Source organism: Pseudomonas lini (assembly GCF_001042905.1).
GTDB classification, from domain to species: Bacteria; Pseudomonadota; Gammaproteobacteria; order Pseudomonadales; family Pseudomonadaceae; genus Aquipseudomonas; species Aquipseudomonas lini.
In genome coordinates this window covers 455,606-503,430 of record NZ_JYLB01000006.1, presented here as the reverse complement: position 1 = coordinate 503,430, position 47,825 = coordinate 455,606, and the positions used below count along the sequence as shown (strand labels likewise).

The 47,825-nt window shown below is 59.8% G+C and carries 44 protein-coding genes (1 of these 44 cut by a window edge); 20 read left to right on the top strand and 24 right to left on the bottom strand.

Features of this window, described 5'->3' with window-relative positions; translation table 11 throughout:
* The 5 genes from TU81_RS30605 to TU81_RS20460 form a co-directional block, all read left to right on the top strand.
* Window positions 1-186, top strand: a 186-nt coding sequence (locus TU81_RS30605; protein WP_204369460.1) for a hypothetical protein, incomplete at its 5' end; no start/stop codon positions are given.
* A complete protein-coding gene (pqqC, locus tag TU81_RS20475) occupies window positions 179-931 on the top strand; it encodes a pyrroloquinoline-quinone synthase PqqC (RefSeq protein ID WP_048396408.1) in 753 nt (250 codons plus the stop codon). The genes TU81_RS30605 and pqqC, both read left to right, overlap by 8 nt.
* Entirely contained in the window at window positions 928-1,203 is a 276-nt protein-coding gene (gene pqqD / locus TU81_RS20470) for a pyrroloquinoline quinone biosynthesis peptide chaperone PqqD (protein WP_048396407.1), read from the top strand. The genes pqqC and pqqD overlap by 4 nt, the downstream gene beginning before the upstream one ends.
* Before the next feature lie 4 nt (window positions 1,204-1,207).
* The gene (gene pqqE / locus TU81_RS20465; protein WP_162232630.1) at window positions 1,208-2,350 is read left to right on the top strand and encodes a pyrroloquinoline quinone biosynthesis protein PqqE; all 1,143 of its coding nucleotides are present in this window, start codon (window positions 1,208-1,210) and stop codon (window positions 2,348-2,350) included.
* Window positions 2,316-4,148 (top strand): S9 family peptidase, encoded by a 1,833-nt coding sequence (locus TU81_RS20460; protein ID WP_048396405.1) that lies wholly within the window; start codon window positions 2,316-2,318, stop codon window positions 4,146-4,148. The genes pqqE and TU81_RS20460 overlap by 35 nt, the downstream gene beginning before the upstream one ends.
* 106 nt (window positions 4,149-4,254) lie before the next feature.
* On the opposite strand, the gene TU81_RS29735 is transcribed toward TU81_RS20460, so the two are convergent.
* The 11 genes from TU81_RS29735 to bioB form a co-directional block, all read right to left on the bottom strand.
* Entirely contained in the window at window positions 4,255-4,413 is a 159-nt protein-coding gene (locus tag TU81_RS29735; RefSeq protein WP_007904205.1) for a YqaE/Pmp3 family membrane protein, read from the bottom strand.
* Window positions 4,414-4,778: 365 nt separating this feature from the next.
* Entirely contained in the window at window positions 4,779-6,557 is a 1,779-nt protein-coding gene (locus tag TU81_RS20450; protein ID WP_038981197.1) for an acyl-CoA dehydrogenase C-terminal domain-containing protein, read from the bottom strand.
* A 267-nt stretch (window positions 6,558-6,824) separates the two neighbouring features.
* Window positions 6,825-8,621, bottom strand: a complete 1,797-nt coding sequence (locus TU81_RS20445) for an acyl-CoA dehydrogenase C-terminal domain-containing protein (protein ID WP_048396404.1) — start codon at window positions 8,619-8,621, stop codon at window positions 6,825-6,827.
* 90 nt (window positions 8,622-8,711) lie between these two features.
* A complete protein-coding gene (locus TU81_RS20440; protein ID WP_048396403.1) occupies window positions 8,712-10,001 on the bottom strand; it encodes a GGDEF domain-containing protein in 1,290 nt (429 codons plus the stop codon).
* Between the two features lie 223 nt (window positions 10,002-10,224).
* A complete protein-coding gene (locus tag TU81_RS20435) occupies window positions 10,225-12,030 on the bottom strand; it encodes a phenylacyl-CoA dehydrogenase (protein WP_048396402.1) in 1,806 nt (601 codons plus the stop codon).
* 278 nt (window positions 12,031-12,308) lie between these two features.
* A complete protein-coding gene (locus tag TU81_RS20430) occupies window positions 12,309-12,605 on the bottom strand; it encodes a hypothetical protein (RefSeq protein WP_008076394.1) in 297 nt (98 codons plus the stop codon).
* Between the two features lie 119 nt (window positions 12,606-12,724).
* Window positions 12,725-13,405, bottom strand: coding sequence for a dethiobiotin synthase (bioD, locus tag TU81_RS20425; RefSeq protein ID WP_038981192.1), 681 nt, complete (start codon window positions 13,403-13,405; stop codon window positions 12,725-12,727).
* Window positions 13,402-14,214, bottom strand: a complete 813-nt coding sequence (gene bioC / locus TU81_RS20420) for a malonyl-ACP O-methyltransferase BioC (RefSeq protein WP_048396401.1) — start codon at window positions 14,212-14,214, stop codon at window positions 13,402-13,404. The genes bioD and bioC overlap by 4 nt, the downstream gene beginning before the upstream one ends.
* Window positions 14,207-14,938 (bottom strand): alpha/beta fold hydrolase, encoded by a 732-nt coding sequence (locus TU81_RS20415; protein ID WP_048396400.1) that lies wholly within the window; start codon window positions 14,936-14,938, stop codon window positions 14,207-14,209. Before TU81_RS20415 ends, bioC begins: the two co-directional genes overlap by 8 nt.
* Window positions 14,931-16,109: an 8-amino-7-oxononanoate synthase gene (gene bioF / locus TU81_RS20410; protein ID WP_048396399.1), complete on the bottom strand. Its 1,179-nt coding sequence runs from the start codon at window positions 16,107-16,109 to the stop codon at window positions 14,931-14,933. Before bioF ends, TU81_RS20415 begins: the two co-directional genes overlap by 8 nt.
* 209 nt (window positions 16,110-16,318) lie before the next feature.
* The gene (gene bioB, locus TU81_RS20405; protein ID WP_048396398.1) at window positions 16,319-17,374 is read right to left on the bottom strand and encodes a biotin synthase BioB; all 1,056 of its coding nucleotides are present in this window, start codon (window positions 17,372-17,374) and stop codon (window positions 16,319-16,321) included.
* Between the two features lie 90 nt (window positions 17,375-17,464).
* Here bioB and TU81_RS20400 point away from each other — a divergent pair, with 90 nt between their 5' ends.
* The 5 genes from TU81_RS20400 (at window position 17,465) to rarD (ending at window position 23,279) form a co-directional block, all read left to right on the top strand.
* A complete protein-coding gene (locus TU81_RS20400; protein WP_048396397.1) occupies window positions 17,465-18,205 on the top strand; it encodes a ComF family protein in 741 nt (246 codons plus the stop codon).
* Window positions 18,206-18,268: 63 nt separating this feature from the next.
* On the top strand, window positions 18,269-19,033 hold the full coding sequence (locus tag TU81_RS20395) for a TOBE domain-containing protein (RefSeq protein ID WP_048396396.1): 765 nt from the start codon (window positions 18,269-18,271) through the stop codon (window positions 19,031-19,033).
* 98 nt (window positions 19,034-19,131) lie between these two features.
* Window positions 19,132-21,033 carry a PhoX family protein gene (locus tag TU81_RS20390; protein ID WP_048396395.1) on the top strand — a complete coding sequence of 634 codons (1,902 nt, stop codon included), beginning with the start codon at window positions 19,132-19,134 and terminating at the stop codon, window positions 21,031-21,033.
* Window positions 21,034-21,242: 209 nt separating this feature from the next.
* The gene (locus tag TU81_RS20385) at window positions 21,243-22,217 is read left to right on the top strand and encodes a serine/threonine protein kinase (protein WP_048396394.1); all 975 of its coding nucleotides are present in this window, start codon (window positions 21,243-21,245) and stop codon (window positions 22,215-22,217) included.
* 174 nt (window positions 22,218-22,391) lie between these two features.
* Complete coding sequence (gene rarD / locus TU81_RS20380; protein WP_030129965.1) at window positions 22,392-23,279, top strand: EamA family transporter RarD; 888 nt, start codon at window positions 22,392-22,394, stop codon at window positions 23,277-23,279.
* Between the two features lie 215 nt (window positions 23,280-23,494).
* Here rarD and TU81_RS20375 read toward each other — a convergent pair whose 3' ends face one another.
* Together TU81_RS20375 and TU81_RS30345 are read right to left on the bottom strand one after the other, a co-directional pair.
* Complete coding sequence (locus tag TU81_RS20375; protein ID WP_038981174.1) at window positions 23,495-24,013, bottom strand: glycine cleavage system protein R; 519 nt, start codon at window positions 24,011-24,013, stop codon at window positions 23,495-23,497.
* A 323-nt stretch (window positions 24,014-24,336) separates the two neighbouring features.
* The gene (locus TU81_RS30345; protein WP_151152220.1) at window positions 24,337-24,603 is read right to left on the bottom strand and encodes a hypothetical protein; all 267 of its coding nucleotides are present in this window, start codon (window positions 24,601-24,603) and stop codon (window positions 24,337-24,339) included.
* On the opposite strand from TU81_RS30345, the gene TU81_RS20370 reads away from it, so the two are divergent.
* Window positions 24,586-26,763 (top strand): malate synthase G, encoded by a 2,178-nt coding sequence (locus TU81_RS20370; RefSeq protein ID WP_048396393.1) that lies wholly within the window; start codon window positions 24,586-24,588, stop codon window positions 26,761-26,763. The genes TU81_RS30345 and TU81_RS20370 overlap by 18 nt on opposite strands.
* A 169-nt stretch (window positions 26,764-26,932) precedes the next feature.
* Here TU81_RS20370 and TU81_RS20365 read toward each other — a convergent pair whose 3' ends face one another.
* Entirely contained in the window at window positions 26,933-27,385 is a 453-nt protein-coding gene (locus TU81_RS20365; protein ID WP_038981170.1) for a response regulator, read from the bottom strand.
* Between the two features lie 265 nt (window positions 27,386-27,650).
* Here TU81_RS20365 and TU81_RS20360 point away from each other — a divergent pair, with 265 nt between their 5' ends.
* The 8 genes from TU81_RS20360 (at window position 27,651) to TU81_RS20325 (ending at window position 36,791) form a co-directional block, all read left to right on the top strand.
* Window positions 27,651-29,591, top strand: a complete 1,941-nt coding sequence (locus tag TU81_RS20360) for a putative nucleotidyltransferase substrate binding domain-containing protein (RefSeq protein ID WP_048396392.1) — start codon at window positions 27,651-27,653, stop codon at window positions 29,589-29,591.
* Window positions 29,588-30,295: a 3'-5' exonuclease gene (locus TU81_RS20355; RefSeq protein ID WP_048396391.1), complete on the top strand. Its 708-nt coding sequence runs from the start codon at window positions 29,588-29,590 to the stop codon at window positions 30,293-30,295. The genes TU81_RS20360 and TU81_RS20355 overlap by 4 nt, the downstream gene beginning before the upstream one ends.
* Before the next feature lie 250 nt (window positions 30,296-30,545).
* Window positions 30,546-31,064: an RNA polymerase sigma factor gene (locus tag TU81_RS20350; RefSeq protein WP_038981164.1), complete on the top strand. Its 519-nt coding sequence runs from the start codon at window positions 30,546-30,548 to the stop codon at window positions 31,062-31,064.
* Window positions 31,061-32,035, top strand: a complete 975-nt coding sequence (locus TU81_RS20345; RefSeq protein WP_048396390.1) for a FecR domain-containing protein — start codon at window positions 31,061-31,063, stop codon at window positions 32,033-32,035. Before TU81_RS20350 ends, TU81_RS20345 begins: the two co-directional genes overlap by 4 nt.
* Before the next feature lie 234 nt (window positions 32,036-32,269).
* Complete coding sequence (locus tag TU81_RS20340) at window positions 32,270-34,699, top strand: TonB-dependent siderophore receptor (RefSeq protein ID WP_048396389.1); 2,430 nt, start codon at window positions 32,270-32,272, stop codon at window positions 34,697-34,699.
* Between the two features lie 72 nt (window positions 34,700-34,771).
* Window positions 34,772-35,902, top strand: a complete 1,131-nt coding sequence (locus TU81_RS20335; RefSeq protein ID WP_038981160.1) for a PepSY-associated TM helix domain-containing protein — start codon at window positions 34,772-34,774, stop codon at window positions 35,900-35,902.
* Window positions 35,899-36,078, top strand: coding sequence for a hypothetical protein (locus TU81_RS20330; RefSeq protein ID WP_048396388.1), 180 nt, complete (start codon window positions 35,899-35,901; stop codon window positions 36,076-36,078). The genes TU81_RS20335 and TU81_RS20330 overlap by 4 nt, the downstream gene beginning before the upstream one ends.
* Before the next feature lie 83 nt (window positions 36,079-36,161).
* The gene (locus TU81_RS20325) at window positions 36,162-36,791 is read left to right on the top strand and encodes a glutathione S-transferase (protein ID WP_038983590.1); all 630 of its coding nucleotides are present in this window, start codon (window positions 36,162-36,164) and stop codon (window positions 36,789-36,791) included.
* Here the strand turns inward: TU81_RS20325 and TU81_RS20320 are convergent.
* From TU81_RS20320 to rloA2, 5 genes are all read right to left on the bottom strand, one after another.
* Entirely contained in the window at window positions 36,752-36,976 is a 225-nt protein-coding gene (locus TU81_RS20320; protein WP_048396387.1) for a hypothetical protein, read from the bottom strand. The two genes, TU81_RS20325 and TU81_RS20320, sit on opposite strands and share 40 nt — an antisense overlap.
* Window positions 36,973-38,343: a cell envelope integrity protein CreD gene (gene creD, locus TU81_RS20315; RefSeq protein WP_038981155.1), complete on the bottom strand. Its 1,371-nt coding sequence runs from the start codon at window positions 38,341-38,343 to the stop codon at window positions 36,973-36,975. Before creD ends, TU81_RS20320 begins: the two co-directional genes overlap by 4 nt.
* A 159-nt stretch (window positions 38,344-38,502) precedes the next feature.
* A complete protein-coding gene (gene creC, locus TU81_RS20310; RefSeq protein ID WP_048396386.1) occupies window positions 38,503-39,930 on the bottom strand; it encodes a two-component system sensor histidine kinase CreC in 1,428 nt (475 codons plus the stop codon).
* On the bottom strand, window positions 39,930-40,610 hold the full coding sequence (gene creB / locus TU81_RS20305) for a two-component system response regulator CreB (protein WP_048396385.1): 681 nt from the start codon (window positions 40,608-40,610) through the stop codon (window positions 39,930-39,932). The genes creC and creB overlap by 1 nt, the downstream gene beginning before the upstream one ends.
* 59 nt (window positions 40,611-40,669) lie before the next feature.
* On the bottom strand, window positions 40,670-41,176 hold the full coding sequence (gene rloA2 / locus TU81_RS20300) for a retropepsin-like aspartic peptidase RloA2 (RefSeq protein WP_048396384.1): 507 nt from the start codon (window positions 41,174-41,176) through the stop codon (window positions 40,670-40,672).
* Window positions 41,177-41,510: 334 nt separating this feature from the next.
* On the opposite strand from rloA2, the gene TU81_RS20295 reads away from it, so the two are divergent.
* Window positions 41,511-42,395, top strand: coding sequence for an acyltransferase (locus TU81_RS20295; RefSeq protein WP_038981150.1), 885 nt, complete (start codon window positions 41,511-41,513; stop codon window positions 42,393-42,395).
* A 1-nt stretch (window position 42,396) separates the two neighbouring features.
* On the opposite strand, the gene TU81_RS20290 is transcribed toward TU81_RS20295, so the two are convergent.
* The 5 genes from TU81_RS20290 to TU81_RS20270 all read right to left on the bottom strand — a co-directional run.
* Complete coding sequence (locus TU81_RS20290) at window positions 42,397-43,005, bottom strand: DUF2780 domain-containing protein (protein ID WP_038981149.1); 609 nt, start codon at window positions 43,003-43,005, stop codon at window positions 42,397-42,399.
* Between the two features lie 350 nt (window positions 43,006-43,355).
* Window positions 43,356-44,555 (bottom strand): formaldehyde dehydrogenase, glutathione-independent, encoded by a 1,200-nt coding sequence (gene fdhA, locus TU81_RS20285; RefSeq protein ID WP_038981147.1) that lies wholly within the window; start codon window positions 44,553-44,555, stop codon window positions 43,356-43,358.
* A 207-nt stretch (window positions 44,556-44,762) separates the two neighbouring features.
* Window positions 44,763-45,620 carry a formyltetrahydrofolate deformylase gene (purU, locus tag TU81_RS20280; protein ID WP_038981145.1) on the bottom strand — a complete coding sequence of 286 codons (858 nt, stop codon included), beginning with the start codon at window positions 45,618-45,620 and terminating at the stop codon, window positions 44,763-44,765.
* 195 nt (window positions 45,621-45,815) lie between these two features.
* Window positions 45,816-46,448 (bottom strand): sarcosine oxidase subunit gamma, encoded by a 633-nt coding sequence (locus TU81_RS20275; RefSeq protein ID WP_038981143.1) that lies wholly within the window; start codon window positions 46,446-46,448, stop codon window positions 45,816-45,818.
* A gap of 130 nt (window positions 46,449-46,578) precedes the next feature.
* Window positions 46,579-47,825, bottom strand: the 3' end of a protein-coding gene (locus TU81_RS20270) for a sarcosine oxidase subunit alpha (RefSeq protein ID WP_048396383.1). The gene runs 1,771 nt beyond the window's last position; the window shows 1,247 of its 3,018 coding nt (coding positions 1,772-3,018); the start codon falls outside the window, past its right edge; it ends in the stop codon at window positions 46,579-46,581.

Sequence of the window (47,825 nt, the reverse complement as noted above, 5' to 3'; positions counted from 1 at the left end):
TTACAACCATCGCCGTTGCCACTCCGCCTCGAACCACTTGCCGCCTGCGCTGTTCGAGCAACAGGCGGCTTAATACTCCTACGCGATGGTTTAAAAAAACTGAACCACTACAGGCTTGCCCGCGAAGGCGTCAGACCAGACACCAAAGAATCCACCGGTTGTACCCCGGAGAATCGCAATGACTGACACCGCAATGTCCCCCACCGAATTCGAAGCGGCCCTGCGCGCCAAGGGCGCCTACTACCATATATATCACCCGTATCACGTGGCGATGTATGAAGGCCGGGCGACCCGCGAACAGATCCAGGGCTGGGTCGCCAACCGTTTCTATTACCAGGTGAACATCCCGCTCAAGGACGCCGCTATCCTGGCCAACTGCCCGGACCGCGAGATTCGTCGCGAGTGGATTCAGCGCCTGCTGGACCACGACGGCGCCCCCGGCGAAGAGGGCGGCATCGAAGCCTGGCTACGCCTCGGCCAAGCGGTCGGCCTCGACCCGGATCAACTGCGCTCTCAGGAACTGGTGCTGCCTGGCGTGCGTTTCGCCGTCGACGCCTACGTCAACTTCGCCCGCAGGGCCCGTTGGCAAGAAGCCGCCAGCAGTTCGCTGACCGAGCTGTTCGCGCCGCAAATCCATCAATCACGCCTCGACAGTTGGCCGCAGCATTACCCGTGGATCGACCCGACCGGTTACGAATATTTTCGCACGCGTCTGGGTCAGGCTCGCCGGGATGTGGAGCATGGTCTGGCAATCACTTTGCAGCACTACACTACGCGGGAAGGCCAGGAGCGCATGCTGGAAATTCTCCAGTTCAAACTGGACATTCTTTGGAGCATGCTCGATGCCATGAGCATGGCCTACGAACTGAACCGCCCGCCCTACCACAGCGTGACCGAACAGCGGGTCTGGCATAAAGGAATCACCTTATGAGTTTCGATCGCAGCAAAACCCCGACATGGCGCACCGGCTACCGCTTCCAGTACGAACCGGCGCAAAAAGGCCATGTGCTGCTCTACCCGGAAGGCATGATCAAACTCAACGACAGCGCCGCGCTGATTGGCGGTTTGATTGATGGTCAGCGGGATGTCGCGGCGATCATCGCCGAACTGGGCGCGCGGTTCCCCGACGTGCCTGAGCTCGGTGACGACATCGAGCAATTCATGGAGGTCGCCCGTGCTCAGCACTGGATCGAACTTGCCTGACTCCGTGTCAGACAAGTTACCGCCCAAGCACGAAATCGGCCTGCCACTGTGGTTGCTGGCCGAGCTGACGTATCGCTGTCCGCTGCAATGTCCATACTGCTCCAATCCGCTGGATTTCGCCGAGCAAGGCAAAGAGTTGTCCACTGAACAGTGGATCAAAGTCTTTCGCGAAGCCCGGGAAATGGGCGCGGCGCAGCTGGGTTTTTCCGGCGGTGAGCCGCTGGTGCGTCAAGACCTAGCCGAACTGATCGCCGAGGCGCGCAAGCTGGGTTTCTACACCAACCTGATCACTTCCGGCATCGGTCTCACCGAGCAGAAAATCAGCGACTTCAAGAAGGCCGGTCTGGACCACATCCAGATCAGTTTTCAGGCCAGCGACGAGCAAGTGAATAACCTGCTGGCCGGTTCAAAAAAGGCCTTCGCGCAAAAGCTCGAAATGGCTCGCGCGGTGAAGGCTCACGGCTACCCGATGGTGCTGAACTTCGTCACCCATCGGCACAACATCGACAAGATCGACCGGATCATTGAGCTGTGCATCGCCCTTGAAGCGGACTTCGTCGAACTCGCAACATGCCAGTTCTACGGCTGGGCCCAGCTCAATCGGGTTGGCCTGCTGCCGACCAAAGAACAATTGGTTCGCGCCGAACGCATCACCAACGAATACCGCGCAAAACTTGAAGCTGAAGGGCATCCATGCAAGCTGATTTTCGTTACACCTGACTATTACGAAGAACGCCCGAAAGCCTGCATGAATGGCTGGGGCAGTATTTTTCTGACCGTTACACCCGACGGAACCGCCCTGCCTTGTCATGGTGCCCGACAGATGCCGGTGCAATTTCCCAACGTGCGCGACCACAGCATGCAGCACATCTGGTACGACTCGTTCGGCTTCAACCGCTTTCGCGGCTACGACTGGATGCCCGAGCCGTGCCGCTCCTGCGACGAGAAAGAAAAGGACTTCGGCGGCTGCCGCTGTCAGGCGTTCATGCTCACGGGTGACGCGAGCAACGCCGACCCGGTGTGCAGCAAGTCGGAACATCACGGCGTGATTCTCAAGGCCCGCGAAGAGGCCGAACACGCGACCCAGACCATTGAACAACTGGCCTTTCGCAATGAACGAAATTCACGCCTCATCGCCAAAAGCTGAACCCTTAAGCGCCGCCAGGGCTGTCGCGGCTGGCATCGACTTCGCCGAGTTACAAGTCGGCAAGCATGGCCTGTTCTGGAACGAATACCGGCCCGAGGATGCTGCCTGCCGGATCTGGCAGTGGCGCGACGGCCAGGCTCATTGCCTGACGCTGTCCACCTTCAGTGTGCGCAGCCGGGTGTACGAATATGGCGGCGGCGCGTTTTGTCTGACCGATGACGGGTTTGTTTTCGTCAACGAGGCCGATCAGCAGTTGTACCGGCAATCACTGACGGGTGAGGCGCCTGAGGTGCTGACTTCGAGTGAATGCCGCTACGGCGATTTGCACTTCGCCAGCGGACAAGTGCTGGCGGTGGAAGAGAACCGTGATCGACATCGCCTGGTGGCTATCGATCTGGCTGACGGACAACGCCATCTGCTAGCCGAAGGCGCCGACTTCTACGCGGCACCGATCGTGAGTCCTGACGGTCGACGTCTGGCCTGGGTCGAGTGGAATCGCCCGGATCAGCCCTGGACCGCTACTCGCCTGATGGTTGCCGAGCGCCAGAGCGATCACACCTTTGCGCAACCGCGCTGTGTGGCCGGCGACAGTGCTCAGGAGTCACTGCAACAACCACGATTCGATGACAGCGGCCGTCTGTTTTGTCTGACGGATCGCGGCGGGTTCTGGCAGCCGTGGGTGGAGTCAGGCAACGGTCTGAGCCCACTCCCGAGTGCTGCCGCCGACCATGGACCGGCGCCTTGGCAACTGGGTGGTTGCACTTGGTTGCCGTTGAGCGAAGACACTTATCTGGCGAGTTGGACCGAAGGTGGTTTTGGTCGACTGGGGCTTTGTCATGGCGATGGTTCCCGTGACGATTTCACTGGCGACTACAGCCGTTTCCGCCATCTCGCACAGGATGAACAGTTCATCTACTGCATCGCCGCTTCGCCGATCAGTTCGGCGGCGGTGATTGCCATTGACCGCCAGACCCGGCAGATGAAGACACTCGCTGGCGGTATCGCACCGCTGCCCGCCGAACAGATCAGCCGCCCGCAAACCCTGCGCTATCCAAGCGGTTCGGGCGAGGCCCACGGTTTCTTTTACCCGGCGATGACCGGCGACACAAAACCGCCGTTGGTGGTGTTCATTCACGGCGGCCCGACTTCGGCCTGTTACCCGATGCTCGACCCGAGGATCCAGTATTGGGCGCAGCGCGGCTTCGCCGTGGCCGATCTCAACTACCGAGGTAGCAGCGGTTATGGCCGCGCTTATCGCCAGGCGCTGCATTTGAGCTGGGGCGATGTGGATGTTGAAGATGCCTGTGCGGTGGTGGTCTACCTCGCCGATCGGGGGCTGATCGATGGCGACAAGGCGTTTATCCGTGGAGGCAGCGCCGGTGGCTACACCACGTTGTGCGCACTGGCCTTTCACAAAGTCTTCCGTGCGGGCGCCAGCCTGTATGGCGTCAGCGACCCCGTTGCGCTAGGCCGCGCTACGCACAAGTTCGAAGGTGATTATCTGGATTGGTTGATCGGCGACCCGGTGCAGGACGCCGAACGCTACGCCGCGCGCACGCCATTGCTGCACGCGAACAACATCAGCGTTCCGGTGATTTTCTTTCAGGGTGAACTGGACGCCGTGGTAGTGCCGCAACAGACCCGTGACATGGTCACTGCGCTACAGGACAACGGCATTCTGGTCGAAGCGCATTACTACGCCGACGAACGCCACGGCTTTCGCAAGGCCGGCAATCAGGCCCATGCGCTGGAGCAGGAGTGGTTGTTTTATCGAAGGGTGATGGCGCTCGCGGGCTGAAACCGCGTCGCGCCCTTCGCGGGCAAGCCTCGCTCCTACGGGTATTGTGTTATCCCTGTAGGAGCGAGGCTTGCCCGCGAATGCTATTTACCTGACGCCGTGAATGTCAGCGCTTGGCGATGATGTACACCGCATGCACGATTCCTGGAATGTAACCGCACAACGTCAGCAGAATGTTCAGCCAGAATGCTCCAGCGAAACCGACTTGCAGAAACACACCCAGTGGCGGCAACAGAATGGCGATGATGATTCGAATAAAGTCCATGGGGTAGCTCCTGATTGAAGTTGGCTCTTGTGAAACCATACAGCTAATCGACCTGTACCGTTCATCAGGGTTCAGTACGAATTCATCTCATACCCGACACGGAAAACCTGCTGCATACCTTCAGCCTCAATGAGCTGAGTGCTTTTCTGCGGACAAAAGAAAACCCCGCCGAAGCGGGGCTTTGCAGACTGTTTCCCTGACATCCATTTCACTCCGCCATCCTGGCAGAATCCTACGTGTCCGTGTTGTTGCTTTGCGCTTCCTGCGCGACGTCCATGTGAAGTAGATTAGCTCTGGATCCAATCTTCGCCTATGGGAAAACAGCAGCACGTTATGTAAGAGAAAGCTTACATAACGTTAAAGGGTCAGAATTGTCCTGCGTCCAGCAGGAACAGCGATTCGCTGCCCGCCTTAACCGACGCACTCAACGAGTGAATACGCGGCAGCAGACGGGCGAAATAGAACCGCGCCGTACCGAGTTTGCTCGCGTAGAAATCGTCCTGCGCTTCTTTACCGAAGGCTGCCTTGGCCATCAGTGCCCACATGTAGGCATAGGCCATGTAGCCGAATGCTTGCAGATACTCGACCGACGCCGCGCCGATCTCGTTCGGGTTGTTTTTTGCCCGATCCAGCAACCACGCGGTCAGTTCGTCGAGGGTGTCCACCGCATCATTCAGCGGCTGGGTGAACTCCGCCAGGTCAGCATTGGCTGTCGCGGTGAAATGACGAATCTCGTCAGCGAACAGTTTGTAGAACGCCCCGCCGCTACCAACGATTTTGCGTCCGACCAGGTCCAGCGCCTGAATACCGTTGGTGCCTTCGTAGATCTGAGTAATCCGTACATCACGAACCAGTTGCTCCTGGCCCCACTCACGGATGTAGCCGTGACCGCCAAAAACCTGCTGACCGTGAACCGTGGTTTCCAGACCCAGATCGGTCAGGAAGGCCTTGGCCACCGGGGTCAGCAAAGCCACCAAATCTTCCGCGCGTTTGCGGGTGGTGGCGTCTTCGCTGAACTTGGCGGTGTCTAGCTGCATCGCCACGTAAGTGGAGAAGGCACGGCCGCCTTCGTTCGAGGCTTTCATGGTCAGCAGCATGCGACGCACGTCCGGGTGAACGATGATCGGGTCAGCCACTTTGTCCTTGTTCTGCGCGCCGGTCGGCGATCGGCTTTGCAGACGGTCGCGAGCGTATTCGATAGCGTTCTGGTACGAGCGCTCGCCAGTGGCCAGGCCCTGGATACCGACGCCCAGACGCTCGTAGTTCATCATGGTGAACATCGCCGCCAGGCCTTTGTTCGGCTCGCCGACCAGGTAACCTACGGCTTCGTCGAAGTTCATCACGCAGGTTGCGGATGCCTGGATTCCCATCTTGTGTTCGATCGAACCACAATTTGCCGGGTTGCGCGCGCCCAGGCTGCCATCGGCATTGACCATGAACTTGGGCACCAGGAACAGCGAAATACCTTTCGGCCCCGCCGGTGCGTCCGGCAGTTTGGCCAGTACCAGGTGGATGATGTTCTCGGTCAGGTCGTGTTCACCGCCGGTGATGAAGATTTTGGTGCCGCTGACTTTGTAGGAACCGTCGGCCTGAGGCTCGGCCTTGGTGCGGATAATCCCCAGGTCAGTACCGGCGTGCGGCTCGGTCAGGCACATGGAGCCGGCCCAGACACCGGCGTACATGTTCGGCAGGTACGCGGCTTTCAGCTCTTCGCTGGCGTGGGCGTTGATCGACAGGCAAGCGCCGGCGGTCAGCATCGGGTACAGACCGAACGACAGGCTCGCGGAGTTGACCATTTCTTCGACCTGCGCCGAAACCGCTTTGGGCATGCCCATGCCGCCGTAGGTCGGATCACCACCGACACCGACCCAACCGCCTTCAGCGTAAGTCTGATAAGCCTGTGGGAAACCTGCCGGGGTGGTGACGGCACCGTCAGCCCAGTGGCAACCTTCTTCGTCGGCTGCACGGCTCAGCGGCGCAATGCTTTTGCTGGTGACCTTGCCGGCTTCTTCGAGAATGGCTTCAACCGTTTCCGCATCGACGGTCTCGGCCAGCGCAGGCAGTTCGGCCCAGAGTTTGGCGACCTCGAAAACTTCATTGAGGACGAAGCGCATATCGCGCAGGGGCGCTTTGTAGTCAGCCATGGCAAACCTCGCAAGATCTAAACAGGTGGTTCGTAGAATAGTGATTTCGTTGTGTCCGAGTGTACCTCAACAACTTTTACGACACATAGGGTCAACTCATGACTGTTCTGTTATTTTTAGTCACCAGCTTTTCAGCTGAGATGTTCTCGCCTGCCAGAACGCATTCGCGGGCAAGCCTCGCTCCTACAGGTCGTGTTGCACGCATTTCACGTGAACGACATAGAACCGTAGGAGCGAGGCTTGCCCGCGAAGCTTTTCAAATATTCGTCAGAGCGCAAACAACTCCGCCGGCAGCTTCATCAGGCAATCGCTGCCCGCCTCGATGGCCGCCCGATGAGCGGCGGTGCGCGGCAGTAAACGCTTGAAATAGAACTCACTGGTCGCCAATTTACCCTGGCAGTAATCGCCATCACCGCTGCCCGCCTCCAACTGCGCCTGAGCCACCAACGCCATGCGTAGCCACAGGTAGCCGAGGATGATGTAGCCGCTGTACATCAGGTAATCCACCGAGGCGGCGCCGACCTCATCCGGATTTTTCATCGCGGCCATGCCGATCTTGGTGGTCAACTCGCCCCACTGCTGATTCAGACCATTGAGCTGCGCCACATAGCTGCCGAGTTGCGGATGCTCAGCGTTCGCCGCACAGAACTTGTGGACGATCTTGGTGAAGCCCCGCAGCAGTTTTCCCTGACTGCCAAGGACTTTGCGCCCAAGCAAGTCGAGCGCCTGAATGCCGTTGGTGCCTTCGTAGATCGGCGCGATCCGGCAGTCGCGAACCAACTGCTCCATGCCCCACTCACGAATGAAACCGTGACCACCAAATACCTGCATGCCGAGGTTGGTCACCTCCAGCCCGGTGTCGGTCATGAAGGCTTTGCAGATCGGCGTCAGGAATGCCAACAGGTCTTCTGCATCCTGACGCGCCGTTTCATCCGGGCTCAGATGAGCGACGTCCAGCAACTGCGCGGTGAAATAAGTCAGCGCCCGGTTACCTTCGTTGAAGGCCTTCATGGTCAGCAACATCCTGCGCACATCGGGATGAACGATGATCGGATCGGCGACTTTTTCTGGTGCTTTCGGGCCGGTCAGCGAGCGCATTTGCAGGCGGTCGTTGGCGTATTTGATCGCGCCCTGGAAACTTGCCTCACCCAGACACAGACCTTGCATACCGGTGCCGAGCCGCGCGTGGTTCATCATGGTGAACATGCAGTTCAGGCCCTTGTTCGGCTCACCGATCAAGAACCCCTTCGCGTCGTCGAAATTCAGGACACAGGTGGCCGAGGCCTTGATGCCCATTTTGTGCTCGATCGAACCGCAGGAAACGCCATTGCGCTCGCCCGCCTCGCCCTCGGCATTGGGTAGGAATTTGGGAACGATAAACAGCGAAATGCCCTTGGTACCGGCAGGCGCGTCCGGCAGTTTGGCCAATACCAGATGAATGATGTTGTCACTCATGTCGTGCTCGCCGGCGGAGATAAAGATCTTGCTGCCGGAGATCGCGTAACTGCCATCGGCCTGAGGCACGGCGCGGGTCTTGATGATGCCCAGATCGGTGCCGCAATGGGCTTCGGTCAGGCACATCGTGCCGGTCCATTGGCCGGCAGTGAGCTTGCTCAGGTAGGTTTGTTTCTGTTCTTCGGTCCCATGGGCGTGAATCGCCGACATCGCACCGTGAGTCAAGCCGGGGTACATGCCCCAGGAGGTATTGCTGGAACCGACCATTTCGCTGATGACCAGCCCCAAAGAACTGGGCAAACCCTGGCCGCCATAAGCCGGATCCGCCGCCAGACCATGCCAGCCGCCTTCAACGTATTGCGCGAAAGCCTGCTTGAAACCTGTAGGCGTTGTGACCACGCCGTTGTCGAAATGGCAGCCTTCTTCATCGCCGCTGCGGTTCAGCGGGGCGAGAATGTTCTCACAGAATTTCGCGCCTTCTTCAAGGATCGCATTGATCATGTCCGGGCTGGCATCGGTAGCACCCAGCGCGGCGTAGTTGCTGTGAAAATCGAAGACGTGGTCGATCAGAAAGCGCATATCGCGCAGAGGAGCTTTGTACTCGGGCATGGTCATTTCTCCGGCAGCAGATTGCTCAAACCTACTGCCGCCCACCACGCCTCACAATCACAGTCCAGACGCTGAATGCGCCATCATCACTCAACCCGCAGCGGCGTCCATGCGAACCGCGCCACGACGGTTCTGACCGAAAGCCATCACACAGTTTCGCCCCGCGCCTTTGGCGCTGTAGAGCGCCTGGTCAGCGGATTTGAGCACTTCTTCCGGCGTGCGCTGTTCCAGTCGCTCGGCGACGCCGATGCTGACCGTGACCGATACGCTCGAGGCGCCTGAACCCGCGCGGCGCTGGCGTCCCTGCTGGTCATCCTGGGGACGGTTATCCTGATTGCGCAGCTGGATGTTGTAGGTGGCGATGGATTCGCGGATGACCTCCAGGTGTGGCATGCACTCTTCGAGGGTTTTACCTGCGAACACCAGAGCAAATTCTTCACCGCCGTAGCGATAGGCCCTACCGCCTCCGCTGATTTTCGACAGCTTGCTGGCGACCAGTCGCAACACTTGGTCGCCGACATCGTGACCGTGGGTGTCGTTGAATTTCTTGAAGTGATCGACGTCGCCCATGGCCAGCACGTAATTGCGCCCCAGCCGTTGCATGCGTTCGTTCAGGGCGCGGCGACCCGGCAGACCGGTGAGCTCATCGCGGAAGGCCATCTGATAGGCCTCATGGGCAACCGCCGCCGCAATCATCAACATCACCTGGCTGCACATGATGTTCAGGGTGAAGGGCAGGATGAAGGTTTTCGGCAACATCCAGAACAATCCCAACAGTCCCACCAACTGCGCAGCATGCAAGGGTCTCGGGTTGCGCCAGTATTGCCAGGCCAGTAACAGGAACGAGGCAATGAATACCGGGTAGGACAACTGAATCAGGCTCATCCACGTACCATGCAAAGCTGGCCAGCGGATCTCCGAGAGCCACATCAGCAGCGCCTGTGGGTAACTTTGTTCCAGCCCCAGCGCCACGCTGCCGAACGCCAGCAACACGGCGAAGCGCGCCACCATGTCCTGGAACAGATGGGTGCGCTCTTGCCAGGCGGCGAACAAACCAAATAGCAACGGCAGCAAAAAACAGCACAGATGGAAGACTACGGCGGCGTCTTCGCGAACTTTGCCGTTATCGCGGTAGTAATCGGTCTGAGTGTCGAGCAGGAAGTAGGCGATGTACACCGTGACCATCAGAAACAGTTCACGCTGGCGTCGGTAAACCGCGCAATACGCCCCGCCGAGCAACAGCACCAGAGTAGGCAGCACGTTGAACAGCGAAGTGAAGAAAACGTTGAGATCCTTGACGTAGGCAGCCGCAAGCCCCGCAAGCAACAACAGCAGCGATGGCAAAAAATGACTGAAACGTACAGCGGAAGAACGCGGCAAGGGTAAAGCTCCGACCCGGCAAAGATGGCATTGTGCCTGCATTTGGAACAGCTAAGCACGTGCAATGTGACGTGTGTCACATCGCCATCCTCTTTAACGGCAGCAACGGCGTTCTTCTTAGCGTTTTAGTCAGGAATATTTACAGGCGCAGCCCGTTTGCCTCAGACACAAAAAAGCCGCTGCTCCCGAGGAAGCAGCGGCTTTGTGAAGGACTGCGTAGGGCTTAGTAACCCAGTGCGAAGTCTTCTTCTTTCATGTCCATCAGGTTGTTGGCTCCCGACAGCATGGTTACAACGTGAGTGCGGGTACGCGGCAGGATACGCTGGAAGTAGAAGCGCGCAGTCTGCAGCTTGGCGGTGTAGAACGCCTCTTCGGTGGTGCCGGCAGCCAGTTTCTCGGCAGCCAGACGCGCCATGTCAGCCCAGAAGTAGGCGAGGCAGGCGTAACCGGAGTACATCAGGTAGTCCACCGACGCGGCGCCAACTTCTTCGCGGTCTTTCATGGCGGCCATACCGACCTTCATGGTCAGCTCGCCCCATTCTTTGTTCAGCGCAGCCAATGGCTCGACGAACTCTTTGACCGCGTCATTGCCTTCGTTGGTCTGGCAGAACTTGTGGACGATCTTGGTGAAGCCTTTGAGCGCTTCGCCTTGAGTCATCAGCACTTTACGGCCCAGCAGATCGAGTGCCTGGATACCGGTGGTGCCTTCGTACAGCATCGAAATGCGGCTGTCGCGAACGTTCTGCTCCATGCCCCACTCGGCGATGAAGCCGTGGCCGCCATAGATCTGCACGCCGTGGTTAGCAGATTCGAAACCGACTTCAGTCATGAAGGCTTTAGCGATCGGAGTCATGAAGGCCAGCAGTGCGTCGGCTTTCTTCTTCTCTTCTTCGTCCACGCCGTATTTAACGATGTCGACTTGCTTGGCGGTGAAGTAAACCATCGCACGGTTGCCTTCGGCGAATGCCTTCATGGTCAACAGCATGCGGCGTACATCAGGGTGAACGATGATCGGGTCAGCGGCTTTGTCCGGCGCTTTCGGGCCAGTCAGGGAACGCATTTGCAGGCGATCGCGAGCGTATTTCAGACCGCCCTGGAAGCCGATTTCGGCGTGAGCCAGACCTTGCAGCGCGGTACCCAGACGTGCGGTGTTCATAAAGGTGAACATGCAGTTCAGGCCTTTGTTCGCCGGGCCGATCAGGTAACCGGTGGCCGCGTCGAAGTTCATCACGCAGGTGGCGTTACCGTGGATGCCCATCTTGTGTTCCAGGGAACCGCAGGTCACAGCGTTGCGTTCGCCGATCGAGCCGTCTGCGTTTGGCAGGAATTTCGGAACGATGAACAGGGAAATGCCTTTGGTGCCGGCCGGTGCATCCGGCAGACGTGCCAGAACGATGTGGACGATGTTGTCGGCCATGTCGTGTTCGCCGGCCGAGATGAAGATCTTGGTGCCGGACACTTTGTAGGAACCGTCAGCCTGAGGCTCGGCCTTGGTGCGCAGCATGCCCAGGTCGGTGCCGCAGTGCGGTTCGGTCAGGCACATAGTGCCGGTCCATTCGCCGGAAACCAGTTTGGTCAGGTATGCATCTTGCTGCTCAGGCGTACCGTGTTCGGAAATGGTGTTCATCGCGCCATGGGACAGGCCTGGGTACATGCCCCACGACCAGTTGGCTTCGCCAACCATTTCGCTGACAGCCAGACCCAGAGACTCAGGCAGGCCTTGGCCGCCGTGCTCTATGTCGTGAGCCAGGCTTGGCCAGCCACCTTCAACGAATTGCTTGTAGGCTTCTTTGAAACCGGTCGGGGTTTTAACGCCAGACTCGCTCCAGGTGCAGCCTTCGGTGTCACCCACGCGGTTCAGCGGAGCCAGCACCTGCTCACAAAACTTGGCGCCTTCTTCGAGAATGGCGTCAACCATGTCCGGAGTTGCGTCTGCACAAGCCGGAAGGCTCTGATAGTGCGCTTCGTAGCCGAGCAGTTCGTCACGAACGAAGCGAATATCACGCAAGGGGGCCTTGTAGTCAGGCATAGCGATAAACCTCTGCTGATGTAACCGGGAATGAACGACCGCATTGATTTGTTGTGACGGTCAAACAGTTGTTTGAAACATACGTTTACGCCCAATTCTTGTCAAGCGCCGATCTTTTGCCGTTCGTCATCGCGCCATGACAATCTCGGCCACGCAGCTGCGTGGCCGCCGTTGATTGAACAACACGCCATGTAGGAGAGATTAGTTGAGGCAGAAGGACTTACGCAGAAAAACGCCGCGAACAGGCGCGGCGTTGGAGTAGCGGATTCAGCGAGGGATCAGGCGAACGTATCGATCAGCGTGCCAAGCATTTCATCGGATGCCTTGGCGACTTTGACGCCCAGTTCCACCTGGAACTTGCCTTGGGACATCTCGACCATGTTGCTGGCCAGATCCGATTGCTGGCTGCGGTCTACCGAACGCAGACGATCGACCTGAACCTCGGAGGATTGACTGGTGACCGAACGCTCGATGGTGTTGTTGGCGATCTGACCCGAAGCCTGATCGACACGGTTCTGCCCTGTCTGAATAGTGCTCAGACCGGCATAAAAAGCGGTGTTTCCTGAGATTTCCATGGGGGAACTCGTCCGACAAAGGATCAACTGCGGCCATTGAACCAGACACGCCGACAAAAGGCCCGACAAAAACACTAATGGCACAGTGCCTTGTCATAGGTAAAACCCACGTTGAAATTTCAGTCCAGCAGATCCAGCTGCAGGTGCTCGGCTACCGCGTCGGCTGTCACCGATTTGAGTTTCGGCACCCTCCCCAGACACGGCGCGGGAATGCGCTCGGCCAGCGTCGCGAGGTTCTCTTCCAGACGCGAAGTCTTCGGATCGATGATGTTGGCCACCCACCCTGCCAACTGCAAACCATCCCGTGCGATCGCCTCGGCTGTCAGCAGTGCATGATTGATGCAACCCAGCCGCACGCCGACCACCAGGATCACCGGCAGACCCAGCGCCATGGCCAGGTCCGACAGATTGTCCTGATCCGCCAATGGCACTCGCCAGCCGCCAGCGCCTTCGATCAAGGTGAAGTCCGCCTGCATATCGAGAATCTGCCGCATCGGGGTCAACAGGGATTGCACGGTCAACGCCACGCCAGCCTCCCGGGCCGCCAGATGCGGTGCAATCGCCGGTTCGAACGCGACCGGATTGACCTGATCGTAGGTCAACGGTATCGAGCACTCGGCCAACAGCGCCAGCGCATCTGCGTTGCGCAAACCCTTGGGCGTCAGGTCGCAACCGGAGGCCACCGGCTTGCCTGCCGCCGTGCTCAAACCCGCTAATCGCGCGGCATGCAGCAAACCTGCGGCGACGGTGGTCTTGCCGACATCGGTGTCAGTACCGGTGATGAAATAGGCTGCGCTCATAAGGGTTTCTCCAACACGGCGTAAACCACTTGATAAGTCGCCGGCAGTCCCTGTGCCTGACGATACTGCTCGTAAGCCTCGATCAGGCCGAGGATCCGCGCCCTGCCGGTCAAACCGCCCGGCCGGCCGGGGTTCAGGTTGTGCGCCCCAAGTGCCTTGAGCTCATGGGTCAGGCTGCGGACATCGGGGTAATGCAACACATGCGGCTGCGTTTCGAGGCTGACGACCTTCAAGCCGCTGCCCGCGCAAAGCTGTTGGTAAACACCGAACTCGCGGAAGCGGTTGACGTGCACCATGCCATCCACCTGACGCCAGCTGTCGCGCAATTCGTACAGAGTGCCTACACACAGACTAGCAAACGCGAAAATTCCGCCCGGTTTCAGTACCCGATACGCTTCATTGAGCACCGAGGCGAAATCCGCGCACCATTGCACCGCCAGGCTGGAGAAGACCAGGTCGCAGGTAGAGTCCTGCAACGGCAAGCGCTCCGCATCGCCCGCGATGAAATGAGTCGCGCCGCCCAAGGGACGGGCGTGATTGAGCATGCCTTCTGCGATGTCCAACGCCACGCCAGCGCTCGCAGCAAATTTCTCCGCCAAGGCTCGGCTGAAATACCCGGTGCCGCAGCCCATATCCAGCCAACGAGCAGGGACAAAATCTTCCGGCAACCGACGTAACAATTCGCTGCCCACGTCGCGCTGTAATTCGGCCACGCTGTCGTAGCTCGCCGCCGCACGGGAAAAGGACGCCGCCACCTGGCGTTTGTCGGGCAAGCCGCCGGGCAGGTTGGGAAGGGATAAATCAGTCATCACCGAACTCATGCAAAAAGGCCTGAATCGCCCCCGCCACTCCGTGAGGGTCCTCCAGAAGAAACGCGTGACTGGCCTGTTCAATCAGACCGATTTCGACATCCGGCAGCAATGCCAGCAAGTCCCCCGCCGCTTCGGCCGGGACCAGCCCGTCGAGGCCGGCGAACAAGTGCAATTGCGGGCCGCGAAACGCTTGCAACGCTTGCCGGGTATCCAGTTGGGCAAGCAACTCCAGGCCGCTCATCAGCGCCGGCGAAGAGGTATGCGGTGCGCCAGCGAGCAACAGTCGCGACATCCCGCGCGGGTCTTCGGCACCTTGGGCGCACAGCAGCGAAAAACGTTTCAACGTCATGCGCGAGTCAGCCTTGCAGCCGGCCAGAAACGCATCGAAGGTTTCGCCGGGCATCGCGCTCGGCCACTGCTCATGGGCGACAAAAGAAGGGTTACTCGCCAGGGTCACCAGCCCGCAGCAGCGGTCACCGCGTCGCCCCGCCAACTCGGACGCCAGCATGCCGCCCAACGACCAGCCACCGAGCCAGGCATCCTGTGGCAACGTTGAGTCCAACTCATCGAGCCATTCTTCAAGGTCGCTCGATTCCAGTTCCGGCAATGGCTCGATCTCGACACGCAGACGCTCATCCAAACCCTGCAAGGCGGCTGCCAAGGGTTCCAGCGGCGAAATCCCGAGACCCCAACCCGGCAGCAGAATCAGACGATCACGCATGGCTTGGCTCCGGTCCCAGTTGTTGAAAACAATCGGCCAGTCCATTTAACAATAGCTGTACCTGCGCCTCGCTGTGAGCGGCGGTCAGGGTTACGCGCAAACGTGCGCTGCCCGCGGGCACAGTCGGTGGACGAATCGCAGTCACCATCAGTCCGCGTTCGCGCAGCATCTGCGACAGTCGAACCGCACGCCCGGCGTCGCCGATCATGATCGGCTGGATCGGCGTGAAGCTGTCCATCAACTCCAGGCCAATCTGTTCGGCACCTTGGCGGAACTGGCGAATCAGCGTCTGCAGATGCTCACGTCGCCAGTGTTCGCTACGCAACAGCTCCAGGCTTTTCAGTGTCGCGCAGGCCAGCGCTGGCGGTTGGCTGGTGGTGTAGATGTAAGGACGAGCGAACTGGATCAGACTTTCGATCAGCTCTTCACTGCCGGCGACAAACGCACCGGCCGTACCGAAAGCCTTGCCGAGGGTACCGACCAACACGGGTACGTCTTCCTGACTCAGACCGAAATGCTCGACGATCCCGCCGCCATTGACACCCAGCGGACCAAAACCGTGAGCGTCATCGACCATCAGCCACGCGCCTTTGGCCTTGGCTTCCCGCGCCAGCGCCGGCAGGTCGGCGATGTCGCCGTCCATGCTGAACACGCCATCGGTGACCACCAGCGTATTGCCGGTGGCCTTCTCAAGACGCTTGGCCAGACTGGCCGCGTCGTTATGCAGATAACGATTGAAACGCGCACCGGACAACAACCCTGCATCCAGCAACGACGCATGATTGAGACGGTCTTCCAACACCGTATCGCCCTGCCCGACCAGCGCGGTGACTGCGCCGAGGTTGGCCATGTAACCGGTGGTGAACAGCAACGCTCGCGGACGGCCGGTGAACTCGGCGAGGGCTTCTTCCAGTGCGTGATGCGGGCCGCTGTGGCCGATCACCAGATGCGAAGCGCCACCGCCCACGCCCCAACGCGACGCGCCGGCGCGCCAGGCTTCGATCACTTGCGGGTGATTGGCCAGGCCCAGGTAATCGTTGTTACAGAACGCCAGCAACGGCTGACCATCGACCACCACTTCCGGGCCTTGCGGGCTTTCGAGCAATGGGCGCTGGCGATAAAGGTTTTCGGCACGACGGGCAGCAAGGCGCGCGCTGAGATCGAAAGACATGCATGCCTCGAAGGTCAGATGTGGGGAGCTGTCCTGACTTGTCTGGAGACCGAGTCACGGCCATCGCGGGCAAGCCACGCTCCCACAGGTTGAGCGCGGTTAATGTGGGAGCGGGCTTGCTCGCGAAAGCAGTGTGACATTCAACATTGATGTCGGCTGTACTGACGCCTTCGCGAGCAAGCCCGCTCCCACATTCGATTTGTGCTGGATCAGACGGCAGCGTTATAGAACTGCTCGCTGCTCTTCTGCTCCACCAATGCCTGTTCGATGGCGGCCTGATGCACTTCGTCGGCGTGCTCTTCGCGGGCTTCCGGCAGGATGCCCAGACGCGAGAACAGCTGCATGTCCTTGTCCGCCTGCGGGTTGGCGGTGGTCAGCAGTTTTTCGCCGTAGAAAATCGAGTTGGCGCCAGCAAAGAATGCCAGGGCCTGCATCTGCTCGTTCATCGCTTCACGGCCGGCGGACAGGCGCACGTGTGACTTCGGCATCAGGATGCGTGCGACCGCGAGCATGCGGATGAAGTCGAACGGATCGATGTCGTCAGCATTTTCCAGTGGCGTACCGGCGACTTTCACCAGCATGTTGATCGGCACCGATTCCGGATGCTCGGGCAGGTTGGCCAGCTGGATCAGCAGGTTGGCGCGGTCGTCGAGGGACTCGCCCATGCCAAGAATGCCGCCGGAGCAGATCTTCATCCCCGAATCACGCACGTAAGCCAGGGTTTGCAGGCGCTCGCTGTACGTACGGGTGGTGATGATGCTGCCGTAGAACTCAGGCGAGGTGTCGAGGTTGTGGTTGTAGTAATCGAGGCCGGCTTCAGCCAGGGCGACGGTCTGGTCCTGATCGAGACGACCGAGCGTCATGCAGGTTTCCAGGCCCATGGCTTTCACGCCTTTGACCATCTCCAGCACGTACGGCATGTCTTTGGCCGATGGGTGTTTCCACGCCGCGCCCATGCAGAAACGGGTCGAACCGATGGCCTTGGCACGAGCGGCCTCTTCGAGGACCTTCTGCACCTCCATCAGTTTTTCTTTTTCCAGGCCAGTGTTGTAGTGGCCGGACTGCGGACAATATTTGCAATCTTCCGGGCAAGCGCCGGTTTTGATCGAGAGCAGCGTCGATACCTGGACGCGGTTGGCGTCGAAATGCGCGCGGTGCACCGTCTGCGCCTGGAACAACAGGTCGTTGAATGGCTGAACGAAGAGTGCTTTGACTTCGGCCAAAGACCAGTCATGACGCAGGATTGCAGTGGTGCTGGCGCTCATGGGCGTTTCCTTGTTTATGCTTGGCAAGCGGCTGGGGAATGGAATACCCACAGACGCGACACGGATGTTCGGCATATTTAAGGAAGAGCGATGCGCTGTCAACCACGATACGAAGGGCCGGTTTACATCTGGTTAAAAAACAAGCAAACCTGTTTACTCTGTTCAGAAGTCGCGGACGACACCACGCCAATCTGCATGGCCTGCGAAACCGAGCTGCCCTGGCTGGGCGAGCACTGCCAAACCTGCGCCCTGCCCTTGCCCGCCACGGGCCTGACGTGCGGCCAATGCCTGAAACAACCGCCGGCCTTTGAGCGAGTCGCAGCGCCCTGGACTTACAGCTTCCCGGTCGACAGTTTGATCACCCGCTTCAAGCACAGCGCAAAGTGGCCGTTTGGCCGCCTGCTCGCCGAACTTCTCGGTAAGTTCCTGCAACATCGCTTCGATGAGGACCTGGATCGGCCCGATGCGCTGATCCCGGTGCCGCTGGCCTCCAAACGGCTGCGTCAGCGCGGTTTCAACCAGGCGGCGATGCTCGCCCGTTGGCTCAGCGTCAGCTTCGATATACCTTGTGATGAAACCCTGTTGCTGAGAATCCAGGACACCAGCGCGCAACAAGAGCTGAATGCCGACGCCCGTAAAAAGAACCTGCGCCACGCTTTTGCCTTGGCGCCCACGGCCTCGATCAAGGGGCGCCACTTCGCATTGGTCGACGACGTGCTGACCACCGGCGCCACCGCCCAGGCCCTGGCTCGCTTGTTGATGGAGGCGGGCGCCGCGCGAGTCGATGTCTACTGCCTGGCCCGCACCCCAAAACCTGGCGATGGAGCCTGACTTGACTCCCGTGCGCCGAGCCGCCAACGTCCTCACTATCGTCACAACCCAAAGCGTCTCGCCATGTCCTTGCCTACGTTGTTGTCCCAGCACATTGTCCGTCGTCCGCAGCGCATCGCGTTGCTGCAACACATCGCCGAACAAGGCTCCATCACCCGCGCAGCGAAAAGCGCGGGCCTGAGTTACAAAGCGGCGTGGGATGCCATCGACGAGCTGAACAACCTCGCGCAGAAACCACTGGTGGAGCGTAGCGTCGGCGGCAAGGGCGGTGGCGGCGCCAAACTGTCCAGCGAAGGTGAGCGCGTGTTGCGCCTGTATCAAAAGCTGCAAGCCTTGCAGACTCAGGTGCTGGAAGCCGCCGAAGAGGCCAGTGACCTGGACCTGCTCGGTCGGCTGATGCTCAGAACCAGCGCGCGCAACCAACTGCACGGCAAGGTCGTGGCGATCGACGCACAAGGGCGCAACGACCGCATCCGACTTGAACTGGCCGAAGGCTTGCGTATCGATGCGCAGATCACTCACGACAGCACTCTGCGCCTGGAACTGCAAACCGGCACCGAAGTGGTGGCCCTGATCAAGGCCGGCTGGCTGGAATTGCTGGGCATCGATCAAGCCGGGGCGTCCGGCAACAATTGCCTGAAGGGCACGATCGAAGAAATCCTCGACGCCGAAGACGGCCCCAGCGAAGTGCGCATCGGCCTGCCCAATGGCCAGACACTCTGCGCCCTGGCCGAGCCGCTGCACCTGAAAACCCTCGAACTTGCCGTTGATAAACCGGTGCTGGTGCAATTCGCACCGTCCAACATCCTGCTGGGCACTCCGCTCTAGACCAGACGCTACGCAACCCTGCAAAAAATCAATCGGCTGCAACATAACCTTCATCGACCACCATTAAGGTGACTGCAAAAACCCGCAGGGAGCCTGATGTGAGCCTATTAGAAGACAACCAACCCACTGACCTCGAAAAGATGGTTGGTCTCAGCCGTCGTGGCTTCATCAGCGCTGGCGCCCTCTGCGGTGCAGCGATGTTTCTCGGTGGCAATTTGCTGAGTCGCAGTGTGCTGGCCGCCAGCGTCAGCGCCGGCTCCAGCAAACTGTTGGGTTTCGACAGCATCGCCGCCGCCACGACCGACGCCATCACCCTGCCGCCGGGCTACAAATCCTCGGTGCTGATCAGCTGGGGTCAGCCATTGCAAAAGAATGGTCCGGCGTTCGACCCGAGCGGCAACGGCACGGCCCAGGCGCAGGAAGTCCAGTTCGGCGACAACAACGACGGCATGAGCCTGTTCGAATTTCCCGGTGATAAAGACCGGGCGCTGATGGCGATCAACAACGAATACACCAACTACCGCTACCTCTACCCCCACGGCGGCATGCCGCAATCGGCTACAGATGTGCGCAAGGCCTTGGCCTGCGAAGGCGTGTCGGTGATCGAGGTGCAGCGCAAGAACGGTCAGTGGCAATTCGTCCAGGGCTCGCGCTACAACCGCCGCATTCACGGTAACGCGCCGATCCGCCTGAGCGGTCCGGCGGCCGGTCACGAACTGATGAAAACCAGCGCCGACAAACACGGCAAGAAAGTCCTCGGCACCTTCCAGAACTGTGCCAATGGCAAAACGCCGTGGGGCACTTATCTGACCTGCGAAGAGAACTTCACCGACTGTTTCGGCAGCAGCAATGCCGAGCAGAAGTTCGACGCCGCGCAGAAACGCTACGGCGCCGTGGCAGCCAGCAAAGACATCAACTGGCATCAACACGACCCGCGCTTCGACCTGGCGAAAAACCCCAACGAACTCAATCGTCATGGCTGGGTGGTGGAAATCGACCCGTTCGATCCGCAATCGACGCCGGTCAAACGCACCGCGCTGGGCCGTTTCAAACATGAAAACGCCGCCCTGGCCGAAACCAATGACGGTCGCGCCGTGGTGTACATGGGCGACGACGAACGTGGCGAGTTCATCTATAAATTCGTCAGTCGCGACAAGATCAACCACAGAAATCCCAAAGCCAACCGCGACCTGCTGGATCACGGCACCTTGTACGTAGCGCGTTTCGACGCGGGCGACGGCAACCCCGATCACCCGAAAGGCCAGGGCCAGTGGATCGAACTGACCCATGGCAAGAATGGCATCGATGCCAGCAGCGGTTTTGCCGATCAGGCCGAAGTGCTGATTCATGCACGCCTCGCCGCCAGCGTTGTAAACGCCACGCGCATGGACCGTCCGGAATGGATCGTCGTCAGCCCCAAGGATGGCCAGGTTTATTGCACCCTGACCAACAACGCCAAACGCGGTGAAGAAGGCCAACCGGTGGGCGGCCCGAACCCGCGCGAGAAAAACGTCTACGGGCAGATTCTGCGCTGGCGCACCGACCGCGACGATCACGGTTCGAAAAACTTTGCCTGGGACCTGTTTGTGGTTGCCGGCAACCCGGGCGTCCACGCCGGTACGCCGAAGGGCGGTTCGTCGAACATCACCCCGCAGAACATGTTCAACAGTCCGGATGGCCTGGGCTTCGACAAGGACGGGCGCCTGTGGATTCTCACGGATGGCGATTCGAGCAACGCCGGTGACTTCGCGGGCATGGGTAATAACCAGATGCTCTGTGCCGACCCCGTGACGGGCGAGATCCGCCGCTTCATGGTCGGCCCGGTTGGCTGCGAGGTGACGGGGATCAGCTTCTCGCCGGATCAGAAAACCTTGTTTGTCGGGATTCAGCATCCGGGGGAAAACGGTGGGTCGACGTTCCCTGAGCACCTGCCCAACGGCAAGCCGCGGTCTTCGGTGATGGCGATTACCCGCGAGGATGGCGGGATCGTCGGCGCCTGACAGGGCCTCTTCGCGAGCAAGCCCGCTCCCACAGGTGATCTTCTTTGTGTCACAGATAGTGTGTACAGCAACGATCCCCTGTGGGAGCGGGCTTGCTCGCGAAGGCGTCATCCCAAACAACACTCATCTCAACCCCACCCCCTAAAGAAGCCCCGTCTGCGCTACCATGTTTGGCCCGACGCGGCAGCCTGCTGCGCGCAGGAGTCAGCATGGCCCACCCGTTTGCAACGCTCACCCCAGACCTCGTGCTCGATGCCGTCGAAAGCATCGGCTTTCTCAGCGACGCACGCATTCTGGCGCTCAACAGCTACGAGAACCGTGTCTATCAAGTCGGCATCGAAGACTCCGAGCCGCTGATCGCCAAGTTCTACCGCCCGCAGCGCTGGACCAACGAAGCGATTCTCGAAGAACACCAATTCACCTTCGAACTCGCCGAGTGCGACGTGCCGGTGGTCGCGCCGATGATCCACAACGGTGCCAGCCTGCACGAACACAACGGCTTCCGTTTCACCCTGTTCCCCCGCCGTGGCGGACGTGCGCCGGAGCCGGGCAATCTCGATCAGCTGTATCGCCTGGGCCAACTGCTGGGTCGTCTGCATGCGGTCGGCACTACAAAACCGTTCGAACACCGTGAAGCGCTGGGGGTAAAGAACTTTGGTCAGGACTCGCTGACGACATTGCTCGAAGGCAATTTCGTACCCAAAAGTTTGCTGCCGGCCTACAAGTCCGTTGCGCGCGACCTGCTCAAGCGTGTCGAAGAGGTCTACAAGGCCACGCCGCACCAGAACATCCGCATGCACGGCGATTGCCACCCCGGCAACATGATGTGCCGCGACGAGATGTTCCATATCGTCGACCTCGACGACTGCCGCATGGGCCCGGCGGTGCAGGATATCTGGATGATGCTGGCGGGTGATCGTCAGGAATGTCTGGGGCAGTTATCGGAACTGATGGACGGCTACAACGAATTCCACGACTTCGATCCGCGGGAACTGGCGTTGATCGAACCGCTGCGCGCCTTGCGCCTGATGCACTACAGCGCCTGGCTCGCCCGTCGCTGGGACGACCCGGCCTTCCCTCGCAGCTTTCCGTGGTTCGGCACCGAGCGCTATTGGGGCGATCAGGTATTGGCGCTGCGTGAGCAACTCGCCGCTCTCAATGAAGAACCACTGAAGTTGTTCTGACGAACACAATCCAATGTGGGAGCGGGCTTGCTCGCGAATACGGTTTCACATTCAACAGAGATGCTGACTGAATGACCGCTTTCGCGAGCAAGCCCGCTCCCACAAGGTCCGCGACATATCCCGACAAATCTCCTTACAATCCCCTCTTTGTTAGCTGCCTAAGCAAGGATTCTCATGCAAGCCGCCAACCCGCGTCGCGGGTACATTCTGGGCCTGAGTGCCTACATCATCTGGGGACTGTTCCCGCTCTACTTCAAAGCCATCGCCAACGTGCCCGCCGTGGAGATCATCATCCACCGAGTGCTGTGGTCCGCGCTGTTTGGTGCTTTGCTGCTGCTCGTCTGGAAGCATCCCGGCTGGTGGCGCGAGCTGCGTGAAAATCCGCGGCGACTGGCAATCCTGGCCCTGAGCGGCACGTTGATCGCCGCCAACTGGCTGACCTACGTCTGGTCGGTGAACAACGGGCGCATGCTCGAAGCCAGCCTCGGTTACTACATCAACCCGCTGGTAAACGTGCTGTTGGGGATGCTGATCCTCGGCGAACGGCTGCGGCGCATGCAATGGCTGGCGGTTGGCCTGGCGGCGGTCGGTGTTGCGCAGCAAGTGTGGCAAGTCGGCAGCCTGCCGTGGGTGTCGCTGGTACTCGCATTGACCTTCGGCTTCTACGGACTGATCCGCAAGCAGGCACCGGTCAAGGCGCTGCCGGGGCTGGTGGTGGAAACCTGGATGCTGGTGCCGATTGCCGTCGCCTGGTTGCTGTTCAATCCGACGGCGAGCAGCGCGCAAGCCGAATTCTGGACCACCTCTGAAGCCTGGTGGCTGGTGGCTGCAGGTCCGGTGACGCTGGTGCCGCTGGTGTGTTTCAACGCCGCCGCACGGCACTTGCCTTACACCACCCTCGGATTTCTCCAGTACCTGGCGCCGACGCTGGTGTTGTTGCAAGCCGTTCTGCTGTTTGGCGAGCACTTATCGTCCAGCACGCTGGTGGCGTTCATCTTTATCTGGGCCGGTCTGGCGGTTTACAGCGTTGACGCGTGGATAAGTCTGCGCCGCCGCAGCTGATCAGAAAACGTACAAATCTCTACAGGCCACGTCTCCCGTGGCCTGCATCCATCCTTCCCAAGGTTATCCACAGCGTGATCCCCGGCGTTTGTGCGCAAGTCACTGAAACTGCTGGTTTTTTGATCAGATCCTGAAGAGCCACGGCCGACGTGGGCTGGCGAGGTGTCTCTACAGGTTATCCACAGGCAGGTGCACGTATAACTTGGATAACCTTTTCAAGGTTCGCTGCGCAGCACCAATTCGACCATCAGATCGTCCGCCAGGGTTTCCAGGCGCGACTGCAGCACCTCCAGCGACAATGTCAGTGGCACCGCAAGAATCGCCTCGGCATGGAACAGCGGCTCGCTGCTCATCGGCGCCGGTCGAACTTCGGTCACCAACTGCTCCAGGTTCACGCCCTGCTCACTCAGCAGACGCGTAATGTCTCGCACAATGCCCGGACGATCATTACCCACCAGTTCCATGGCAATCGGCTTCCAGGTGCAGGATTGTTCGATGCCGCTTTCGGCAATCAGCACGCGAATCCCTTGCGTCGACAATCCCTGTAGGGCGTCTACCAGTTCGTCGTAGGCCTCAGCCGGCACACCCACCCGAAGAATCCCCGCGAACTGTCCGGCCATGCGCGACATGCGGCTCTCCAGCCAGTTACCGCCGTGCTCGGCAATGCATTGAGCAATGCGCTCGACCTGCCCGGGCTTGTCTGGAGCAATTACAGTGAGTACGAGATGGTCCATGGCGCAGCCCTCTGGTCATGACTTTTGTTATAGAAAAACAAGTATAGGCAAGGGTTGATCTTGCGCTGAATCGGCTGACATCTTCGCGGGCAAGCCTCGCTCCTACAGGGTCGGCGTGTACCGCATTGGCATGAACGACGCGGACCTGTAGGAGCGAGGCTTGCCCGCGAATGAGGCACCACCAACAATCCTGCCAAATCATAAATCGTGTACAAGTTTTTATATTTAACTGGAACAATCCAATAGTTTTTTGAGAACATCCCGTTCCCCGACATGACCGCAATGCGTCATGGGGTCGCAGAACGACGTAATTAGTCTAATTTTCACAACCGCAATTCATCATGTAGTATGCCGCAGCGCGCACTACATAACGCTGGATCGATGTCTGCCGCAGGTGCCGTCACAACCCCTGAAAGCCCTGTCAGCAAGGCCGCAAAGCCGTTGATCGGATCGAACCCAGCCGCCAGCAATGGCATGTACTGGTAGATGGGTTTGTGGTTTAAATGGCCAGAGGCTTCATTGTTAAATTGAAGAGCTGAAAAGCGAAATAGCTGAGCAGAGTGAGGCAAGCAATGACTGAACACGTTCAAGTCGGTGGCCTGCAGGTCGCCAAAGTCCTGTTCGACTTCGTGAACAACGAAGCCATTCCCGGTACCGGCCTCACCGCCGACACGTTCTGGGCCGGTGCCGACAAGGTCATCCATGACCTGGCGCCGAAGAACAAAGCCCTACTCGCCAAACGCGATGATTTCCAGGCACGTATCGATGCCTGGCACCAGGCTCGTGCAGGTGTTGCGCACGATGCGGTGGCCTATAAAGCCTTCCTGCAAGATATCGGTTATCTGCTGCCAGAAGCGGCTGATTTCCAGGCAACGACACAAAACGTCGATGATGAAATCGCCCGCATGGCCGGTCCACAGCTGGTGGTGCCGGTGATGAACGCGCGCTTTGCGCTCAATGCCTCGAATGCCCGCTGGGGTTCGCTGTATGACGCGCTCTACGGCACCGACGCCATCAGCGAGGCGGATGGCGCGGAAAAAGGCAAAGGCTACAACAAGGTTCGCGGCGACAAGGTCATCGCCTTCGCCCGCGCCTTCCTCGACGAAGCCGCTCCACTGGCTGCTGGCACCCACGTCGACTCCACAGGCTACAAGATCGCTGACGGCAAACTGGTCGTCGCCCTCAAAGGCGGCAGCAACACCGGCCTGCGCGACGATGCCCAACTGATCGGCTTCCACGGCGATGCAGCCGCACCGACCGCGATCCTGCTGAAGAACAACGGCCTGCACTTCGAAATCCAGGTCGACGCCAGCACCCCGGTCGGCCAGACCGACGCTGCCGGTGTCAAAGACATCCTGATGGAAGCTGCGCTGACCACCATCATGGACTGCGAAGATTCGGTCGCCGCCGTCGATGCCGATGACAAAGTGGTGATCTACCGCAATTGGCTCGGCCTGATGAAAGGCGATCTGTCGGAAGAAGTCTCCAAGGGCGGTCAGACCTTTACCCGCACCATGAACGCCGACCGCACCTATACCGCCCTCGATGGCAGCGAACTGAGCCTGCACGGTCGCTCGCTGTTGTTCGTGCGCAACGTCGGTCACCTGATGACCATCGACGCGATCCTCGATAAAGACGGCAACGAAGTACCGGAAGGTATTCTCGATGGCCTGGTGACTTGCCTCGCGGCGATCCACAGCCTCAACGGCAACAGCTCGCGCAAGAACAGCCGCACCGGCTCGGTCTATATCGTGAAGCCGAAGATGCACGGCCCGGAAGAAGCTGCGTTCACCAACGAGCTGTTCGGTCGCATCGAAGACGTCCTCGACTTGCCGCGCAACACCCTCAAGGTCGGGATCATGGACGAGGAACGCCGTACCACGGTCAACCTCAAGGCCTGCATCAAGGCTGCCGCCGAGCGCGTGGTGTTCATCAACACCGGTTTCCTCGACCGCACGGGCGATGAAATCCATACCTCCATGGAAGCCGGCCCGATGGTGCGCAAGGCCGACATGAAGGCTGAGAAGTGGATCAGCGCTTACGAAAACTGGAACGTCGACATCGGCCTGAGCACCGGCCTGCAAGGTCGCGCCCAGATCGGTAAAGGCATGTGGGCCATGCCGGATCTGATGGCAGCGATGCTCGAACAGAAAATCGCTCACCCGATGGCCGGTGCCAACACCGCCTGGGTTCCATCGCCGACCGCCGCCGCGTTGCACGCGCTGCATTATCACAAGGTCGATGTGTTCGCCCGTCAGGCCGAACTGGCCAAACGTGCTCGCGCTTCGGTTGACGACATCCTGACCATCCCGTTGGCCGTCAATCCGGAGTGGACCACGGAGCAGATCAAGAACGAACTGGACAACAACGCCCAAGGTATTCTCGGTTACGTGGTGCGCTGGATCGACCAGGGCGTGGGTTGCTCGAAAGTGCCAGACATCAATGACGTCGGCCTGATGGAAGACCGTGCGACGCTGCGTATTTCCAGCCAGCACATCGCCAACTGGCTGCGCCACGGCATCGTCACTGAAGATCAGGTAATGGAAAGCCTCAAGCGCATGGCGCCGGTGGTTGACCGTCAGAACGCCAACGATCCGCTGTACCGTCCGCTGGCACCGAACTTCGACAGCAACATCGCCTTCCAGGCGGCGGTCGAACTGGTGGTAGAAGGCACCAAACAGCCGAACGGCTACACCGAGCCGGTTCTGCACCGTCGTCGTCGCGAGTTCAAGGCTGCCAATGGCCTTTGAGTAAACGCTGACGCCGGACATGAAAAAGCCCTGATCGAAAGATCGGGGCTTTTTTGCTTCAGATTGATCGTTCCCACGCTCCGCGTGGGAATGCAGCCCGGGACGCTCCGCGTCCCAAAACGGACGCAGAGCGTCCATGGAGGCATTCCCACGCGGAGCATGGGAACGATCACGGCAAAGACTCCATCCCCAGCTCATGCTTGACCAATTCAAGCAGTTTGCCGCTATCGATGGGCTTGAGTAGAAAGTCCACCACGTGCAGGTGCATCGCTTCGATCGCATCCTTCACATCAGCGTCACCGGAGACGATGATGATCGGCAACGCCGCACGCGCCGATTCCCGCACCTGACGGATCAGTTCCAGGCCATCGACATGCCCCATCCGCAGGTCGGTAATCACCAGCCCGATTGATGACTTCGTCTCCAGCAATTTGAGCGCCGCTTCGCCGCTGGCCGCCGTCATGCAGTGAATGCCGTCCAGTCCCAGAATTTCCGACAGCAATTCCCTGGAGTCCTTATCGTCATCGACGATCAGCACCCGCTGCGGGGGCAAGTCTGGTTCCAACATGACGGCACTGAGCGCTTCGCGCTCGGCATCACTCAAAATATCGTGGTCGGACATGGCTTTCTCAACGTTTTCGATTCGATCCCTGACACAGTGGTCAGACATCGCTCAGCAAAGCTTCAATGTGCACTTCGTCGGAAAGTATTCCAATAGACACTGTAGGAGGTTTTTCCCGCAATTGTGTCAGACATTTCCCATATTCCGGCGGCGGCACTGCCTACCTAGACTTACGTCCAATGGGCACCCTGCCCGCAGGGGCCGACCATGCCTGTAACGATCTGACACAACGATCCGACACAACAATCAGAAAAAGACTGCGGTAATGGTTATGAGTAAAGCGGACGCCTTCACCCAGGCAGGGAAAACCGCGGTGTTGCAGAACATCCAGGGCACTTTGCAATTCCTCCAGCGCTTCCCGCCGTTCAATCAGATGGAAAACGCCCACCTGGCCTATCTGGTCGAGCAATGTCAGCTGCGTTTTTATGCCCCCGGCGAAAGCATCATCAAACCTGCCGATGGCCCGGTTGAGCATTTCTACATCGTCAAACAGGGCCGGGTCGTGGGTGAACGTCCGCACACGGCCAAGGGCGGGACCGAAACCACCTTCGAAATCACCACCGGCGAGTGTTTCCCCCTCGCCGCGCTACTGGGGGAACGGGCGACCCGCACCGAACATCTGGCGGCCGAAGATACCTTTTGCCTACAGCTGAATAAGCTGGCGTTCATCAAACTGTTCGCACTTTCCAGCCCGTTTCGCGACTTTGCCCTACGCGGCGTCAGCAGTTTGCTGGATCAGGTCAATCAACAAGTCCAGCAAAAAGCCGTGGAAACCCTCGGCACCCAGTACTCGCTCAATACCCGGTTGGGCGAACTGGCCATGCGTCACCCAGTGACCTGCAGCCCGATCACCCCGCTGCGTGAAGCCGTAACGCTGATGCACGATCAGCAAGTCGGCAGCATTGTGGTGGTCGATGAGCAAAAGGCACCGCTGGGCATTTTCACCCTGCGCGACTTGCGGCATGTGGTGGCCAACGGCACCAGCGATTTCAATGAAGCCATCGAAGGGCACATGACCCGGGCGCCGTTTTATCTGACACCGGACCACAGCGCCTTCGACGCCGCGATCGCCATGACCGAGCGCCACATCGCCCACGTCTGCCTGGTCAAGGATCATCGTCTGTGCGGCGTGGTCTCGGAACGTGACCTGTTTTCCCTGCAACGGGTCGATCTGGTGCATCTGGCGCGGACCATTCGCAGTGCCCAGAAGCTGGAAAACCTGGTGGCGATGCGCGGCGAGATCGGCCAATTGGTGGAGCGGATGCTGGCGCACGGCGCATCCTCGACCCAGATCACCCACATCATCACCCTGCTCAACGACCACACCGTGTGCCGGGTGATCGAACTGGTGCTCGCCGAGAAAGGTGACCCTGGCGTGCCGTTCAGTTGGTTGTGTTTCGGCAGCGAAGGTCGCCGCGAGCAGACGCTGCATACCGATCAGGACAACGGCATTCTGTTCGAAGCCCGCGACGCGGCTCACGCCGCCGAGATTCGCGGCAAGTTGCTGCCCATCGCCCAGCAGATCAATCAAAACCTGGCGCTGTGCGGCTTCACCCTGTGCAAGGGCAACATCATGGCCGGCAATCCCGAGCTGTGTTTGTCCCGGGCCGAATGGGCGCGACGTTTTGCGGCGTTTATCCGCGAGGCGACACCGGAAAACCTGCTGGGGTCGAGCATCTATTTCGACCTGCGCGTGGTCTGGGGCGACGAGCGAGGCTGCGAGCAACTGCGCCAGGGCATCCTCGATCAGGTCGGCGACAACCGCTTGTTCCAGCGGATGATGGCCGAAAACGCCCTGCGCAACCGCCCACCCGTAGGACGTTTCCGCGAATTCGTGCTGGCTCGCAAGAATGGCGAGAAAGCCACCCTCGACCTGAAACTCCAGGGGCTCACCCCTTTCGTCGACGGTGCTCGAGTGCTGGCCCTGGCCCACGGCATCGACACCAACAATACCTTGGAGCGCTTTCGCCAATTGGTGGACAAAGAGGTCATTGAACGACTGGACGGCGCGGCGTACGAAGAGGCGTATCACTTCATCCAGCAAACCCGCATGCAGCAACATCAGCTACAGACCCGGGAGAATTTGCCCTACTCCAACCGTGTCGATCCTGACAGCCTCAATCATCTGGACCGACGCATCCTGCGTGAATCCCTGCGCCAGGCCCAACGCCTGCAAAGCAGCCTGACCCTGCGGTATCAGTTATGAGCCTGTTTTCATGGCTGCGGCCGGTCAGCCCCATTTTGCCCGGCGAACTGCAACAACGTCTGGAACGCTTGCCGGCCATGGCCGAGCTGGGTGATTGCAGCCTGCGCGAGCAACGCTGGGTGGTACTCGACCTGGAAACCACCGGGCTGAACCTGAACAAGGATCGGCTGTTGTCCATCGGCGCGGTGGTGATCGAGGACGGGGCGATCGATTTCAGCCAGCAGTTCGAACGCACGCTGCAATGCAGCGAACTCAAACTCGGCCCCAGCGTGTTGATTCACGGCCTGAGCCCGAGCACCATTGCCGCCGGCAGCGACCCAGCACAGGCCCTGGTCGAATTCATGGAGTTCGTCGGCGACAGTCCGGTGTTGGCGTTTCATGCGCCGTTCGACCAGCACATGCTGGGGCGCGCGCTGAAAGAACATCTGGGTTACAAGTTGCAGCATCCGTTTCTGGACGTGGCAGACATCGCCCCGCTGCTGTGCCCACAGGCGCATTTTCGCGAGGCCGGGCTGGACGAGTGGATCGACTGGTTCAAGCTGGAGGTCTTCGAGCGGCATAACGCCAGTGCCGATGCCTTGGCGACGGCGGAGCTGATGCTGATTTTGATCAGCCGGGCGCGGCAGCAGCAGATTCATAGCCCGTTGAATTTGCAGCAGCGGCTGAGTCAGTGGAAGCGGCGGCGGCAAGCGCCTTCGTTCTAGATCTTCGGTGACTGTTCGGGCTCCATCGCGGGCAAGCCACGCTCCCACAGGTTTTTCGTCGTCCGCCGATTTCGCAAACGGCACAAAACCTGTGGGAGCGTGGCTTGCCCGCGATGAACGATAACTCGGTCTGACTGGATATTCCCCCCGTAAAAAACCACTCGACCAGCGCCAATTGCTTACCTCCCCCGCCTCTGCCACAATCGCGAACAATTCTCGTTACTTAACACTTCCCATTCGGTGATGTTGCGTGTCGTCAGTCCAAAGCCCCCAGAGTGAGCTCGTTGGTGCGTTGTATCGCGACCATCGCGGTTGGTTATTGGCTTGGCTGCGGCGTAACGTGGCCTGCCCGCAACGGGCCGAAGACCTGAGCCAGGACACCTTCGTGCGCTTGCTGGGCCGCGATGAATTCAAGGAGCCTCGCGAACCCCGGGCGTTTCTGGTGGCGATCGCCAAGGGCCTGCTGTTCGACTATTTCCGCCGTGCAGCACTGGAACAGGCCTACCTCACCGAGTTGATGCTGATCCCCGAAGGCGAACAACCATCGGTGGAAGAACAGCAACTGATCCTTGAAGACCTCAAAGCCATCGACCGCTTGCTGGGCAAGCTCTCGAGCAAGGCCCGGGCGGCGTTTCTCTATAACCGTCTTGATGGCCTCGGCCACGCCGAAATCGCTCAGCGTCTGGGCGTGTCAGTGCCGCGGGTTCGTCAGTACCTGGCCCAAGGCATTCGTCAGTGCTACATCGCCTTGTACGGTGAGCCGGTATGAGCCCGGTCAATTCCAAACCCGTGTCGGCGCAGGTGCTGGATGCCGCGATTGACTGGCAACTGTCGCTGGATTCCGGCAACGCGGTGGAGCGCGAAGAGTTCGCCAAATGGCACGCTGCCCACGAAGAACACGCCCGCGCCTGGCGTCAGTTGGGCATGCTCGACCAACGTTTCAGCGTCGCCAACGGCCCGGCCCGCACAGCGTTGCTGCAATCGCGCGAAAGCATCCGGCGCCGGGTGCGCAAGCTTGGCAGCGGCCTGGCCAGCGTCGTGGCGGTGATCGGCCTGGCGCTGTTCGCCGGTGATCGTTATCTGCCCATCGACTATTGGCTGGCCGACCAGCGCACCGCTACCGGCGAGCAACGCACCCTGCGCCTGACCGACGGCACGTTGATCAACCTCAACACCCACAGCGCAGTGGATGTGCGCTTCGACGAGAAGCAGCGGCTGATCGTCCTTCAGGAAGGGGAAATCCTCGTCGAAACCGGCCATGGCGATGCCCGGCCGTTTATTGTCGAGACCCGCGAAGGCAGCATGCGCGCACTCGGGACGCGATTCCTGGTCAAGCGTGAAGAAGAAGGCACGCGCCTGAGCGTATTGAAATCAGCGGTCGCCGCCCATCCCGAATCGAGCCCCGAGGAACAGATCCTGCGCGAAGGCCAGCAAGTGCTGATGCGCAGCAATGGCCTGGGCCCGATCATCGCCCTCAATCTCGGAGCCGATGCCTGGACTCGCGGCATGCTAGTGGTGGACAACGCGCGGCTGGAGGATCTGGTCCAGGAGCTCGGCCGCTATCGTCGCGGGCATCTTGGCGTCACACCGGCAGTCGCCGATCTGCGCATCACCGGCAGCTTCCCCCTGAACGATACCGACAAGGCGCTGAGCGCACTTTTACCGACCCTGCCGGTGCAGATTGAGCAGCACACGCCATGGTGGATAACGGTCGCGGCGAAGTCTGAGACCAAGCCCTAAAAGGTGCTGCGCCTGATCCGCCGCCTTCGCGGGCAAGCCCGCTCCCACAGGTTTTGTGTCGTTCAAAGAACTCCCGCTCGACCCAAAACCTGTGGGAGCGTGGCTTGCCCGCGATGGGCCCATCCGCCTCACCGCAATTGATAAATCGAAATTATTTTCATCTAGCCCTATCACTTTTTGATTCTCGTCCGGCACCTAGGCAATTGAGAAATATTTCCATTCAGGAGCCGCTGTATGTCCCGTTCGCTAGACACCGTGTTGCGCCCCCGTTTGCTGGCGGTCGCCATTGCCCTTTGCGCCCCTTTGGCCAGCGGTCCACTGATGGCCGCCGAACAGGCGTCCAGCGTTCGCGCCTACGACCTGCCGGCTGCGCCATTGGCCAGCACCCTGAACCAGATCGCCAGCCAGGCCGGCCTGGCGCTGTCGTTGAATCCGTCGCTGGCAGCGGGCAAGACCTCGGCCCCGGTGAAGGGCCAGTTCGACGCCGCCGGCGCCCTGCGTGAAGCCTTGCGCGGCACCGGTCTGCAACTGGAACAGAGCAGCGCCGGCACTTACAGCCTGGTGGCAGTGCCCGAGGGCGTAATGGCCTTGCCGGAAACTGCAATCATCGGCGCGGGAAATATTGAAAGCGCCTGGGGCCCGGTAGAAGGTTACGTTGCCACGCGCACCGCCGCTGGCACCAAGACCGACACCGCGCTGGTCGAAGCGCCGCGTTCGATTTCCGTCGCCACCCGCCAGCAAATGGAAGATCGCGGTGTGCAAAACCTCGATGACGCCGTGCGCTATATGCCTGGCATCGTCGCCAGCAGCTACGGCAGTGATACTCGAGACGACTGGCTGCGGGTACGCGGTTTCGAGCCGACCCAGTTTCTGGATGGTCTGCCCCTACCGAGAGGCGTTTACGCCAACCCGAAACAGGAAACCTGGAACCTCGATCGCCTCGCCCTGCTGCGCGGTCCGGCCTCATCGGTTTACGGCCAGACCCCGCCAGGCGGCTTGCTGGACATGGTCAGCCGTCGCCCCAGCGCCGAGTCGAGCAACGAAATCCAGGTGCAATATGGCAGCGACAATCATCGCCAGATTAACTTCGCCAGCACTGGCAAGATCGACGACGAAGGCCAGCTCCTCTACGGTTTGAGCGGTGTGGTACGCGACAGCGGCACGCAGATCGACCACGTCGACAACAAGCGCTACAACATCGCGCCGAGCCTGACCTGGAACATCGACGAAGACACCAAATTCACCCTGCTGACGCAATTCACCCGCGACGATACCGGCATCACCAGCCAGTTCCTGCCCGTGCAAGGCACGAAGATCCATTCGCCACTCGGCAAGATTTCCCATCACAAGAATCTCGGCGACCCGGACTGGGAATTCTATGACCGCACCTACTACGCGCTGGGCTACGCCTTTGAACATCGCTTGAACGATGTCTGGCAGTTCAAGCAGAACCTGCGGTACACCAAAACGGACCTGTCCTTCCAGGCTCTTACCCCCGGCGCCTACCCGTTCACCCAGGTCGATGCCGAGGGCAACGTTGGCCGCTCGAGCACCAGTGTCGACGAGGACATCAGCCAGTTTGCCGTGGACAACAACTTCCAGGGCGACTTCGCGACCGGCGACATCCGTCACACCCTGTTGATCGGCCTCGATCACCAACGCACCAACACCAACTACACCTCGATCTTCGGTGACGGCCTGACCACCAACGTCAACAACCCGATCTATGGCCAGCCAATCGTTCGCCCGCCACGCTCGACGGCGTTCTATGACTATGACCAGAAGACCTACCAGACCGGTTTGTACGTCCAGGACCAAATGGCCCTCGACCAATGGCGTCTGACCCTCGGTGGTCGTGAGGACTGGATCCACACGGGCACCAAATTCTTCAACAAGGGTGATGCCACCAACACCGAACGGGACAAGAAATTCAGCGGCAACGCAGCGATCAGCTATGTGTTCGACTCGGGCTTCGTGCCCTACCTGTCCTACGCCGAGTCGTTCCAGCCGACCAGCAAAGCCACGGCATCGCCGACCGAGTCGTTCAAGCCGACTGAAGGCAAGCAGTGGGAACTGGGTATCAAGTACCAACCGCCGGGCAGCAACACCCTGCTGACGGCTGCGGTCTATGACCTGACTCAGAAAAACGTCTCCGTCACCACGACCAACTCGGACAACGTCTCGATTACCAGCCAGACCGGCGAAGTGAAGGTCAAAGGCCTGGAGTTGGAAGCCGTTTCCGACGTCACCGACAACCTGAAAGTCATCGCCGCCTACACCCTGGCCAAGTCCGAAGTGCAAAAGGGTGACTTCAAGGGCAATCGCCTGCAACTGATGCCTAACCAGCAAGCGTCGCTGTGGGCCGATTACACCTGGCACAACGGTGTGCTGGATGGTTTCGGCATCGGTGCCGGCGCACGCTACACCGGCAATACTTATGGCGACCAGGGCAACACCTGGCTGGGCAAGGCTGATGCCTACACGGTGTTCGACGCGGCGGTCCATTACGACTTGGGGCGTCTGGATAACAGTCTGAAAGGTGCATCACTGGCACTGAATGCCACCAACCTGTTCGACAAGAACTACATCTCCACTTGCGACGGCTTCTACTGCTACTACGGCGACCAACGCAGCGTCGTCGCCAGCGCTACGTACAAGTGGTAATCGCCTGAACTGACACGCGCCACGACCAGGCCGTCCTTCGAGGACGGCTTTGGTCTTTCTGAAGGCCATGAAATGAAAAGCAAAACCATCCGCCGCTGGTCCTGCATCCATACCTGGACCAGCCTGATCTGCACGGCATTCCTGCTGATGCTGGCGCTGACCGGCCTGCCGTTGATCTTCCACCACGAGATCGACCATCTGCTGGGCGATGCCGCCGAGTTGAAATCGATGCCGGCCGATACCCCGCAGCTGAATTTGCAGCAGTTGGTGCAAGCGGCTGAAAAGCATCGTCCTGGCGAGGTCATGCAGTATTTCGGCTACGACGAAGAAGACCCCAACGGCGTGATCACAATCATGGCGCCCACCGCCGGCACCGAGCCGAACTCGTCCCACACTTTCATGCTCGACGCCCGCACCGGCGAAGCATTGGAGATGCCATCGGCCAATGGCGGGCTGATGATGGTCATGTTGCGTTTGCACGTGGACATGTTCGCCGGCCTGCCGGGCAAGTTGCTGCTGGCGTTCATGGGGATTCTGTTTGTGCTGGCGATTGTTTCTGGAACGGTGCTGTACCTGCCGTTCATGCGGCGTTTGAAGTTCGCCACCGTGCGCCACGACAAATCCACCCGCCTGCGCTGGCTCGACCTGCATAACCTGATCGGCGTGGTGACGCTCACCTGGGCCCTGGTGGTCGGCGTGACCGGCGTGATCAGTGCCTGTGCCGACTTGCTGATCGCCGCGTGGCGCAACGACAGCCTGAGCGCGATGATCGCGCCTTACCGCGATGCGCCACCGCTGAGTCAATTGGCGCCTGCGACCCGCTTACTCGACATCGCCAAAGAAGTCGCGCCGGGCATGCAGCCCGATTTCATCGCCTTCCCCGGCACGCGGTTTTCCAGCGAACACCATTACGCAGTGTTCATGAAAGGCAGCACCCACCTGACCTCGCACCTGCTGACGCCGGTGCTGATCGACGCGAGCACTCTGCAAGTCACGGCGATGGCCGAACGGCCGTGGTACATGGACGCCATGGGCATGTCGCAGCCGCTGCACTTCGGTGATTACGGCGGCATGCCGATGAAAATCCTCTGGGCGACCCTCGATGTACTGACCATCATCGTGCTCGGCAGTGGGGTTTATTTGTGGGTAGTGCGGCGCAAGGTCGCGAAACCTGTACTCGAAAACGCGGAGAGTCCGGCATGAGACCGAGACAGTCGAGTTTCTGGAAGGTCTTCGCCACGCCCACCGTCATCGCCCTGCTCAGCGCCGCGGGGCTGTTTGCCGCGTTGCTGGGCGATGGCGTTTGGGACGCATTGAGCTGGCTTGGCTTGGGGATCCCCGCGGTCCTCGCCTTGCGCGGATTTCTGCAACGCCACTAAAAACCTACAAGGGTTAAAGCCATCTTGAGCTATCGGGTCAACGCGCTATGCTGCCGACACTGCCCACGATTGAGATCGTCGCCATGTCCGTTCCCAGCATGACCTTGTTCCACAACCCCGCATCACCCTTCGTTCGCAAAGTCATGGTGCTGCTGCACGAAACCGGTCAAACGAACCGCGTGGCGCTGCAAGCCAGCCAGCTCACGCCGGTCAGCCCGGATCTGGCCCTCAACGAAGACAACCCGCTGGGCAAGATTCCAGCCCTGCGCCTGGCCGATGGCAATGTGTTGTACGACAGCCGGGTGATCCTCGACTATCTCGATCATCAGCACGTTGGCAATCCGCTGATCCCTCGCGACGGCTCGGCACGCTGGCGGCGCCTGACCCTGGCCTCTCTGGCAGACGGGATCATGGATGCCGCGGTGATGGTTCGCTATGAAGTGGCCCTGCGCACCCCGGAAAAGCACTGGGACGAATGGCTCGACAGTCAGCGCGACAAGATTCGTCGCGCCCTGGCGTTGCTGGAGGCCGACGCGATTGCCGAGCTGACCAGCCATTTCGATGTGGCGGCGATCAGTGTGGCCTGTGCCTTGGGTTATCTGGATCTGCGCCATCCGGATCTGGAATGGCGCAAAGAGAATCCGAAGCTGGCAGAGTGGTACTTTGAGGTGAGTCAGCGGCCTTCGATGATTGCGACGATGCCCAAGGTTTGATCTTTGGTCGGCCATACCGGCCTCAGAAGATCGCAGCCTTCGGCAGCTCCTACGCCGAACGCGTGCTCCTGTAGGAGCTGCCGCAGGCTGCGATCTTTTGATCTCAGTGCAAACAACCCGGCAATGCGCGTCGCCAACACCTCCCCCACCCGCTGATCCTCGCGCAACCCCAACGACCGGCTCATTCCACGGCTCCAATATCAAAGGCCAGCGGCTTGGCGGTTTTCTGCCCGATCCCGTACCAGTCCAGCTTGCGGGTCAGCACCATGAACACGCCCAGCAGCCCGAACAACAGCAGAGAGCCCATCAACAGCGCGTAATCCTCGGCACTCAGCAAGCCATAGAGCAAGCCATACAACGCCGCCAGTCCCGCCGAAAAACTCAAACCGTGATGCACGCTGCGCAGCACATGGCAGACATAGAAGCCGATCAACAGCACACAACCACTCGCCGACAGCAGATATGCCAAGGCAAAGCCAATGTGCTCGGACAGCGACAACAGCAACAGGTAGAAAAACGCCAGCGCCACGCCTACCAGCGCATATTGCACCGGGTGTACCGCCAGGCTTTTCAGCACTTCGAAGAGGAAGAAACCGGCGAAGGTCAGGACGATGAACAGCAACGCGTATTTGATTGCCCGGTCGCTTTTCAGGTACTGGTCCACCGGGTCGATGAAACTCACGCCGAAGCTGCGACCGCTGAACGCCTCGCACTGGCCGCCAGACACGCAACTGTTCAGTGCCTCTTGCAGGTTGGTGGAGAAAAACGAGGTTTGCCAATTGGCGGTGAAACCCTGATCGGTGATTTCACGCTGGGCCGGCAGGTAGTTGCCGATGAAGCTGGGATGAGGCCAATTGGCGGCCAGTGAAACCTTGCTGGTCTTGCCCACCGGGAGAATCTGCAACTGGCCGGTGCCTTGCAGGCGCAAGTCGAAACCGAAGGCCAGTTCCGTAGCCTGTTGGGTGTTCAGGGCCGGCAGCGTCACGTGCACACCCTCGCCCAACCAGCCCACCTGGCTACCAGGTACAAAGTCCAGGCTCTGGCCATTGAGTTCGAGTTTCAATGCATTCTCAATGCCGCGAATGTCGCTGATGCCAACGGCCAGGAACGGTTGATCGAAGCGGTAATCGGCGAAGTCCTCCTTGATGCCCAGTTGTGCCGGGACCGAGAAATGCCCGCTGATGCGGTTGTCAGCATGAAACAGCCGCGCCTCGTAGATACCCCGGGCGCGCAGTTCGGTCTGGACCTGGCCGTCCAGTTCGAAGCGCTCCGGCAGGAAATACAAACGCCCGCGTTCCTCTCCGACGTCCTGATAACGCTGGTTGGTTTTTTCGTTGGTTTTCCAGGTGCGTACCGTTTTGCGATAGGGCACCACCATCAGCGGACCGCTCAGTTGCTGGCTGTAGCTGGAACTGCGGGCGATGTCTTCGAGCACACCGTCGCGCAGTTGTTGCCGATCCTGGATCACGCCGTTGATCATCAGCAACGGGATCAGCAGCAATAGAATCAAAAGGGCAATCGCCCCGAGTTTTAGGGTCAGGCTACGGTTCATGGGGACTCTCCCTGTTTGGATGGGGAAAGTCTGGGGTCGGTGTGTGGGAGTTTTATGGGGGGAATGTGGAGAGTGTGTGGAGTTTAAAAAAGATCGCAGCCTACGGCAGCTCCTACGCCGAGCGCGGACTCCTGTAGGAGCTGCCGAAGGCTGCGATCTTTAGCGGTCTGCAGGCAAACGCAGACTTACTTCAACACCGCCCTCGACATTACCGATACTCATCGCCCCGCCATGCAACTTAACCACTTCTTCAACGAAGTTAAGCCCCAACCCCGTACTTTTACGCCCACTGTCCGGACGCGGTAGTGAGTAGAAACGCTCGCTCAAGCGCGGCAATGCATAGTCGGGAATCGCCTCGGCCTGGTTGAACAGCCTGAACTCAATCTGCTCACCGACTCGTTCGGCGCGCAAGCGCAGCACGCCTCGAGCCGGGGTGAAGTCCAAGGCATTCTCCAGCAGATTGCCCAGCGCCTGACGCAACAGAAACGGTTCGCCGAGCAGATTCAGATCCGCTGCAATGTGCAGTTCCACATGCAACTGCTTGCCTTCGATTCGCGCAGCCTGCGCGCTCAACAGCTCATCTACCAGATCCGCCAACGGCACGGCCACCCGCTCTTCCAGCCCTTGGCGCTGTTCCACCTGCGCGAGGTTCAACAGCCGTTCGATCAACTGCTGCATGCGCGCACTTTCGCTGTCGATGTTGCTGACGAATCGCTGCTGCTGAGCCAGCGGCATCTCGCCTTGCAGTAGTTCCGCCGCACCACGAATCGCCGCCAGCGGGCTTTTCAATTCATGGGTCAGGGTGTGCACATAACGCTCGACGTAGGCTTTGCCTTCAAGCTGGGTGCGCATCTGCTCCACCGCCGTGGCCAGTTGCTCCAGTTCGCCGCCACGATAATGCGGCACCTCGACCCGCCGGCCTTCGCTGACTGCCTGGGCATACGCCGTCAACCGCCGCAGTGCCGCGCTCAACCACCACGACAACAGCGCACCGAACAGCAAACCGAGGCCAATCAACCCGGCGCCATAAATCAGCAATCGCCGCTCGGTGCGGTCAACGTAGGGCTGCAGCGAGCTGTTGGGTTTGGCCACTGTCACCACACCGATAATCTGACCGTTGTCACGAATCGGCGCACCGACGTGCATCACCGACGAGTTCGAATCATCCGGGTTGCTGCGCGTCGAACGAGCGCCGTACTCGCCGCGCAAGGTCAGGTAAACGTCGTTCCAGCGTGAGTAGTCCTGGCCCACCGCGATGCCGCTGGAATCCAGCACCACAATGCCCTTGGCATCGGTGACGTAAATCCGGTGGTTGACCTGATTCTTCGGCATGCCCCAGATATTCGCCTTCGGTTGCCGTTCACCGTAAGCCTTGAGCAACTCGGGCCAGCGGTTCTGGCTGAGGGTGCCGGCCTTGAAGTCGTCGCGCAGGATCTCGGCCATCAGGTTGGCGGTGTCCACCAGGGTTTCTTCGGTGGACTGGCGCACGCCAGGGCGGATTTCTTCCATCACGGTGTTGAGCACGAAGTAGCCGGTCAGGCCGATGAACAGCACGTAGACCAGAAAAATCCGAATCCCCAGTGGCATCAGCTATGTCCCGGGCTATAGCTGTAACCGAGGCCACGATGGGTCTGGATCGGCTCGGCGTCGGCCTTCACCTGGCGCAATTTGGCGCGCACGCTCTTGATGTGGCTGTCGATGCTGCGCTCGTAGCCGGCATCGGCGGCCACACCCAGTGCATCGAGCAATTGCTCGCGGCTGAAGACTCGCTCAGGTTGCTCGAGCAGGCATTGCAGCAAACGAAACTCATGGCGAGTCAGGCTCAGGGGCTGACTGCGATAGCTGATCTGCACCCGTTCACTGTCGATGCGAAACAGCGCTGACGCCACCTCCGCCACCGGTCGTGGCGTCATGCGCTTGAGAATCGCCCGGACCCGTGCCGCCACTTCCCGAGGGCTGAACGGTTTGACCACGTAATCGTCGGCACCGATCTCCAGGCCCACCACCCGATCGATCTCTGCATCACGGGCGCTGAGAAAAATCACCGGCACTTCGCTGAAACGCCGCAACTGCTTGCAGGTCTCGAAGCCACTGATGTCTGGCAGGCCGATATCGAGGATGATCAGGTCGGCCGGCGTGGCGCGCTGATGTTCAAGCGCCGCCGCGCCAAGGCTCAACCAGGTGGTGGTAAAGCCCTCGCCCTGCAAGGCGAAAATCAGGGTGTCGGCAATCGCCGCTTCGTCTTCGACAATCAGGATATGAGGCATGGCGTCCGAGCCCGCTAGTTAAGTGGGCGAACGGTGCCCCAAGGCTGATTCGCCGTCAATCAGCAGTCGGGTTTGTCTGCCGTAAAACGCCGTGCCGGGTTCACCGCTGCACCGAATTCACGCAGGGCTTTGGCGCCGATCAGCAGCGGGTAATTGAAGCTGCTGCGGTCGGTGAGGTTGACTTCAACGGTGCGCTTGACGTTGCCCAGGCACAGTTCCAGATCGACCACTGGCCGCTTGGTGGGTTCGATTGCTTCCTTGTCATCGTCGTCTTCTTCGGAACGGGTCTTGATCTTGCTGATCCGCGCGACCTTGTGCTCGTAGACCTCGTTGCTGGCGCCTTTGGTGGCGAGGCGGAAGCGCACCCACTCGTCGCCATCGCGGGTGAAGGTTTCGATGTCTTTGGCCGACAGCGACGCGGTCAGGGCGCCGGTGTCCATTTTGGCCTTGAGGACTTCGCCGCCGATTTCCGGCAGCGCGATGTATTCATAACGCCCGTACAGGGTCGGCTCGGCGGCCAGGACTGGAAGGGCCACGAGGGAAAGCAGTGCAAGGAGAGATTTCACGTAGGGGGCTTCCTTAGGGAATGTGGAGGCATGGCCGAATTCTAGACCGTAAAAAACAACGATAGTTGGTCCGCCTCACACCTTTGTGGCGAGGGGGCTTGCCCCCGTTCGGCTGCGCAGCAGTCGTAAAACGGTCTATATGGTGTACCTGAAAAATCGCAGGGCCTGGTTTTGGGAGTCCTTCGGCCTCCAACGGGGGCAAGCCCCCTCGCCACAGAGAACTCATAACGCTGGAAGCATAACCAGACAAACGTGAAACATTCGTCACCACCGATTTGGCCTGCCATGCGAAGCTGCTTATCATGGCGCGCCCAAACGCTTTCAAGAGTTACTTATGCGCCGCCTGCTCACCGGCTGTTTCGTTACCCTGCTGCTGTTGCTTAACACCCTGGTGCTGTTCGGGCCTTTGATGGTGTTCGCCCTGCTGAAACTGCTCCTGACCGGGCGCTTTCGCGATTACGCCTCCTGGACGGTGATGTGGATTGCCGAAACCTGGGCCGAAATCGACAAACTGATCTTCCGGCTGTGCATTCCCACTCAATGGGACATTCGCGGCGGCGATGATTTGCGCCGCGACACCTCGTATCTGGTGATCGGCAACCATCAATCCTGGGTCGATATTCCGGCACTGATCCAGACGCTTAACCGGCGCACGCCGTTCTTCAAATTCTTCCTCAAGAAAGAATTGATCTGGGTGCCATTCCTGGGTCTGGCCTGGTGGGCGTTGGACTATCCGTTCATGAAGCGATACACCAAGGCATTCCTCGCCAAAAACCCGGAGCTGGCCGGCAAGGATCTGGAGATCACTAAAGAAGCCTGCGAGTTGTACAAGCGTCAGCCAGTGACGGTGGTCAATTATCTGGAAGGCACTCGATACACCTCGGCGAAAAGCGCCCAGCAGCAGTCACCGTTCACCCACCTGCTCAAGCCCAAGGCTGGCGGCGTGGCTTTTGTGCTGGCGGCGATGGGTGAGCAGCTGGATGCCGTTCTCGATGTGACAGTGGTGTATCCACAGCAGAAGATTCCAGGGTTCTGGGATTTGATCAGCGGCAACGTGCCGAGGGTGATCATCGATATCCAGACCCGCGAACTGGACCCGGCGCTGTGGCAAGGCGATTACGAAAACGATGCGGCGTTTCGCGAAACAATCCAGAACTGGGTGAACCAGCTCTGGATCGAGAAGGACCGGCGCATCAAGGAGCTACGCGTCGAGGGCTGACTCAGCTACCGGTGCCTGCGCCCCAGATCCCGCCGAGATTTTGCAGCAACGAACCGGCAACACCTTGCTGGCCGAGGTACTGCAGAATCACCGGGGCAAACAGGCCGATCATCCCGGTGTCCATGCCCAGGGCACTGAAGGCGTTGTTCAGGTCATTGGTGTCCTTGACGTTACCCAGCAAGCCATCGAGCAACGCATTCTTGTCCGACCCCGCGCCGAGCAACCCGCCCAGACCGTTCAGGCCACCGATGGCACTGTTGCCAGCGATTTGACTGAGGCCCGGCACGTTTTTACTCAGCTCGGAGAAGTCTTCGCCGCTGAGTTGATTCCTGGCCAGCCCCAGCATCGCACCGGCGCCGCCGATGGCCTGTTCCGGGGTGATGTCGAGCTGCGAGCCCAGGGTATTGAGCAAACCGGCCGCCTTGGGCGCCGCCGCCACGATGCCATCGGCATCATCATCGCCCTCGCCGCCTTCGTCACCCTGCATCGCCGAAACCGCTTTGGCCGCATCAACGAGACTGAACTGTGCAAAGGCCGGGCTGGCAGCCAGCGTCGTAAACGAAGCGACAGCCATGAGTGATGCCAGTGCAAAACCGCGTGAAACGTTCATCCAGACATCCTCTAGTGGCATGAAAACCGCCCGGTAACGAGGCGGAAAAACTGCCGATTTGACCGGACATCCGTCGGCATGTTCCCCCGTCACCTCTATGAAACGTGAAACTCCGGACTCACGCGATGAATGGCATACAGGCACCCGGATCTGGAGGAAGAAGTGAGGCGACTTTTGTGGCGAGGGGGCTTGTCGGAACGCCGCACCGCCCCGTTGTGTCAGACAAAATGTGGTGTCTGGATTAACGACGGCTGCGCCGCCGAACGGGGGCAAGCCCCCTCGCCACAGGTTTAGTGTGACGCATAAAAAAACGGCGACCCGAGGGTCGCCGTTTTGCTTTGCGTGAAGCCTTACGCCGCGCTGAACAACTTGTGCGGATCGATCACAAACTTCTTCGGCACGCCCGCATCGAACTCGCCATAACCACGTGGAGCGTCATCCAGGCTGATGACTTCAACACCCACGATGTCGGCAATCTTGATGCGATCCCACATGATCGCCTGCATCAGCTGGCGGTTGTACTTCATCACTGGCGTCTGGCCGGTGTGGAAGCTGTGGGATTTGGCCCAACCCAGACCGAAGCGAATGCTCAGGCTGCCCATTTTCGCGGCCGCATCCACAGCACCCGGGTCTTCAGTCACGTACAAGCCGGGGATACCGATTTTGCCAGCCACCCGAACCACGCCCATCAGGGAGTTGAGCACGGTCGCCGGAGCTTCGTGTTTCACGCCGTCATGGCCGTGACCGCGGGCTTCGAAGCCCACCGCATCGACGGCGCAATCCACTTCAGGCTCGCCCAACAGCGCGGCGATCTGTTCGTGCAGAGGGGTGTCTGTCGACAGGTCGGCGATTTCGAAACCCTGAGCCTTGGCGTGAGCCAGGCGGATCGGGTTGACGTCACCGATGATCACCACCGCAGCGCCTAACAGGCGAGCGGAAGCGGCAGCTGCCAGACCAACCGGACCGGCACCGGCGATGTACACCGTGCTGCCAGGGCCAACGCCGGCGGTCACTGCGCCGTGGTAACCGGTCGGCAGGATGTCGGAGAGGCAAGTCAGGTCGCGGATTTTTTCCATCGCGCGATCGCGATCCGGCAGTTTCAGCAGGTTGAAGTCGGCATACGGCACCATCGCGTACTCAGCCTGACCACCGGTCCAGTCGCCCATGTCGACATAACCATAGGCACCGCCCGGACGCGCCGGGTTAACGCTGAGGCAAACACCGGTGTGCATTTCCTTGCAGGAACGGCAGCGCCCGCAAGCTACGTTGAACGGTACGGACACCAAGTCGCCGATTTGCAGATTCTCGACGTCGCTGCCCTTCTCGATCACTTCACCGGTGATCTCGTGGCCCAGTACCAGGCCGGTTTGAGCGGTAGTACGGCCACGCACCATGTGCTGGTCGGAACCACAGATGTTGGTGGAAACCACACGCAGGATGACAGCGTGGTTAATCTTCCTGCCGCGCGGGTCCTGCATTTTCGGATAGTCGATTTTCTGTATTTCGACTTTGCCATTGCCGAGATACACCACACCACGATTGCCAGACATGCTTTCACCTCGCTGTTGTTTTTATGTAGCGGTCGCGTCGCCATGGATCGGCGGCGCGTTGATTGCTCGGGTTGTTGCCTGTGTATCTTGTGTTGTTTGGGAGGGCCCTTTCGCGGGCAAGCCTCGCTCCTACAGGATTGAAGTCGTTCCCATTTTTTCGCGGGCCACCTCAACCCTGTAGGAGCGAGGCTTGCCCGCGAAAGCGATCTAAAGAACGACAGTGCGATTGGCGTTCAGAAAAACCCTTCGTTCAATGTGATAACCAACAGCCCGTGCCAACGTCAGCCCTTCGATATCCCGCCCTTTGGCGATCAAGTCTTCGGGGTAATGGCTATGATCCACAGCCTCCACGCCCTGGGCGATGATCGGGCCTTCGTCCAGGTCGTTGTTGATGTAATGCGCCGTGGCACCCACCAGTTTCACGCCCTTGTTGTAGGCCTGGTGATAAGGCTTGGCGCCTTTGAAACCCGGCAGCAGGGAGTGATGGATGTTGATCGCCTTGCCGTCGAGTTTGCGGCACAGCTCTGGCGACAGGACTTGCATGTAGCGCGCAAGAATCACCAGTTCAGCCCCGGACTCTTCGACCACCTGCCAGACCTGACGCTCCTGCGCCGGTTTGTCGTTCGGGTCCAGCGGAAAATGGTAGTACGGAATCTGATGCCAGTCGGCCAACGGCTTGAGGTCCGGGTGGTTGGAGACCACGGCGGCCACGTCCATCGACAATTGACCGATGCGCTGGCGGTAGAGCAAATCGTTGAGGCAGTGATCGGCCTTGGAGACCATGATCACCACTTTCGGGCGGTAGTTCGGCGCCGTGAGTTCGAAGATCATGCCGAAGGCTTGGCCGCGTTCTTCGAGACCGGCGCGGAAGGCTTGTTCGTCGAAGCCGTCGGGCTGACGGAATTCCACACGAATGAAGAAACGACCCGAAAGCCGATCATCAAAGGAATGGTGCTCGGTGACGTAGCAGCCCTGCTCGAACAGAAAGCGGGTCACCGCATCCACGGTGCCGAGGACGCTAGGGCAGTCGGCGGTCAGAATCCATGTGTCTGGGGCGCGGCTCATAGTGCGGTGACTCCTGTTCGAAAATACCTACGCGACTGCGAAGACTGGCACGGACCTTGTGGCGAGGGGGCTTGCCCCCGTTCGGCTGCGAAGCAGTCGTAAAACCATTCAATACGGTTGAACTGATGAACTCTGGGGCCGCTTCGCAGCCCAACGGGGGCAAGCCCCCTCGCCACAAAAGCTCCCTCGCCACAATTACGCCTGGACGCTAAGCCCGTACTCAGCGGCAGCATCTTGCAACCACAACCACCAGTAATCCGAGAAGCTGCGGCGGATCAGCAGTTCCCAGGTGTCTTCGGCGGTATGGCGGATCATCAATTGCGACTTGGCGAACACCGTGCCCACAGCCTTGCCCACCGGGAAGTTGTTGGGGTGCACGTCATAGCTGGTGGACTTCATCAGCACCTGACGCACGTTCGGGCCGCTGAGTTCGAGGATCTGCTGGCCACCGCTGACGTTGACGATCTGGATGTGCAGGTCGCCCAGTGCTTCACGCAGCTTTTTCTCGGCGGCAAATTCTTCACCAGTCGGCACGATCAGCAGCCATTCATCCGGCCCCATCCATTGCAGGCTGGTTTCGCCTTTGATGACCACGGTCAGCGCGGCTGGCAGTTCCAGGCCAAGAGCCTTGTGCACGCCGGCGGCAAACGCTGCATCGTGGCCATCGCCACGAATGGTCAGGTGGCCGAGGAGTTTTTTCTCACGCACGATCACGCCGGCGTTCTTGCGGCCCTTGCCCACCAGGCTGGCGAGGTCGGCATGATGCAGCGACGACTCGGCCTTGGCCCCGGTGGTTGGGCGTTGTTGGTAAACATTGGCTGCGGTCATAAAGCACCTGTTCCTGAATTCAATTTCCTGTGGGAGCGTGGCTTGCCCGCGATGGGAGCAACTCGGTCTGCCTGTGGCACCGCGTTATCGTTCATCGCGGGCAAGCCCGCTCCCACAGGGGACTGTGGTGTTACACGTTCTGGCGATCGCCTTTCGGATCGAAGAACACCGAAGAAACGATTTCCGCCTCGATCACGCTGCCGTCGGCCAGCGGTGCGAACACCCGCTCACCCATGCGCTTCAGACCGCCCTTGACCACACCCATGGCAAACGAATAGCCGAGGGAGTTGTGCAGGTAGCTGGAAGTCACGTGACCAACCATGGTCATCGGGATGGTTTGCTTGGTGTTGAACACCAGTTGCGCACCTTCCGGCAGCCATTTGGTTGGATCGATCGGCTTCAGACCGACCAGCTGTTTGCGCTGATCACGCACGCAGTCTTCGCGGTTCATGCCACGCCAGCCGATCCACGAGAACGGTTTGGTGCGACCGACACACCAGCCCATGTTCAGATCGTCCGGGGTCATCGAGCTGTCAGTGTCCTGACCGACGATGATGAAGCCCTTCTCGGCCCGCAGTACGTGCATGGTTTCGGTGCCGTACGGAGTCAGGTTGTACTTCTTCCCGGCCTCGACGATTTTCTCGAGCACGCCCATCGCGTAGTCGGCCTGCACGTTGACTTCGTACGACAGCTCACCGGTAAACGAAATCCGGAACACCCGCGCCGGTACACCGCCGACCAGAGCTTCTTTCCAGGTCATAAACGGGAAAGCTTCGTTGCTCAAGTCGACGTCGGTGACTTCGCTGAGCAGCTTGCGGCTGTTCGGCCCGGACAGGGTCATGGTTGCCCAGTGATCCGTCACGGAAGTGAAGTACACCTTCAGGTCTGGCCATTCGGTCTGATGGTAGATTTCCAGCCATTGCAGCACGCGTGCAGCACCGCCGGTGGTGGTGGTCATCACGAAATGGTTATCGGCCAGGCATGCAGTCACGCCGTCGTCGAACACCATGCCGTCTTCTTTACACATCAGGCCGTAACGCGCCTTGCCCACGTCAAGCTTGGTCCAGGCGTTGGTGTAGATGCGGTTGAGGAACTCGCGGGTGTCCGGGCCCTGGATGTCGATCTTGCCCAGGGTCGAAGCGTCCAGCAGGCCGACGCTGTCGCGCACGGCTTTGCATTCGCGCTTCACGGCGGCATGCAGGTCTTCACCGTTTTTCGGGAAGTACCATGGACGCTTCCACTGACCGACGTCTTCAAACTCGGCGCCGTTCTTCACGTGCCAATGATGCAGTGCGGTGAAACGAACCGGCTCGAAGATGTGCCCACAGTGACGACCGGCCACGGCGCCGAAGGTCACCGGCGTGTAGTTCGGGCGGA

Bases quoted from the DNA above. Each gene is read 5' to 3' on its own strand.
- creD (WP_038981155.1), bottom strand. From the start codon at position 38,343: ATGAACCGTAGCCTGACCCTAAAACTCGGGGCGATTGCCCTTTTGATT.
- bioC (WP_048396401.1), bottom strand. From the start codon at position 14,214: ATGACTGATTTATCCCTTCCCAACCTGCCCGGCGGCTTGCCCGACAAA.
- TU81_RS20295 (WP_038981150.1), top strand. From the start codon at position 41,511: ATGCGCCGCCTGCTCACCGGCTGTTTCGTTACCCTGCTGCTGTTGCTT.
- TU81_RS20415 (WP_048396400.1), bottom strand. From the start codon at position 14,938: ATGCGTGATCGTCTGATTCTGCTGCCGGGTTGGGGTCTCGGGATTTCG.
- TU81_RS20275 (WP_038981143.1), bottom strand. From the start codon at position 46,448: ATGACCGCAGCCAATGTTTACCAACAACGCCCAACCACCGGGGCCAAG.
- bioD (WP_038981192.1), bottom strand. From the start codon at position 13,405: ATGAGCGCAGCCTATTTCATCACCGGTACTGACACCGATGTCGGCAAG.
- bioF (WP_048396399.1), bottom strand. From the start codon at position 16,109: ATGTCTTTCGATCTCAGCGCGCGCCTTGCTGCCCGTCGTGCCGAAAAC.
- TU81_RS20365 (WP_038981170.1), bottom strand. From the start codon at position 27,385: ATGTCCGACCACGATATTTTGAGTGATGCCGAGCGCGAAGCGCTCAGT.
- purU (WP_038981145.1), bottom strand. From the start codon at position 45,620: ATGAGCCGCGCCCCAGACACATGGATTCTGACCGCCGACTGCCCTAGC.
- TU81_RS20320 (WP_048396387.1), bottom strand. From the start codon at position 36,976: ATGAGCCGGTCGTTGGGGTTGCGCGAGGATCAGCGGGTGGGGGAGGTG.
- TU81_RS20345 (WP_048396390.1), top strand. From the start codon at position 31,061: ATGAGCCCGGTCAATTCCAAACCCGTGTCGGCGCAGGTGCTGGATGCC.
- TU81_RS20325 (WP_038983590.1), top strand. From the start codon at position 36,162: ATGTCCGTTCCCAGCATGACCTTGTTCCACAACCCCGCATCACCCTTC.
- creB (WP_048396385.1), bottom strand. From the start codon at position 40,610: ATGCCTCATATCCTGATTGTCGAAGACGAAGCGGCGATTGCCGACACC.
- TU81_RS20360 (WP_048396392.1), top strand. From the start codon at position 27,651: ATGGTTATGAGTAAAGCGGACGCCTTCACCCAGGCAGGGAAAACCGCG.
- bioB (WP_048396398.1), bottom strand. From the start codon at position 17,374: ATGAGCGCCAGCACCACTGCAATCCTGCGTCATGACTGGTCTTTGGCC.
- pqqC (WP_048396408.1), top strand. From the start codon at position 179: ATGACTGACACCGCAATGTCCCCCACCGAATTCGAAGCGGCCCTGCGC.
- TU81_RS20385 (WP_048396394.1), top strand. From the start codon at position 21,243: ATGGCCCACCCGTTTGCAACGCTCACCCCAGACCTCGTGCTCGATGCC.
- TU81_RS20375 (WP_038981174.1), bottom strand. From the start codon at position 24,013: ATGGACCATCTCGTACTCACTGTAATTGCTCCAGACAAGCCCGGGCAG.
- pqqD (WP_048396407.1), top strand. From the start codon at position 928: ATGAGTTTCGATCGCAGCAAAACCCCGACATGGCGCACCGGCTACCGC.
- TU81_RS20430 (WP_008076394.1), bottom strand. From the start codon at position 12,605: ATGGAAATCTCAGGAAACACCGCTTTTTATGCCGGTCTGAGCACTATT.
- TU81_RS29735 (WP_007904205.1), bottom strand. From the start codon at position 4,413: ATGGACTTTATTCGAATCATCATCGCCATTCTGTTGCCGCCACTGGGT.
- TU81_RS20435 (WP_048396402.1), bottom strand. From the start codon at position 12,030: ATGCCTGACTACAAGGCCCCCTTGCGTGATATTCGCTTCGTTCGTGAC.
- TU81_RS20355 (WP_048396391.1), top strand. From the start codon at position 29,588: ATGAGCCTGTTTTCATGGCTGCGGCCGGTCAGCCCCATTTTGCCCGGC.
- TU81_RS20460 (WP_048396405.1), top strand. From the start codon at position 2,316: ATGAACGAAATTCACGCCTCATCGCCAAAAGCTGAACCCTTAAGCGCC.
- rarD (WP_030129965.1), top strand. From the start codon at position 22,392: ATGCAAGCCGCCAACCCGCGTCGCGGGTACATTCTGGGCCTGAGTGCC.
- creC (WP_048396386.1), bottom strand. From the start codon at position 39,930: ATGCCACTGGGGATTCGGATTTTTCTGGTCTACGTGCTGTTCATCGGC.
- TU81_RS20445 (WP_048396404.1), bottom strand. From the start codon at position 8,621: ATGCCCGAGTACAAAGCTCCTCTGCGCGATATGCGCTTTCTGATCGAC.
- fdhA (WP_038981147.1), bottom strand. From the start codon at position 44,555: ATGTCTGGCAATCGTGGTGTGGTGTATCTCGGCAATGGCAAAGTCGAA.
- TU81_RS20340 (WP_048396389.1), top strand. From the start codon at position 32,270: ATGTCCCGTTCGCTAGACACCGTGTTGCGCCCCCGTTTGCTGGCGGTC.
- TU81_RS20450 (WP_038981197.1), bottom strand. From the start codon at position 6,557: ATGGCTGACTACAAAGCGCCCCTGCGCGATATGCGCTTCGTCCTCAAT.
- TU81_RS20330 (WP_048396388.1), top strand. From the start codon at position 35,899: ATGAGACCGAGACAGTCGAGTTTCTGGAAGGTCTTCGCCACGCCCACC.
- TU81_RS20395 (WP_048396396.1), top strand. From the start codon at position 18,269: ATGTCCTTGCCTACGTTGTTGTCCCAGCACATTGTCCGTCGTCCGCAG.
- TU81_RS20370 (WP_048396393.1), top strand. From the start codon at position 24,586: ATGACTGAACACGTTCAAGTCGGTGGCCTGCAGGTCGCCAAAGTCCTG.
- TU81_RS20335 (WP_038981160.1), top strand. From the start codon at position 34,772: ATGAAAAGCAAAACCATCCGCCGCTGGTCCTGCATCCATACCTGGACC.
- TU81_RS20290 (WP_038981149.1), bottom strand. From the start codon at position 43,005: ATGAACGTTTCACGCGGTTTTGCACTGGCATCACTCATGGCTGTCGCT.
- TU81_RS20400 (WP_048396397.1), top strand. From the start codon at position 17,465: ATGCGCTGTCAACCACGATACGAAGGGCCGGTTTACATCTGGTTAAAA.